The organism is Phreatobacter sp., assembly GCF_030691135.1.
Lineage (GTDB): Bacteria > Pseudomonadota > Alphaproteobacteria > Rhizobiales > Phreatobacteraceae > Phreatobacter.
Window position 1 is genome coordinate 110,745 of sequence record NZ_JAUYFA010000011.1, and the last position, 55,541, is coordinate 166,285.

Here is a 55,541-nt window from a genome sequence, read left to right on the forward strand (position 1 = left end):
CAATCCGGCCTTTCCCGCCAGCCAGCGCATCCGTCTGCGGGCCGAGGGCGCGCTGCTCGACGACAATGCCGGCCCGGACGTGGTGCGCGCCTTCTTCCAGGGCAGCGCGCCGCGCTCGGCCAAGGGGCGCATCGCCTATGCCATCGCGCTGAAGCGCGGCGGTGACGCCAGCCGCAGCCTGCGTCTCGCCCGGGAGGTCTGGCACGAGTCGGACCTCTCCTCGGATTCGGAGGAGCGCCTTCTCGCGGTGTTCGGCGCCTCACTGAGCGCCAGCGACCACAAGATGCGGCTCGACCGCATGCTGCACGAGAACGAGCCGGCGACGGCGCTACGGGCCGCCCAGCGGCTCGGATCGGGCCAGGCGGGGCTGGCGCGGGCCTTCCTCGCCGTCACCGGCCAGAAGCCGAATGCCGGCGCCCTCCTCGCCCAGGTGCCGGCCTCGCTGCACCGCGACCCGGCCTATCTCTTCGCCCGCGCCCAGTGGCTGCGGCGCGAGGACAGGGCCGGCGAGGCCGCGGCGATCCTCGTCAACGCGCCGCGTGATCCGGCCGTGCTCGGCAAGGCCGAGGACTGGTGGGTCGAGCGCCGCGCCATGGTGCGCAAGCTCCTCGATGCCGGGCAGGCGCGCACCGCCTATCAGGTCGCCGCCACCCATGCCGTGCGCGCCGGAGCCTCGCGGGTCGATGCCGAGGCGCATGCCGGCTGGCTGGCGCTGCGCCACCTCAACGATCCTGCGAGCGCGATCCGCCATTTCGAGGCCGCGCGCCAGGCGGCGGGGACGCCGATGTCGCAGTCGCGCGCTTCCTACTGGCTCGCCCGCGCCCATGAGGCCGCCGGCCATCAGGGTCCCGCGCGCACGCATTACGAGGCGGCGGCGCGGCATTCGACCCATTATTACGGCCAGCTCGCGCGCGCAAAGCTCGGCCTCACCGATCTGCCGGTCCGCCGGCCGACCGATACGACCCCCGCGAGCGCCGCCTACGCGCACGCGCTCACGCTCCTGTACCGGCTCGACGAGCGCGACATGGCGCGCGCGATCCTCGCCGACCTCGGCACGCGCGCGAACGACCACGGCACGCTGCACGCGGCCGCGGAGGTGGCGGCGCGGGCGCGCGACGCGAAGGGGGTCGTCACCCTCGGCCGGCTCGCCAACAACCGCGGTCTGCCCTTCGACATGCAGGCCTTTCCGACGCAGGGCATCCCGGACTACGCCCATGTCGGGCCGGAGGTCGACCGCGCCGTCGTCTATGCCATCGCCCGGCAGGAATCGACCTTCGACCACCGCGCCGTCAGTCACGCGGGTGCGCGCGGGCTGTTGCAGCTCATGCCCGCCACCGCGCGCGCGACGGCGCGCAACCACGGCCTGCCCTTCGACGAGGGCCGTCTGACCAGCGATCCCGCCTATAACGCGCGGCTGGGCGCGGCCCATCTCGGCGAGCTCGTCGCCGAATTCAACGGCAGCTACATCCTCACCTTCGTCGCCTACAATGCCGGCCGGTCGCGCGCCCGCGAGTGGATCCAGAAATATGGCGACCCCCGCGATCCCCGCGTCGATCCCGTGGATTGGGTCGAGCGCATCCCCTTCGCCGAGACGCGGAATTACGTGCAGCGGGTCATGGAGAACGTCCAGGTCTATCGCGCCCGCCTCGGCGGGGGCGCGGCGCTCCGGATCGAGGCGGACCTCCGGCGCGGCCGGCCGAACTGACCGGTCGCTGAAGCTCAGAATCTGATTCAAGCGGGTTTGCCGAATCCGGTGAGGGACTTGTGCCGGATTTCGCAGGTTCTGATTCCGATTCAACGCTGCGGCATTGGTCCAGCGGCCATGGCGGCCGGGTGGAGCGCCTGTCATCGTCGCGCACCCTCGGCGGTGACGCTCATGATCGACGCCTTCACGCTCCTCGTCCTCTTGCACCTGATCGGCGATATCACCGCCCACCTGACCGGCCTGCCTATTCCCGGGCCCGTCATCGCTCCCGCGCTGGTGGTGACGGTCTCGACGCTCGTGACGCTCGCCGTCACCGCCCTCATCTTCCGCCTCGTCGCCCGGCTCACCGACCCGTCCGAGCCCGCTGCGAGCGACGCGTCACCATGAGCCGCACGCCCGGCCTGTGGGTCTATCTGTAGGGCTCGCCGCTCGCCTGGCTGGCGGTGACCATGACGGCCCATTGCCTCGCCGACCGGGCCGCCCTCGCCACCCGACGGCATCCGCTTGTCAACCCGGTGGTCATCGCCTTGGCGCTGTTCGCCGCCGTGCTGCTGGTCACCAGTCCCCCTTCGAGACCTATTTCGCCGGTGCCCAATTCTTTCGCCGGTGCCCAGTTCGTGCATTTCTGCTGGGGCCGGCTAACGCCGCCCTTGCCGTGCCGCTGTGGCGCATGCGGCGGGTCTGGCAGCCCATGTCCTCGGTACGGCGCGGGCCTTCAAGGTCGATCGGACGACGGACACCTAAGCCGGCATCGCCCTCGGGCTCAACGGCCTGATGACGCCGGTTCTGTTGCCCCTGGTCTGGGGCTGGCTCGGCGCCTGAACCGGCTCAGCCGCGCAAGGCCTTCCGCAGCGGCGCGCTCTGCTGCGTGGCGGGCTCCATGGCCTGGACAAGCTGGCAATAGGATGACCCCGGCAGCGGCGGGGCAAAGACATAGCCCTGCGCCGAGCGCACGCCGCGCCGGCGCAGCGCCTCGACCTGTTCGAAGGTTTCGACGCCCTCGGCGATCACCTCCATGTTGAGGTGGGCGGCGAGATCGATGAGGCTGTCGACGATGGCCGTGGACTGCCGCTCGGCCCCCAGCGCGTCGATGAAGAGCTTGTCGATCTTCATGACGTCGACCCGCAGCTTCAACAGATAGCTCATGCCGCCATGGCCGGTGCCGACGTCGTCGAGGGCGACGCGGACGCCCATTTCCTGGAACCGCGCGATGATAGCGCGGGCGCCGTCCATGTCCGGCAGCGGATCGCGCTCGGTGACCTCGAGCAAGACCTGGGTGAGCTTGAGGTCCGAATGCGAGAAAATCGACGCCACATCGCCAACGATCCGCTCGTCGCGGAAATGGGCAGCGCAAAGATTGAAGCCGCATTTGAGTTCGGGCCGGGTGGCATAGGTCGGCCCCAGTTCCTCCGCCGCCTGCCGCATCAGGTCGAGGGTCAGCGGGAAGATGAAGCCGGAGCGCTCGGCCTCGCCGATGAAGGCGCCGGGAGGGATGAGCCGGCCGTCGGGCTTGCGCCAGCGGACCAGCACCTCGCAGCCGAGAATGCGGCCCGTATCGAGGTCGATCAGGGGCTGGTAGTGGGGGATGAACTCGCCGTTGCGCAGCGCCCGATACATGTCGGCCAACGGGCCGCGCTCGCGCCACCCGAACAGGACCAGACCGGCAAGGCCGATGCCGAGGGTAAGCCCGCCGCCGACCGCCGCACCGACGATCCAGCCCTTCTGCTGGCGCCAGGCGCCCGACGAGGCAGAGACCTCGACGCGAACCGGATAGTGTTCCGACAAGATCACAGCCCTGACATCAGCTGTTCCCCCGACACCACCGGGTCCATGTACGGAGACGAGGCGCCCGCCGGGCACCAATTCGATATCGATACCGAGACCGAGATTCGACACCTGGACCTCGCCATAGGGCACGAAGAGCCCGACCGCGATGATGCCACCGGTCATGGTGCCGGACGGCGTTGACTGAGTCAGGCGCAGCGCCCGGCCGTGGGGCCCCCGCGTCAGAGCCACCGACAGGGCGAGACCGGGAATGCGGGTTACATAGGGGGTCGAGGCTGCGGTGATCTGCACCAGGCTGCCGATATTGCTGCAGCGGATCCGGCCGTCGGGCCCGATGATGGCGATTTCCTTCAGCACCGGGGATTCGAAGACGAGCAGGCTCAGCGTTTCGCGTTCGGCAGCGTTGCAGAACTCGATGTTGCGGGCCTGGGCCTCCTGGAGGGAGAGCGTCGCCCGCTCGATGGCATTGTCCATGCGCCCGAGGACGATGGCAGCCTTTTGGGCGATATGGCCCCTCAGACTGCGGTGAAGCCAGGTCTCGGCGGCGAAAAAGGCGGCCATTGGCAAGCCGGCGACCAGCAACGCTGACACCAACCAGACCAGGCCTCTCTTTCGCGAGACCGTACTCACGGCCACCCCTTCGCCTGCCACGCAACCGGCGATCGACAGCCAAGATCACGTAAAATTTTCAGCAGTTTAGGGTGTGTGGCTTAATGGTATCTTTCTTGACCCAGCGTCATCGGAGCGTTTCGTCCGCCCTTTCCTGCGCCTCGACGACGGCCAGTGCCGTCATGTTCACCACGCCGCGTGCCGTGACCGAGGATGTGAGGATATGGGCGGGCCGCGCCTGACCGACGAGGATGGGGCCCACCGGCAGGGCATCGGCCAGAACCTTGATGACCTGGAAGGCAATGTTGGCAGCCGACATGTTCGGCATGATGAGGACATTGGCCACGCCCTGCAGGCGCGATCCGGGGAAGACCCGCTCCCGCAGGTCCGGCAGCAAGGCCGAATCGGCGTGCATCTCGCCCTCCACTTCCAGGTCGGGCGCCCGATCCCGGATGATCTTCAGGGCCTTCTGCATCTTCAGGACCTGATCGTCGTCATGGCTGCCGAAGTCGGAATGGGACACGAGGGCGATCTTCGGCTCGAGACCGAAACGACGCACGTGCTCTGCGGCGGTGCAGACCATGTCGGCCAGTTCTTCCGGGCTCGGGTCGGCGGTCACATGGGTGTCGGCGATGAAGAGCGGGCCTTTCGAGGTGATCAGCAGCGACAGCGCCGCAAGACCGTTGGCGCCCTCCTTCAGACCGATGACCTGGCGGATATGCCGCAGATGGGTGTTGAAGCGCCCCTCGACGCCGCAGATCATGGCATCGACGTCGCCGCGCTCCAGCGCGACGGCGGCAATGGCCGAGTTGGAGGTGCGCATGATGGTGCGCGCCGCATCAGGGGTGACGCCACGACGGCCGGTCCGCTCGTGATAGGTCGCGACATAGTCGCGGTAGCGGGGATCGGACTGCGGATCGATGAGTTCGAAATCGATACCCGGCTTCAGCGACAGGCCGAAGCGCTCGAGGCGCTGCTCGACGACGGCCGGGCGACCGATGAGCACCGGGAAGGCCAGCCCTTCCTCGACCACGACCTGGGCAGCGCGCAGGATGCGCTCGTCCTCGCCTTCGGCATAGATGACGCGCTTCGGATTCTGGCGCGCCTTGTCGAAGACGGGGCGCATCAGCAAACCGGAACGGAAGACGAAACGCGACAGTTCTGCCTCATAGGCCTTGAAATCGGTGATGGGGCGGGTGGCGACGCCGGTCTCCATGGCCGCCCGGGCGACGGCCGGCGCGATGCGCAGGATCAGACGCGGGTCGAAAGGTGACGGGATGAGGTTTCCGGCGCCGAATGTGCCGACCTCGCCGCCATAGGCCCGCGCCACCACGTCGGAGGGCGCCTCGCGGGCAAGCCCGGCGATGGCCCGAACCGCTGCGAGTTTCATCGGTTCGTTGATGGCGGTGGCGCCGCAATCGAGCGCCCCGCGGAAAATGTAAGGGAAGCACAGGACGTTGTTGACCTGATTGGGGAAATCCGATCGCCCGGTGCAGATCATGGCATCGGGCCGGGCGGCGCGGGCCTCGTCGGGCATGATCTCGGGATTGGGATTGGCGAGCGCCATGATCAGCGGGCCCTTGGCCATTTTCTGGACCATGGAGGGTTTGAGCACATTGGCGGCCGAGACCCCGAGGAAGATGTCGGCATCGCCGATGATGTCGTCGAGGGTGCGGGCGTTGGTGTTCTTGGCATAGACCTCCTTGTAGGGGTCCATCAGCTTCTCGCGGCCCTTGTAGACCACGCCCTCCAGATCCGAGACCCAGATGTTCTCGACCCGGGCGCCGAGTTCGCGCAGCAGATTGAGGCAGGCGATGGCGGCGGCACCGGCGCCGGAGGCGACGATCTTCACGTCCTCGATCTTCTTGCCCATGAATTCGAGCGCGTTGGAGACGGCGGCGCCGACGATGATGGCGGTGCCGTGCTGGTCGTCGTGGAAGACCGGAATGCCCATGCGCTCGCGCAGGCGGCGCTCGACCTCGAAACATTCGGGCGCCTTGATGTCCTCAAGATTGATGCCGCCGAAGGTCGGCTCCAGCGCCGCCACCACCTCGACGATGCGATCGACCTCCTGGGCGTCGATCTCGATGTCGAAGACGTCGATGCCGGCGAATTTCTTGAACAGGACCGCCTTGCCCTCCATCACCGGCTTGGAGGCGAGCGGGCCGATATTGCCCAGGCCCAGAACGGCGGTGCCATTGGAGATGACGGCGACGAGATTGGCGCGGATGGTCAGTTCGGCGGCCTGGGCCGGATCGGCGACGATGGCCTCGCAGGCGGCGGCGACGCCGGGCGAGTAGGCGAGCGCCAGATCGCGCTGGTTGCCGAGCGGCTTGGTCGCCCGGATCTCCAGCTTTCCCGGCCGCGGCAGCCGATGATAGACGAGGGCGCCGGATTTGAGATCGTCCGTGATCGACTTTGTCATGCCGTTGGTCTCCTCGGCAGGTCATGCGCAGGCCGACCCGCCAGCGTCAATGTCGGGGATTGTCGCGACCGCGGGAAGTCCTTCCCTGAGGCGAGCATCCTTGCCGCGGGGGAAAAGACGGCGCCGGGCGGCTTCGCCGTTGCGGGCCGGCGGCACAAGGGCTAATCGGGCTTTTCCAGCGAGGCGAGCGCCGTGACCGACACACAGAAGACCGGATTGACCTATTCGCAGGCCGGCGTCGACATCGACGCTGGCAACCGGATGGTCGACATGATCAAGCCGCTGGTGCGCGCTACCGCCCGTCCGGGCGCGGATGCCGAGATCGGCGGCTTCGGCGGGCTGTTCGACCTGAAGGCGGCGGGCTTCAAGGATCCCGTCCTGGTGGCGGCCAATGACGGCGTCGGCACCAAGATCAAGATCGCCATCGAGACCGGCCGGCACGACACGATCGGCATCGACCTCGTCGCCATGTGCGTCAACGACCTCGTGGTGCAGGGCGCCGAGCCGCTGTTCTTCCTCGACTATTTCGCCACCGGCAAGCTGTCGCCGGAGGCCGCGGCGCAGGTCGTCAAGGGCATCGCGCTCGGCTGCCGGCAGGCGGGCTGCGCCCTCATCGGCGGCGAGACGGCGGAAATGCCCGGGCTCTATGCCGACGGCGACTACGACCTCGCAGGCTTTGCCGTCGGGGCTGCCGAGCGCGGCACGCTGCTGCCGCGCCGGGACGTGGCGCCCGGCGACGTGGTGCTCGGCCTGCCCTCCTCCGGCGTTCATTCCAACGGCTATTCGCTGGTGCGCAAGATCGCCGAGGTCTCGGGACTCGGCTGGGATGCGCCCGCGCCCTTCGACGCCGACCGCAGCCTCGGCGCGGCGCTGCTGGAGCCGACCCGCATCTATGTGAAGAGCATCATGGCGGTGCATCGCGGCACCGCCGCCATCAAGGCGCTGGCCCATATTACCGGCGGCGGCTTCGTCGACAACATCCCGCGGGTTCTGCCCGAGGGCATGGGCGCCGAGATCGACCTCAGCGCCATTGCCGTGCCGAAGGTCTTCGGCTGGCTGGCGAACGTCGGCAACCTCGCCCAGGCGGAGATGGTGCGGACCTTCAACTGCGGCATCGGCATGGTGATCGTCGTCGCGGCGAGCGAGGCGGCGCGCGTCGGCGAGGCCTTCGCCCTCACCGGTGAGACCCCGGTGACGCTCGGACGCATCACGGAGGCGGCGGCAGAGCCGCGGGTCCGCTTCACCGGGGCGCTCGCCCTGTGAGCGCGGGTGTGCCGGCAAGGAAGCGCGTCGCGATCCTGATTTCGGGGCGCGGCTCGAACATGGCGGCGCTGGTCGCGGCGGCGAAGGCCGAGGATTATCCGGCCGAGATCGCCCTTGTGCTGTCCAACGTGCCGGAGGCCGGCGGGCTCGCCATCGCCGCGGCTGAAGGCATCGCCACCGCCACGGTCGACCACCGCGCCTATCGCCGCGACCGCGAGGCCTTCGAGCGCGCCATGCAGGACGTCCTGGCGGCGCACCGGATCGACATCGTCTGCCTCGCCGGCTTCCTGCGCATCCTCACGCCCTCGTTCGTCGGCCAGTGGGAGGGGCGGATGATCAACATCCACCCGTCCCTGCTGCCGGCCTACAAGGGCCTCGACACCCATGCCCGGGCGCTCGCCGACGGCGCCGGAAAACACGGCGCGACGGTGCATTTCGTCACGCCCGGCATGGACGAGGGCGAGATCATCCTGCAGGAGGCGGTGCCGGTGCTGCCCGGCGACACGCCGGAGACGCTCGGCGCCCGCGTCCTGGCGGTCGAGCACGAGATCTATCCGCAGGCGCTCAGGATGATCGCGACGGAGTATACGCTGCTCTGACCGCCGCCGCGGTGCCGGGCGCGTCAGGCCGCCCGGATCCAGGCCTTGTTGTCGTGGAAGGCGGCGCCGCCGAAGGGCGCCACGGCGTCGGCGCCGGTCAGCACGTTGATGCCGCGTCCGCCCTCGTGGTCGGCATTGGCCCAGAGACCCTCGGCGATCAGCGTGCCGGGACGGGTCTGGTCGGTCACCTTCGCATGCAGGATCACCGTGCCGCGCGGCGATCCGACCTCGACCCTGGCGCCATGGGCGAGGCCGAGACGATCGGCGTCGGCGGGGTTGATCATCACTTCGGGCCGGCCCTCGCGCTTGCGGGAGGACGGCGTCTCGGCGAAGGAGGAGTTCAGGTAGCTGCGCGACGGCGAGGTCGCGAGCTTGAAGGGATAGGTGGCGTCCGGCTCCTCGGTCACCGCCCAGTGGTCGGGCAGCGAGGGCATGGAGTCGACCGGTCCCAGCGTGCCGATGCTGGCATAGGGCACGTTCGGCCAGTCGGGCTTGAAGCGGAAGCGCCGGTCGCCATAGGCGAAGCCCTTGAGATAGTGCGCGTCCTCGAATTTCGGCTGGACATCGCGGAAATTGGTGACCTCCAGCTCGGCGAGAGTGCCCCAGCCGGAATTCTGCAGGGTCCAGTCGATGATCTCGCGCGGGGTCATCGAGAAGCCGACATGGTCGGCGCCGAGCCGTCCGGCGAGATCGGTGATGAGGTCGTGGTTGGAGCGGCACTCGCCGGGGGCGTCGATCAGCTTCAGGCCGAGCATGATGTGCTGGTGGCCGCCGCCCTGGTACATGTCGTCGTGTTCCATGAACTGGGTCGCCGGCAGCACCAGGTCGGCCATCTTGGCCGTATCGGTCATGAACTGCTCGTGGACGACGGTGAACAGGTCGTCGCGGGCGAAGCCCTGCACGACCTTGGTCTGGTCGGGCGCGACATTGACCGGATTGGTGTTCTGGATGAGCAGCGCGGTGACCGGCGGGCCGTCGGAGCCGTCGGGCCGGCGCAGCGCCGCCCGCTCGCCGGTGAGGATGGCGCCGATGCGCGACTGGTCGAGGGTGCGGACGGCCGTGTCCTTGGCGTCGAGCCCCTCGATGAGCGACTTGCGCCAGTGATAGATGGCGCCGTTGTTGTGGAAGGCCCCGCCCCCCTCATACTTCCAGGCGCCGGTGACGGCGGGAATGCAGGAGGCGGCATGCATGTTGACGGCGCCGTTGCGCTGGCGGCCGAAGCCATAGCCGAGGCGGAAGAAGGTCTTCCTGTTCCGGCCGACGAGGGCGGCGAAAGCCTCGATCTCCGCGACCGTCAGGCCGGTGATGGCGGCGGCCCATGCGGGATCGCGAGACTGAAGATGCGATTCCAGTTCCGCCGGTACGTCCGTGAAATCCCTGAGATAATCGCGGTCGGCGAAACCGTCGCGGAAGAGCACGTGCATCACCGCGCAGGCCAGCGCCGCATCGGTGCCGGGCTTCAGCACGAGGCCGAGATCGGCCTGTTTCACCGTATCGGTGCGGTAGATGTCGACGACGACGATCTTGGCGCCGCGCTCCTTCCGCGCCTTCATGGCGTGGGTCATGACGTTGACCTGGGTAGAGACCGGGTTGGTCCCCCAGATCACCACGACATCGGCCTTGGCCATTTCGCGCGGGTCGGCGCCGGCGAGCCGGCCGGTGCCGGCGATGAAGCCCGACCAGGCCATGTTGGTGCAGATAGTCGAATAGAAGCCGGAATATTTCTTGACGTGGCGCAGCCGGTTGATGCCGTCGCGCTGCACGAAGCCCATGGTGCCGGCATAGTAGTAGGGCCAGACCGTCTCCGCCCCATAGCGCTTCTCCGCTTCGAGGAACCTCTCGGCGGTCATGGCGAGGGCCTCGTCCCATGAGATGCGCTGATAGGCGCCCGAGCCCATGGGCCCCTTGCGGATCAGCGGATGGAGGAGCCGGTCAGGATGGTGGATGCGCTCGGCATAGCGGGCGACCTTGGCGCAGATGACGCCAGCCGTGTAGCTCTGCGCGGCATCGCCGTGGACGCGGCCGATCGTCTTGCCGTCGATGACCTCGACCTCCAGCGAACAGGCCGAGGGGCAGTCGTGCGGGCAGGTCGTCTTCAGGCGCTCGACGCGGACAGGGGCGTTCATGGCGGCTCCGGTGTGCAGTGCGAAACTGGATCGTATCCAAACTGCAGGGCCTGGCGCCAATGAAAAAGGCGGGCCGCAGCCCGCCTTGGCGCATAGGTCGTCGGATTGCCGCTCGGGAGACGGCCAGTCCCCCGCGCCCCGGCGATCAGGCCGGCAGGATCTCGTTCTGCGAGAAGAACTGGGCGATCTCGATGCCGGCATTCTCGACCGAATCCGAACCATGGACCGAATTCTCGCCGACGGAGACGGCGTAGAGCTTGCGGATGGTGCCGTCGGCGGCCTGGGCGGGATTGGTGGCGCCCATGATCTCGCGGTACCTGGCGACGGCGTTCTCGCCCTGAAGCACCTGGACGACGACCGGGGCCGAGACCATGAAATCGACGAGCTCGCCGAAGAAGGGGCGCTCGGAATGGACGGCGTAGAACTTGCGGGCCTCGGGCAGCGACATGCGGATGCGCTTCTGCGCGACGATCTGCAGGCCGGCGGCCTCGATGACGGCGTTCACAGCACCGGTCAGGTTCCGCTTGGTGGCGTCCGGCTTGAGGATGGAGAAGGTGCGTTCGATGGCCATGGATCGTTCCTTGAGGGATCGGATGCGGGAGGTGGCGCGCTTCTAGCAGCGGGCCGGTGCTCCCGCAACGTCCCCGCGGCCGCAGCCATGCGGGCCGGCTGAACCACAGGTGAAGGAAGGCCTCAGAGCGCATTCAGCGCGCCGGCTGCATCCTGTTCCCATGATCGCAAATGCAGCGATCGAGCGACTGGAGATGGTGACGATGCGCAGTCTGGTTCTGTCCACCCTTGCAGGCCTTGCCGCCTTGTCGGCGGTGGTCATGGCCCCCTCCGACGCCAAGGCGCAGGTCGCCATCGGCATCGAGATCGGTGCCATGCCGGTGCAATGGGGCCCGCAGCCCCATTGGGACGGCCCGCGGCGCCGTCACGGCCCGCCGCATGACGGCTTCTATCGCCCGCACGGCCCCTATTACGGGTTCAACCGCCCGGCGCCGTACCCCTACGGGGGCTACGGCGGCTATCGCCCCCATCGGCCGGCCCGCTTCGAGCAGACCTGCTGGCGCGAGCGCCGCTGGGTCGAAACGCCCTGGGGCCGGGAAGTCCGCCACGTCCGCATCTGCCGCTGACGCCCGCCGGGACCGTCACGCCGACGCCTTCACGCGCGGGTCATCGAACGCCCCACCCAGACCCGACCTGCGCGGGCACGGGCCCGCCACCGGAGACATCCAGCGGCGGGCTTCGTGCATTGTGGCCGGGGGCTCAGGCCTCGAGGATCTTCGCCTTGAACAGCGCGCCGGCGGCATAGGCGGCGACGAGCGGAACGATCAGGAAGAGCCAGAGCTGCGTCAGCGCGGTGCCGCCGACGAAGAGGGCCGGACCGAAGGAGCGGGCCGGATTGACCGAGGTGCCCGTCACCGGGATCAGCAGCAGGTGGATGGCGGCGAGCGTCAGGCCGATGGCGAGACCGGCGACGGCCGGCGAGCCGGCCTTCGAGGTGACGCCGAGAATGGTCACCAGGAACAGGAAGGTGCCGACGAATTCGCCGATGACGGCGGAGCTCATGCCATACCCCTTCGCCGCGTCCCAGCCGTTCTGGCCGAGGCCAGCCGCGGTGACGTCGTAGCCACCGGCCTTGCCCGCCAGCGTGATGTAGAGAATCGCCGCGCCGACGATGGCGCCGGCGAACTGGGCGATGATGTAGCCCGGGACCTCGGAGGTCGGCATGCGGCCGGCGGCCCAGACACCGACGGTGACCGCCGGATTGACGTGGCAGCCGGAGATCGGACCGATCCCATAGGCCATGGCGACGATGGCGAGACCGAAGGCGAGCGCGATCGGCAGGGTGGCGAGCGCCGAATAGGGCTGGCCGGCGCCGAAAACGGCGCCCTGCCCGCCAAGTGTGACGACGCCGCAGCCGATGATGACCAGCGCGGCGGTGCCGATGAACTCGGCGACATATTTCTTCATGGATGCGTTCATGACCCCTCCTCTTCAATGCCCCCGGTTGTATGCCACGACCGGAGCTCGCGTCACCATAGCACCAGTGACGGTGGCGGCACGGGGTTTCGCCCGCTTTTGCGGCGACCGGCGCCACGGCTTCCGGCGGCCGGCTTGCATTGACCGGCCACCTCCTTCAAAAGCCGGCCTATGCTGCAGATCAACGACCTGACCGTACGGGTGGCCGGCCGCGTGCTCATCGAGAATGCGTCGGTGACGCTGCCTCCGAATGCGCGCGTGGGCTTCCTCGGCCGCAACGGCACCGGCAAATCGACCCTGTTCAAGGTCATCCAGGGCGAGATGGCCTCGGACGGCGGGTCGTTCAAGCTGCCGGCGCGGGCGCGCCTCGGCGGCGTGGCGCAGGAAGCGCCCGGTGGGCCGCAATCGCTCCTCGCCTTCGTGCTCGAGGCCGACAAGGAGCGGGCGCGCCTCCTCGCCGAGGCGGAGACCGCCAGCGACCCGCACCGGATCGCCGAGATCCAGACGCGGCTCGTCGATATCGACGCCCATTCAGCCCCGGCGCGGGCGGCGGCGATCCTCGCCGGCCTCGGCTTTGATACGGCGGCACAGGCGCGTCCGTGTTCTGACTTTTCCGGCGGCTGGCGCATGCGCGTGGCTCTCGCCGCGGTGCTGTTCACGGCCCCCGATCTCCTGCTGCTCGACGAGCCGACAAACTATCTGGATCTCGAAGGCACGCTCTGGCTGCAGGACTATCTCGCCGGCTATCCGCACAGCGTGCTGCTGATCAGCCACGACCGCGACCTTCTCGACGCCTCGGTCGAACACATCCTGCATCTCGACCAGGCCAAGCTGACGCTGTGGAAGGGCTCCTACACGACCTTCGCGAAGTCGCGGGCCATCGAGATGGCGGTGCGCGAGAAGGCGGCGAAGAAGCAGGAGGACAAGCGGGCCCATCTGCAGAGCTTCGTCGACCGCTTCCGCGCCAAGGCGACCAAGGCGCGGCAGGCACAGTCGCGGCTGAAGATGCTGGAGAAGATGGAGGCGGTGTCGACCATCGTCGACAGCGACGTGCCGCCCTTCGTCATTCCCGAGCCGGCGCGCAAGGCCTCACCGCCGATCATCACGATGGAAGGCGCCTCGGTCGGCTATACGGAGGGCCAGCCGATCCTCCGGCGGCTCGACCTGAGGATCGACGACGACGACCGCATCGGCCTGCTCGGTGCCAATGGCAACGGCAAATCGACCTTCCTGAAGCTGATCTCGGACCGGCTGAAGGCCATGAGCGGGCGGATGGTACGCGCCGACAAGCTGAAGATCGCCTATTTCGCCCAGCACCAGCTCGACGAACTGCGGCCGGCAGAGAGCGTCTATCTTCATTTCAGGCGGCTGATGCCCGACGATCCGGAGGCGAAGGTGCGCGGCGCCTGCGCCCGTGCCGGCTTTTCCGGCGAACGATCCGACACGAAGGTTTCCTCCCTGTCGGGCGGCGAGAAGGCGCGCCTGCTCTTCGCCATCGCGGTCTTCGAGGGGCCGCACCTGCTGATCCTCGACGAACCGACCAACCATCTCGACATCGACAGCCGCGCCGCCCTGGTGGAGGCGCTGAACGGCTATTCGGGGGCCGTGCTGATCGTCTCGCATGACCGCCACCTCCTGGAATCGACGGTGGACCGGCTCTGGCTGGTGCGCGACGGCACGGTGAAGCCCTTCGACGGCGATCTGACCGACTACCGCAAGATCGTGCTGTCGGGCGCGGCGCCGGCCCCCGACAAGGTCGACAGGCCGGACAAGGCGAGCGAACCGAGGCCGGCCGCCCCGGCGCGCGGCGAGACCAAGGCGCTGGCGAAGCGGGTCGCCGAGATCGAGGCGACGATGGAGAAATTGCGGGCGGATATCGACAAGATCGACCGGATCCTTGCCCAGCCCGGCTATTTCGAGGCCCATCCCGACAGCGCGGCCCAGGCGGCCAAGACCAGGGGCCTGCGCGAAAAGCAGCTCGCCGAGGCGGAAGAAGCCTGGCTCGAAGCGAGCGGGGAGCTGGAGGCGGCGGGCTGAGGCGGGACTGTTCCGCCGGCCTAATTCTCCTTGATCGTCTTGCGCCACCTCGCCCGCAGCACGCTCGGACGCTCGGGGTAGCGCTCGTCGAGGAATTCGGCGGAGGCGATGCGGTCGGTGCGGAAGGAGCGGAAGTCGCGGCGCAGTTCGCACCAGGCGATGAGGTGGCGCACGCTGTCGAAATAGCCGACCGCCACCGGCCAGAGGATGCGCTGGGTCGCCCTGCCCTGCTCGTCGCTGTAGCCCAGCGCGATCTTCTTGCCCTCGTGGATCCAGCCGCGGACGCGGGCGAGGTCGATGCGGTCCTCGGTCGGCTCCCAGGCAGGCCCCGTGCGGGAGACCGGATCGAGGGCAACGTCGCGCAGGCGCTCCGGCACGATGGCGGCGAGCTTGGCGATGAGGTCGGCGGCGGCGCGCGCCAGGGCGGGATCGCCGCGCGATTGCACCCAGCGGGCGCCGAGGGCGGCGGCCTCGATCTCGTCGGAGGTTAGCATCAGTGGCGGCAGGTCGAAGCCGCCCTCCAGCACATAGCCGAGGCCGGCCTCGCCGCGGATCGGCACGCGCTGGCCGATCAGGGTGGAGATGTCGCGGTAGATCGTGCGCTTGGACGTCTCGAGCTCGGAGGCGATGGCCTCGGCCGTCAGGGGCCGGCGCGAGCGGCGCAGGATCTGGATGATCTGGAAGAGTCGGTCGGAAGGTCTCATGGCGACATCCTGCCGCAGTCCTGCTGCCATCGTTATGACAGCAGTCTGGCAACAGAGCCATCGCTATCGCCGAAATCGACGCGACCAGGCGTAGACGAGGACGAGGGCGAGGCCGAGGCTCGACGCCGACAGGGCGAGCATGACGGGCACATAGCCGAAGGCGCCGATCGCCAGGCTCGCCGGCAGGGCGATGAGGGTCATGGCGGCGAAGAACACGGCGTTGAACACTGCCATGGGCGTCGCCCTCTGCTCGGGCGGCGTACCGTCGCAGATCCAGGCGGAGAGCACCGGGAAGCCGAGGGAATGGCCGAGCCCGAAGACGAAGCCGGCGACGACGACGCCGGTGATGGTCTGGGCCATGGCGACCAGAACCAGTCCAGCCGCCAGCAGGACGGCGCCGCCGGCGACGACGGCGCGGCGGTCGATGTTCTCGATCAGCCCCAGACCGCCGAATCTTACCGCGAAGATCGAGATGGTGAAGGCGGTGAAGAAGGCGCCGACGATGACGCCGCGTTCCACCAGGAAGGGCGCGGCATAGGCGCCGATGAAGCCGAACATGTAGCCGTAGACGATGGCGGCCGACAGCGGCAGCCAGATGCGCGGGCTCGCCAGCAGGCCGAGAATGCCGCCGACCGGGCCCTCGGTCCTGTCGACCGGGCGGATCGTCCACAAGAGCGGCAGGCCCAGCACGGCCGGCACCGCGCCGGCGATGAAGTACCCGCGCGCGCCGAAGCCGTGATAGAGGAATTCCGCGACGATGGGGCCGAAGGCATAGGGCAAGGGCGCCATGGCCGAGAGCAGGCCGAACAGCCGGACGAAGCGTGCGCGGGTCAGGCGCGTCGAGCCATAGGTCATGACCGGCGCGTGAAACAGCGCGAAGCCGGTGCCCTGGATGAGGCGCGAGGCGAGCGAGCCGAGGAAGGTCTCGTGGGTGAAGTAGAGGCTGATGAAGCCGAGCCCCGTCAGGATCGCGCCGATCCGCACCGTCTGGAGGATGCCGATCCGGTTGGCGATGGGCCCGGAGAACAGGCTCATCAGCACCAGGGGAATGCCGTAGACGGCGATCAGCAGGCCGATGTCGCGGTGCGAGAAGCCGACATCCTCCCAGACCACGGCGAGCAGCACGGACTGCTGGTTCGTCATGGCCGTGAGGAAGATGATCACGGCCAGGCGCCAGAACTCGGACCGGGCCGCGAGATCGATGAAACCTGGGGCAGGATCCGCTGACGGCAGGGCGTTCACGCCCGCTTCCCCCAGCGGCCGTTCTCGTCCTGCTGCCAGTAGGTGCAGGCATGGCCCGCCGCCCTGGCCGCCTTCCAGCTGGCGCGGGCCTGGTCGAGGGCGTCGGTGTCGTTGCCGTCGAACATCAGGACGATGCGCTCATAGGCCGCGATGTCGTCGGGAAGGGCCGCACCGTCGACGAGGAAGCGGACGGTGGCGCCGTTGGCGCGGTCAGGGCCCGCCGTCAGGAGCACGGGCTGCAGCGCCGCATCGGCCTCGCGATCCGTGCCGTGCGGCAGGAAACTCTCGTCGGAATAGGTCCAGAGCAAGGCATCGAGTGCCTCGACCCTCTCGGGAGATGCGGCCTCGACGGCGACCTTCCAGCCGCGTTCCACCGATTTTTCGAGCAGCACCGGCAAGACCCTTTCGAGCGGCTGGTTCTGCAAATGGTAGAACAGGATGTCGGTCACGAGTTCCGTCGTTTTTGCATGGCTCCGGACGATCAGCGCTCGTAGCCGTCGGCGACGAACCTGTCGAGCAGCCTGACGCCCCAGCCGGCGCCCCAGCTGCGATTGAGATCGCCCTTGTTGGAATTCATCGCCGTGCCGGCGACGTCGAGATGGGCCCAGGGCGTGTCGCCGACGAAGCGCTTGAGGAACTGGGCCGCCGTGATGGCACCGCCATAACGGCCGCCAGTGTTCTTCATGTCGGCGAACTGGCTGTCCATCAGCTTGTCGTACTCGGTCGAGAGCGGCATGCGCCAGACCTTCTCGCCGGTGACGAGCCCGGCATCGGTCAGCCCCTTCGCCACCGCGTCGTCGTTGGAGAAGAGCCCGGCATTCTCCTGTCCGAGCGCCACCATGATGGCACCGGTGAGGGTCGCGAGATTGACCATCACCTTCGGCTTGAAGCGGTCCTTGGCGTACCAGAGCACGTCAGCGAGGACGAGACGGCCCTCGGCGTCGGTGTTGATCATCTCGATGGTCTGGCCGGACATCGAGGTGAGGATGTCGCCGGGACGATAGGCGTTGCCGTCGGGCATGTTCTCGACGAGGCCGATGAGGCCGACGACGTTGACCCGCGCCTTGCGGGCGGCGAGCGCATGCATGGCGCCGACGACGGCGGCGGCACCGCCCATGTCGCCCTTCATATCCTGCATGCCCTCGCCCGGCTTCAGCGAGATGCCGCCGGAATCGAAGCAGACGCCCTTGCCGACGAGGCAGACCGGCGCTTCGCCGTCCTTGCCGCCGTCCCAGCGCATGACGACGACGTGGCTGTCGCGGACCGAGCCCTGTCCGACCGCCAGCAGCGCGCCCATGCCGAGCTTCTTCATGTCCTTTTCGTTCAGCACCTCGATATCGACGCCGAGACGCGACAGATCACCGGCGCGCTTGGCGAATTCGGTCGGGTAGAGGACGTTCGGCGGCTCGTTGACGAGATCGCGGGCGAGATCGACGCCGTCGGCGATGGCCTCGCGCGCCTTGTAGGCCTTGCGCGCGGCCTTCTCGTCGGCGACGAGCAGGGTGATGACGCGCTTCTTGGCACCGGCCTCGCCGTCCTTCTTCTTAGTCTTGTAGCGGTCGAAGCTGTAGAAGCGCAGCCGCAGGCCGAGGGCGAGATCGGCCGCCTGGCCGGCGTCGAGCGGGCCGGCAGCCGTGGCGAGGATCACCGTCGCCTCGGTCGAAGCCTCAGGCAGACGGGCGCAGATCGCACCGCCCAGCTTGATGACGTCGAGTTCCTTCCAGTCGGAGGGCTTGCCGATACCGGCGGCGATCAAGCGCGAGGCCGCGACCTTCTCCGGTGCGATGATGTCGAGAAAGGATCCGGACTTGCCTTTGAAGCCGTCCTCCGCGGCGGCGCGCTCGAACAGGTCCTTGGCCGGGGCCAAAAGCGCGGCGGTCTCGCTGGACAGGGCGACATCCTCGCCGACGAGGCAGACCACGAGGCCGGATGCGGTGGCGGAAAGCGGAGCGAAGCTGATCTTCAGAGTGTCGTGCATGGGGCCAACGTGCTGTGGATGAGAATCGGGCGCAATACCCTGATGCATCACACTAACGCGACGTTGTGGCCCGCGGGAGACGGCACCGCGGGAATCGGCAATGCGGATCGACGCCACCTTGCCGCCGCCATGATCCGCTTCTAACCCTGATGACGACATAAGCGCGGGTTGGCGGACCCTGCACCAGCATGAGCCGGGAATGGGATCCCTCGAACGCTATATATTCCGTCAGGCTGCCCTCACCTTTGTGGCCGGCCTGTTCATTCTGACATTGGTCGTCTGGATCACGCAGGTCCTGCGGCAGCTCGACCTCGTGACCAACAGCGGCCAGACCATCGCCCTGTTCTTCATGATGACGAGCCTGGGCATCCCTGTGCTGTTGGCCCTCATCGCGCCGATCGCTCTGTTCATCGCGGTCGTGCAGACGCTGAACAAGCTGAACGGCGATTCCGAGCTCATCGTGATGTCGGCCGCCGGCGTCTCGCCGGCACGCCTCGCCCGGCCGCTGTTCATCCTGACGGCGCTCGTCATGCTCTTCGTCGGCTCGCTGTCCCTGTGGCTGACGCCGACATCGATCCGGCATTTCCGCCTGCTGCTGACACAGGTCCAGGCGAACCTCCTCACCGCGATCGTGCGTCCCGGCCAGTTTACCCAGGCCGACCGCGGCCTCACATTCCACATCCGCGACCGCGCGCCCGGTGGCGTGCTGCTCGGCATCGTCGTCGCCGACACCCGCGACCCGCAGGTCCACATGATCTATGTGGCCGAGCGCGGGGTCATCACCGAACAGCCGCAGGGCACGTTCTTCGTGCTGGAGAACGGCAATCTGCAACGCCGCGAGCTCAAGGACGGCAACACGTCGATCGTCGTCTTCGACCGCTATGCCTTCGACCTGTCGCAGCTGACCCAGGCGGCCGAAACGATTTATAGACCATCGGAGCGCTATACGTTCGAGCTCATGAACCCCGACCCTGCCGATCCCATGCTGGAACGGTGGCGTGGGCGGTTCCGTCAGGAGCTGCACGACAGGTTTGCCGCGCCGCTCTACCCACTGGCCATGTTGTGTATTGCGTTTGCCATGCTGGGACAGGCCCGTACGACGCGGCAGAGCCGCGGAGCCGCGATCGCCGGTGCGATCATCCTGATGGCTGCCTTCCGCGGCAGCGGCTTCGCCGTGTCCGGCATCGTCGCGGCGCGCCCCGCGGCCGTGCCCCTCGTCTATCTCCTGCCGATCGCGAACATCGTCTTTTTCGGGGCCATGTCCCTCGGCTACGTCAAGGTCAGGCCGCCGGCGGTGCTGACGCGCATCTCCAACGACCTCTCCGACCGCATCTCCCGGATGATCGCGGCACGCATGGCGCAGAGGGGCAGCGCCTGATGGTTTCGACCTTCTCCCGCTACATGACGCGCAAGTTCCTCGCGGCGGTGGGAGGCACGTTCCTCGGTACTTTCGGCCTGGTTCTCATCGTCGACTTCGTCGAGCAATTGCGCCGTGTCGAGGATGCGACCCGGGCGCCGACCCACCTGGTGGCGCTGCTGACGGTCTACCGCGTCCCCGCCTTCATCGAGATCGTGCTGCCCTTCGCTGTTCTGGTCGGCGCCATGCTCTGCTTCCTCGGCCTCTCGCGGAAACTCGAGCTGGTGGTGGCGCGGGCCGCGGGATTGTCGGCCTGGCAGTTCCTGACACCGCCCGTCGTGCTGGCATTGCTGCTCGGCGTCTTCGCGGCAGCCATCTACAATCCGGTGGCGTCCGACTTCCGCGAGCGCAGCTTCAAACTGGAATCGGACCTGTTCGGCCGCGCCGTCTTTGTCGACCAACGCACCAATTTCTGGCTCCGGCAGGCGACGCCCGACGGCCAGGCTGTGATCAATGCCGCCTCCGCCACCGAGCGCGGCCAGCGGCTGACCGGTGTCAGCGCCCTCGTCTACGGCGCAGACGGGACCTTCAAGGAACGGATCGACGCCGAGGGCGCCGATCTCGGCGACGGTTTCTGGCTGCTCCGGAAGGCCGTCGTGACGCCGGTCGGAGCCGAACCGGTGAGGCACGAGACCTATCGTCTGGCGACGCGGCTGACCGCCGAGCAGGTCCGCCAGAGCTTCGTCATGCCCGAGCAGGTCTCGTTCTGGGAACTGCCGCAGTTCATCGAACTGGCCCGTCGCTCGGGCCTGCCGACGGCCCGTTTCGAGCTGCAATACCAGCTTCTTCTGGCCAGACCCCTGCTTCTCGTCGCCATGGTGCTGGTGGCGGCTGCGGCGAGTTTGCGCTTCGCCCGGCTCGGTGGACTGGGCAAGACGATTCTGGGTGGCGTGGTCGCCGGATTTTTGCTTTACGTGGGTTCCGAACTCGCCGGCAATCTGGGACGCTCGAATCTCGTGCCCCCGGTCCTTGCCGCTTGGTCGCCTGCATTTATCGGTGCGTTGATGGGTTTCATGGTTCTTCTGAAGCTGGAGGATGGCTGATGCTTCGCGCAGCACGCCGTCCGGCGGCTTCTACGGCCCGAATCGCCCGCTCTGCCCTGACCGTGACCGCCAGCCTTCTGGCTCTGGTCGTCGCGGCGGGCGGATTTGCGCCCCTGCGCGCCCAGACGGCCAGTGATCAGGCCGAGCCGCGGCCCTATATCCTCGATCCGACCCAGGTGCAGAACCAGCCCGTGCAGCGGTCGCCGGCGCGGCAGGCCGGCCCCCTGCCGACCGCCGGCCCGACCTTCACCTCGACCCCGCCCGGTACGCCGATGCAGGTCAATGCGGGGCAGCTGGTCTATGACGAGCGGACCAGCCGGGTGTCGGCGCGCGGCAGCGTGCAGATCTACTACGACGGCCGGACGATCGAGGCCGACGTCGTCACCTATGACCAGCGCTCCGGCCGCGTCCGCGCCACCGGCAATGTCCGCATCACCGAGCCGTCGGGCAACATCGCCCACGGGCAGGACATGGAGTTCGACCAGCAGTTCACCAATGGCTTCATCCAGTCGCTGAACATCGAGACGCCGGATCGCCGTTTCATCGGCGCCGCCCAGGTGACGCGGGAAGGCGGCGACGTCACCACCTTCGAGCGCGCCGCCTATACCGCCTGCGCCTCCTGCCGCGCCGACCTGTCGAAGCCGCCGACCTGGGTCATCAAGGCCAAGCGCATCATCCACCGCGAGTCCGAGCGCACCATCTATTTCGAGGATGCGCGCTTCGAGATGTTCGGGGTGCCGATCGCCTATATGCCGCGCTTCTGGGCACCCGATCCGACGGTCCGCAAGGCCTCCGGCATCCTCGTGCCCGGCATCGCCGGCTCCAACCGCACCGGCATGGGCGTCGAGATTCCGTATTTCTGGAACATCCAGCCGAACTACGACCTGCTGATCGCGCCGCGCTACTATTCCCGCCAGGGCTTCATGCCGCTGGTCGAATGGCGGCACGGGTTCGAGAGCGGCTACTATTCCATCCGGGCGGCCGGCATTCGGCAGAACGACCCGAGCGTCTTCACCTATTCAAGTGGGATCAACGAGGTTGGCAACCGCGAGTTCCGCGGCATCCTGCACACGACCGGCATGTTCCGCATCAACGAACGCTGGTCCGTCGGCTGGGATCTCAATCTCATGTCCGACACGGCCTTCCTCAGGGACTATTCCCTGTCGCTGCCGGGCCAGACGGAGGCCAATTCCCGTCTTTTCCTGCGGGGACAGGGACCTCGGAGCTGGTTCGACCTGTCGGCGACGCGCTATGTCGGCATCACCGCGACCGACGTCAACAACAAGGTTTTGCCGACCTCGCACCCGGTGCTCGACTATTTCCGCGTGCTCGACCAGTCGGTGGCCGGCGGCGAGTTCTCGTGGCGGACCAGCGTCGTCAGCCTGACGCGCGAACAGGCGGACGTCACCGCGCGAAACACCACCGCCACCGAACTGGTGAACGGCACCGCCCTGCCGCTGTTCTGCTACGCGACCCTGCCCCAGGGGCCGCAGCCGGTGCCTGCGCCGACTTATGTCAACCGCATCGACCCGCGGAACTGCCTGGTGAACGGCATCGACGGCCACTATTCGCGGGCCTCGGTCGAGGTCGCCTGGCGGCGGCGCGTCACCGACGCGATGGGTCAGGTCTGGGAGCCCTTCGTCTCGGTGCGCGGCGATGTGACCTACCACCTGCTCAAGGACAGCAACAGCAGCCCGTTGCTCGGATCGTTCTCGCGGCTCTCCCAAGACGACCGGATCTACACGCGCTTCATGCCGACCGTCGGCATCACCTACCGCTATCCCTGGATCGCGGCGACCGAATACGGGACGACGACGGTCGAGCCAATCGTGCAGTTGATCGCCCGGCCGAACGAGACGAGTATCGGCAACATCCCCAACGAGGATGCGCAGAGCCTCGTCTTCGACGACACCAACCTGTTCCAGGTGAACAAGTTCTCGGGCTGGGACCGGATCGAGGGCGGCGGTCGCATGAATTACGGCCTCAACGTCACCCACCGCTTCACCAACGGGACCTGGGTGAACGTCATGTTCGGCCAGTCTCTGCACCTGTTCGGCATCAACTCCTTCTCGGCCGGCGCGCTCTTCGACATGGCGTCGACCGGCGCCAATTCCGGCCTCAACAAACAGCGGTCGGACTATGTGGCGCGGTTCCAGTACCAGATGGACCGCAATTTCCGCGTGTCGGCCTTCGGGCGCTTCGACGAGCGAACCTTGGCCATCCAGCGTGGCTCCGTGGATGCGACGGGTCGCTTCGGCAATTTCGCCCTCACCGGCACCTATGGCTTTCTCGCGCCGCAACCCGAACTCGGCTACCAGGTCGCGCGCAGCGCCATCGGCGCCGCCGTGTCCTATACTGTGGCGACGAACTGGACGGTCTACGGCGCCGCCCGCTTCGCATTCCAGCGGCAGAACCTGGCGGCGACGGTCGTGGCGGATCTGACCGAGCGGAATAAGGTCGAAGGCCTTACGGTCGGCGTCAACTATCTCGACGATGCGATGCAGCTCGGTTTCTACTATTCCCGCGATTTCGCCGCCGATGTCGTGACGCTGAACAACGTCGCGACGACGCGTGACGTCCACCGCTTCATGTTCAGGTTCAACCTGCGCACGATCGGCGAACTGAGCCTGTCCCAGAACGTCTCGAACTGGTTCAATCCGCCCTCGCAATGAGCCCCCTGCCCTGATTGCGCCACCCTCTTGGGCGAGGGAGCAGGCTCGGCATTCATCCCATCCCCAAGGAGGCGCCACCATGGTCCCCGTGCGACCCTTGCTCGCCGCTGCTCTCGCCATCGCTGTTTCCGCGGTTGGCCTTACCGCCACGACCCCCGTTCAGGCGCAGGAAGGCCGCGTCATCGCCACGGTGGCCGGCGTCCCGATCACCAGCTTCGACATTCCCCAGCGCCAGCGGCTGCTGCAGATCCGCGAAGGACGGCCGCATTCGGCCGAACAGGCGCTGCAGGACCTGATCAACGACCGCATCAAGTTCGCCGAGGCACGGCGCTTCCGCGTCGAGGCCAACGAGCAGCAGGTGGAGGCCGCCTATGCGCAGGTCGCCCAGCGCTCCGGCATCGATCCGCGCGGATTCGACCAGGTGCTGCGTTCGCAGGGGATCGAGCCGCGGGTCTACAAGGGCAAGCTGCGCGCCGACCTGTCGTGGTCGAACCTGATCGGGGCGCGTTTCGGCCGCACGATCTTCATCACCGACACGCAGCTCGTCGACGCGCTGTCGCGCCGGCAGGGTGCGACCCGCCCGGTCAATTTCGTGCTGCGTCCGATCGTGCTGCTGGTGCCGGCGACGGCGCCTGCCGCCCAGGTGCAGCGGCGGATGGCCGAGGCCAATGCGCTGCGCGGCCGCTTCTCCAGCTGCGCTACCGATCTGGAACAGGTCGGCCGCATTCCCGACGCCGCCGTGCGCGAGCAGTTCCGCCGCCTCAACACCGATCTGAGCGCGGCTTTCCGCCAGGTGCTCGACCAGACGGCCGTCGGCAAGCTGACGCCGCCGAGCCGCACCCAGCAGGGTATCGAGATGATCGCCGTCTGTTCGAAGGAAGAGGCGAGCACCAGCGACACCGCCGCGCGCAACCAGGTGCGCGAGGAGATGACCACGGCGGAGATGAAGCGGATTTCGGACAGCTATCTCGCCCGGATCCGCCAGACCGCGGTGATCACCTATCGCGACGGCCGCGGCGAGCGGCGCTGAACGGCCGGCCATGATCCCGCCTCTCGCCATCTCCATGGGGGAACCGGCCGGCATCGGACCGGACATCGCCCTCATGGCCTGGCGAGACCGGGCGGAGCACCGCCTGCCGCCCTTCTACGTCATTGGCGACGCGGCGCTCATGGAAGCGCGGGCCTCCCGCCTCGGCATCGGCGTGCCGGTCGTTCCCTGCCTTCCGGAAGAAGCCGTAGAGACCTTCACCTTCGGCATGCCGGTGCTCGATATCGGAGCCGGGATCGCCGACAGGCCGGGCGAACCGACGGCGCAGACCGGCGCGGTCGTCATCGAGGCGATCCGGACCGGGGTCGACCATATCCGCGCCGGACGGGCCGGGGCCATCATCACCGCACCGATCTCCAAATCGGTGCTGGCCGAGGCCGGCTTCGCCCATCCGGGCCATACGGAATTTCTCGGCGAACTGGCCCGCGCCTTCCGCGTCGGCCCGGTGCGGCCGGTGATGATGATCTGGAGCGAGACGCTCGCCGTCGTCCCGGTCACCATCCATATCCCGCTCGCGGCCGTGCCGGGGCGCCTGACGACCAGCCTGATCGTCGAGACCGGCGCCATCGTCGCCCACGACCTCGCCAGCAAGTTCGGCATCGCCCGCCCGCGCCTCGCCGTCTGCGGCCTCAATCCCCATGCCGGCGAGGACGGCCTGATCGGCCGCGAGGACATCGAGATCGTGGCGCCGGCGGTGGCCGAGCTCAACCGCCTCGGCATCGCCGCCACCGGCCCGCATCCCGCCGATACGCTGTTCCACCCGCAGGCGCGCGCCACCTATGACGTGGTGCTCGGCATGTATCACGACCAGGTGCTGGCGCCGGTGAAGACCATCGCCTTCGACGAGGGCGTCAACGTCACGCTGGGCCTGCCCTTCATCCGCACCTCGCCCGATCACGGCACCGCCTATTCCCTCGCCGGAACCGGCAAGGCCCGCCCGGACAGCATGACCCAGGCCATCGCGCTGGCCGGCCGGCTCGCCCATAAAAAGCCCGCCGCTTGAGCGCCCTCGACCCCCTGCCGCCGCTGCGCGAGGTCATCGCCCGCCACGGGCTGATGGCGAAGAAGGCCCTCGGCCAGAATTTCCTGCTCGACCTCAACCTGACGAGCCGGATCGCCCGCGCCTCCGGGCCGCTGGAGGGCGCCACGGTCGTGGAGGTCGGTCCCGGGCCAGGCGGGTTGACGCGGGCGCTGCTGGCCGGCGGCGCGGGCCGCGTGATCGCCATCGAGCGCGACGCGCGCTGCCTGCCGGCGCTGGCCGAGATCGCCGCGGCCTATCCCGGCCGGCTCGAAGTGATCGAGGGCGACGCGCTGAAGGTCGACTTCGGGGAACTGACGGCCGGCGCGCCGGCCCGCATCGTCGCCAACCTGCCTTACAACATCGGCACGAACCTGCTCACCGGCTGGCTGACCTCGCAGGCCTGGCCGCCCTGGTACGAGTCGCTGACGCTGATGTTCCAGAAGGAGGTGGCGCAGCGCATCGTCGCCGCCCCGGGCTCGGACCCCTATGGCCGCCTCGGCGTGCTGGCGGGATGGCGCACGACGGCGCGGATCATGTTCGACGTGGCGCCGTCGGCCTTCGTGCCACCGCCGAAGATCACCTCCTCGGTCGTGCATCTGGTGCCGCGGGCGGAGCCCCTGCCCTGCGCGGTCAGGATGCTGGAGCGGGTCACCCTCGCCGCCTTCGGCCAGCGCCGCAAGATGATCCGCCAGAGCCTGAAGGGGCTCGGACGCGATCCCATGCCGCTGATCGAGGCGGCGGGGCTCGACCCGACCGAGCGGGCGGAGAACCTGACGATCGACGATTTCTGCCGGCTGGCGCGGCTGGCGGCGGGGTGATCAGGCCGGCAGAGCTCCACCGGACAGGATACCGTCGAGATCGCGGCCGAGCTCGGAGATCAGCGCCTCCAGCTTCGGGCGGCGGCGCTGCTTCAGCCGCTCGGCGTGGAGGATGGCGCGCAGTTCGGCGAAGGCGCGACCGAGATCATCATTGACGAGGATGTAGTCGAAATCCGCCCAGTGGCCGATCTCGTCGCGCGCCGTGCGTAGGCGCTTGAGGATGGCGGCCTCGTCGTCGCTCGCCCGCCGCTTCAGCCGGGCGACCTGCTCGGCGACCGAGGGCGGCAGCAGGAAGACGGTGGCCATGTCCTCGCGCACCATGGCGGCGAGTTGGCGGACGCCCGCGACGTCGATGTCGAAGAGCACGTCCTTGCCGGCGGAGAGCGCCTCCTCCACCGCCTTGCGCGGGGTGCCGTAGCAATTGCCGTGGACCTCGGCCCATTCGAGCAGGTCGTTCGCCTCGCGCAGGCGCTCGAAGGCGGGGCGGTCGATGAAGTGGTAGTGGACGCCGTCGATCTCGTCCTTGCGGCGCGCCCGGGTGGTCACCGATACGGACAGGGCGATGTCCGTCTCCTCGGCGAGGAGCTGGCGCGTCAGCGTCGACTTGCCCGCCCCCGATGGCGAGGTGAGGATCAGCATGAGGCCGCGGCGGGCCGTGACGGGATCGGCCATGCCCTACTCCAGATTCTGGACCTGTTCGCGGAACTGCTCGACCACCGCCTTGAGCGCGAGGCCGGTGGCGGTCAGCGTCACGTCGTTCGCCTTCGAACAGAGCGTGTTGGTCTCGCGGTTGAATTCCTGGGCGAGGAAGTCGAGCTTGCGGCCGACGGCGCCGCCCTCGGCGATGAGCTTACGGGCGGCGGCGACATGGGCGTCGAGACGATCGAGTTCCTCGCGGATATCGGCCTTGGTCGCGACCATCAGCGCCTCCTGGTGCAGGCGGTCGGGATCGAAGTTGCGGCCGGGCTCCAGAAGCGCGGCGAGCTGCTCGGCGATCTTCGCCCGGATCGCCTCGGGGCGCCGGCACGGATTGTCCTCGGCCTCGCGCTTGAGGGCGGCGATCTCGTCGAGACGGTCGGCAAGGACGGCGCCGAGGGCAGCGCCCTCGCTCCGGCGCATGTCGAGAAGGCGGGAGAGCGCGATGTCGAGCCCGGCGAGGACATCGGCGGCGAGGCGGGCCTTCTCCTCCTCGCTCTCCTCGGCCTCGACGACGTCGATGACGCCCCTGATGGCGAGGAGACCGTCGATGGCAGGGACGCGGGCGTCGATGCGCTCGGCGATGAGGCGGGCGGCCTCGGCCACCTGCGCCAGGACGGCCTCGTTGATGCGCACCTCGGTGGTCGAGGTTTCGCGCTTGACCGCGAGGGACGCGAAAATGGAACCGCGCACGACGGCGGCGGAGACCTTCTGGCGGATGGCGGGCTCAGCCGCATCGAGGCTTGGCGGCAGGCGCAGCTTGACGTCGAGGCCCTTGGAGTTGACCGACTTGATTTCCCAAGCCCAGAGGGCAGTGCCCGCCACGCCTTCGGCACGGGAAAATCCCGTCATGCTGGACAGGGCCATGGCTTCCTCTGCGGCGGACTGACCTGCAGGGCGTTAAGTCGGAGCCACGGCAAGGTCAAGCGCCATGGTCGCGGGCGGGATCAGCGGGTGGCGCGGGCAGGCGTGCCGGCGGGGGCAGGCGTGCCGGCGGGGGCTGCCGGCGTGTCCGCCGTGGCGGCAGGTGTGCCCGAGGCTTCGCCGCGTTCCCGCTCGATCCGCCGCCAGTTGGCGACGTTGCGGTTGTGCTGTTCCAGCGTCTCGGCGAAGGCGTGGCCGCCGGTGCCGTCGGCGACAAAGAAGATGTCGCGGTGTCGCTGGGGATTGGCCACCGCCTCCATGGCGGCGCGGCCGGGATTGGCGATGGGCGTCGGCGGCAGCCCATCGATCTGGTAGGTGTTGTAGGGCGTCAGGCGCTGGATCTCCGACAGCAGGATCGGCCGGCCGAGCGCGCCGCGACCACCGACGATGCCGTAGATGATGGTCGGATCGGACTGGAGGCGCATGCGGCGGTTGAGGCGGTTGACGAAGACGCCGGCGACGCGCGGACGCTCATCCGCCTTGGCCGTCTCCTTCTCGACGATGGAGGCGAGGATGACGAGTTCCTCCGGCGTGCGCAGCGGCAGGTCCGGGCTGCGGCGCGCCCAGATCTGCGGCAGCAGCCGCGCCTGGAACTGCGTCATCTGGTCGACCATCTGCTGACGGGTCGTGCCGCGGGTGAACCGGTAGGTGTCGGGCAGGAGCGAGCCCTCGCGCGGGATACGCGCCACTTCGCCGGTGAGGACGTCGTTGTCGCGCAGGCGGCCGACGATCTGCTCCGAGGTCAGGCCCTCGGGGATCGTGACACGGTATTCGATGGGCTTGCCGTCGAGGACGATGGCCAGGGCCTCGGCGGTGGAAGCGGCGCGGGGGAACATGTACTCGCCCCATTTCAGGTCGCCGCGGACGCCGTAGAGCTGAACGGCGGCCGAGAAGAGCAGCGCGCTGTTGATGACGCCGTTGCGCTCCAGCGTCTGGGCGATCGCTTCCGCCGTCGAGCCGCGCTCGATGAAGACGGCACGGTCCTGCGGCAGCGGGCCGGCGGCGACGAAGGCCTGGCGCGCATAGAGGAAGGCGGCCATGCCGCCGACCAGGCCGACCAGCAGGATGGTGATGATCAGGTTGCCGATGACGACCCACTGGTTCCGCGCATGGCGCGAGGCCGGCGGCGGCGGCGGGGCCGATTCGGGTTCGAGGGCCGCCCGGGGCGACTTGATGGCCGGGCGGGACCCGTTCTGATGAGGGTTGGGTCCGGAATGATCGCTCATGGGGCCGCGCTCTGATCAGGTGCTCGCATTACCGGGGGAGTGATGCGCAGGGAATGTGGCGAAAGGCGGGTGCCGCCTCAGGCCGCGGCCCGGAAGATGACCGAGGCGTTGGTCCCGCCGAACCCGAACGAGTTGGACAGGACCGTCTCGATCGAGCGCTGGCGCGCCACGTGCGGCACGAGATCGATGGCCGTCTCGACGGAGGGATTGTCGAGATTGAGGGTCGGCGGCGCGATCTGGTCGCGGATCGCCAGGATCGAGAAGATCGCCTCCACGGCCCCGGCGGCGCCGAGGAGATGGCCGATCGACGATTTGGTCGACGACATCGAGATCTTCGAAGCGGCATTGCCGACCAGGCGCTCGACAGCGCCGAGTTCGATGCCGTCGGCCATGGTCGAGGTGCCGTGGGCGTTGATGTAGTCGATGTCGGAGGCGCTGATGCCGGCACGCTTGAGGGCGGCCTGCATGCAGCGGAAGGCGCCGTCGCCGTCCTCGGCCGGGGCGGTGATGTGGTGGGCATCGCCCGACAGGCCGTAGCCGATGACCTCGGCATAGATCTTCGCGCCGCGCGCCTTGGCGTGCTCGTATTCCTCGAGCACGACCATGCCGGCGCCCTCGCCCATGACGAAGCCGTCGCGGTCGCGGTCATAGGGGCGGGAGGCGCGGGTCGGCTCGTCGTTAAAGGTGGTGCAGAGCGCCCGGCAGGCGGCGAAGCCGGCGAGCGACAGGCGGCTGATCGGTGATTCGGTGCCGCCGGCGACCATCACGTCGGCATCGCCGAAGGCGACGAGGCGGGCGGCGTCGCCGATCGCATGGGCGCCGGTCGAACAGGCGGTGACCACCGCGTGGTTCGGCCCCTTGAGACCGTGGGCGATGGAGACATAGCCGGAGGCGAGATTGATGAGGCGGCCGGGAATGAAGAAGGGCGAGATGCGGCGCGGGCCCTTTTCGCGAAGGATGAGGGCGGCCTCGGCGATGCCATCGATGCCACCGATGCCGGAGCCGATGAGGACGCCGGACGCGTTCTGTTCGTCGGGCGTCCTGGGATGCCAGCCGGCATCGTCGAGCGCCTGCTTGGCCGCGCACATGGCGAAGATGATGAACTCGTCGACCTTGCGCTGTTCCTTCGGCTCCATCCAGTCGTCGGGATGGAAGGCGGCTGGCGCATCGCCGCGCGGGACCTGGCAGGCGATCTTGGCGGCGATGTCGGAGACGTCGAAATGCTCGACCTTGGAGGCTCCGCTCTCGCCCTTGATGAGCCGAGACCAGGTTTCCTCGAGGCCGCAGCCGAGCGGCGTCAGGAGGCCCATTCCGGTCACAACAACGCGACGCATCATCGTCTCACCCATTCCCCGCCCGGTGAACGAAAAGCCGGAGACGCTGCGCGCTCCCCGGCTCTTCGGACGTCAAAGTCGAATTTGACGGTGCTGAAATCAGGCGCTGGCGGCCTTGTCGAGGAACTTCACGGCGTCGCCGACCGTCAGGATCGTCTCGGCCGCGTCATCCGGAATTTCCACGCCGAACTCTTCTTCGAACGCCATGACGAGCTCGACGGTGTCGAGGCTGTCGGCCCCGAGGTCGTCGATGAAGCTCGCGGCCGGAACGACCTTCTCGGCATCGACGCCGAGCTGTTCCACGACGATCTTCTTCACGCGTTCAGCGGTATCGCTCATTAGATTATCCTCGTTCCATCCGACGATGAGGCACCGCTCTCGAACGGATGCGGTGTGCGGCTTTCAAGTGTTGCAGGCGGCGCGCCGCGTCGCCATGAATTCCGGATCGATTGGGAAGCCCCCTGCCCGAACCTCAAGGCTCTCTATCACAGGCCTTCCGGTTTTGCCAGCATGCGTCCCGATCACCAAAATCCCCAATTAGATCATGGCCATACCGCCATTCACGTGCAGTGTCTGCCCGGTGACGTAGGCGGCTTCCTCCGACGCAAGGTAGACCGCGGCGGCGGCGATTTCCTTCGCCTGGCCGAGACGACCGGCCGGAACCCGCGTCAGGATCGTCTCCTTCTGCTTGTCGTTCAGCACGTCGGTCATGGCGGTTTCGATGAAGCCCGGGGCGAGGCAGTTGACCGTGACGTTGCGGCTGGCGATCTCGGCGGCGAGCGATTTCGACATGCCGATGAGGCCGGCCTTGGCCGCCGCGTAATTGCCCTGGCCGGGATTGCCGGTGACGCCGACCACGGACGTGATCTGGACGATGCGGCCCCAGCGCTTGCGCATCATCAGCTTGGCGGCGGCGCGGCTGAGGCGGAAATTGGCGGTGAGATTGACCGCGAGAACCTGATCCCACTCGTCGTCCTTCATCCGGATGAAGAGGTTGTCGCGGGTGATGCCGGCATTGTTGACCAGGATGTCGAGGCCGCCCATCGCCGCTTCGGCCGCAGGGACCAGCGCGTCGACCTCGTCCAGCGCCGAGAGATTGGTCGGGATGACATGCGCGCGGCTGCCGAGGCCGGCGGCCAGCTCCTCCAGTTTCTCCCGCCGCGTGCCGGAGAGCGCGACGGTCGCGCCCTGGCCGTGCAGGGCGCGCGCGATGGCGCCGCCGATGCCGCCCGTCGCCCCGGTGACGAGGGCGGTCTTGCCGGTCAAGTCGAACATGGTCTCGGGCTCCCTGTTGCCGTTCAGCCGCGCGCGGCCTTGAAGGCCGCGACGTCGTCCGGCGTTCCTATGGCGGTGCCGACGGCACCATCGGCGATGCGCTTGACGAGGCCGGTCAGCACCTTGCCGGTGCCGATCTCGTAGAAGGTGGTGACGCCCGCCCCCGCCATGACGGTCACGCATTCACGCCAGCGCACCGTACCGGTGACCTGTTCGACAAGGCGGCGGACGATGTCGGCGGGGTCGCTGATCGGGGCGGCGAGGACATTGGCGACGACCGGGACCACCGGCGCCTTGACCGCGACCGTCGCCAGGGCCTCCGCCATGGCGTCGGCGGCGGGCTGCATCAGTGCGCAATGGAACGGCGCAGAGACGGGCAGCGGGATGGCGCGCTTGGCGCCGCGCGCCTTGGCGAGTTCGCAGGCCCGGTCGACGGCGCTCTTGTGGCCGGAAATCACCACCTGGCCGCCGCCATTGTCGTTGGCGGCCTGGCAGACCTCGCCTTCGGCGGCCTCGGCGGCGACGGCGACGACGGCTTCGAAGTCGAGGCCGAGAATCGCTGCCATGGCGCCGGTCCCGACCGGCGTCGCCGCCTGCATGGCATTGCCGCGGATGCGCAGCAGACGCGCGGCATCGGTGATGGAGAAGGTGCCGGCGGCGGCCAGTGCCGAATATTCGCCGAGGGAATGGCCGGCGACGAAGGCGGCATCGCGGGCGAGATCGAGGCCGGCTTCCGCCTCGAGCACGCGGATGGTCGCCAGCGAGACCGCCATCAGCGCCGGCTGGGCGTTCTCGGTCAGGGTGAGCGTCTCGATCGGGCCGTCCCACATGATGGCAGAAAGCTTCTGGCCGAGTGCCGCGTCGACCTCGTCGAAGACCGCACGGGCGACCGGAAAGGCATCGGCGAGGGCCTTGCCCATGCCAACGCTCTGGCTGCCCTGACCGGGAAAGGTGAATGCGGCTGTCATGGACCGGACCTCGCGACGCCCCTGAAGAAGGTGCGCGGGACTGGCATCGGGCCGGCGCGGTGTCAAGCGAAAGGCCTCGTGATTTCACGCTGCACGGGTTTCACACACCCCTTGCGAGGTGACCGGCAAGCCAGATATGTAATATTATAACTTATGAGGTTCCCATGACCACCGATGCCCGCCTGCCCGTCACTGTCCTCTCCGGCTTTCTCGGAGCGGGCAAGACGACCCTGCTCAATCATATCCTCAACAACCGCGAAGGGCGGCGCGTCGCGGTCATCGTCAACGACATGTCGGAGGTGAACATCGACGCCGATCTCGTGCGCGACGGCGGGGCCAACCTGTCGCGGACCGACGAGAAGCTCGTCGAGATGACCAACGGCTGCATCTGCTGCACCCTGCGCGACGACCTGCTGACCGAGGTGCGGCGCCTCGCCGAGAGCGGCCGCTACGACTACCTGCTCATCGAGGGCACCGGGATCGCCGAGCCGCTGCCGATCGCGGCGACCTTCTCGTTCCGCAACGAGGACGACCAGGCGCTGGAGGATGTCGCCCGGCTCGACACGATGGTCACGGTGGTCGACGCCATCAACCTTCTGAAGGATTTCGGCAGCCGAGACTTTCTCAGGGATCGCGGCGAGACTGCCGGGACGGAGGACGAGCGCACCCTCGCCGACCTGCTCACCGACCAGATCGAATTCGCCGACGTGGTCATCGTCAACAAGATGTCGGACGTCACGGCCGACCAGGGCGACCTCGTGCTGAAGGTGGTGCGCGGGCTCAACCCGGACGCCCGGGTCGTCACCACCGATTTCGCCCAGGTCTCGCTGGACGAGGTGCTGGCGACGGGACGCTTCGATGCCGAGAAGGCGGAAATGCATCCGCTCTGGGCCAAGGAGCTCTTCGGCTTCAAGGATCACGTGCCGGAGACGGAGGAATACGGCATCTCCTCCTTTGTCTATCGCGCCGCCCGGCCCTTCGACCCCACCGCCTTCGACGCCTTTCTGAAAGCCACCTGGCCGGGGCTCATCCGCGCCAAGGGCCATTTCTGGCTGGCGACGCGCCCGAACTGGTGCGGTGAGTTGTCGATCGCCGGTGCGGTCTGCCGCACCTCGGCCATGGGCTTCTGGTGGACCGCCGTGCCGAAGGCGCGTTGGCCGCAGTCGGAGGAGTGGCGGGACATGCTGAAGCGGCACTGGCACCCGGTCTTCGGCGACCGGCGGCAGGAACTCGTCTTCATCGGCTCGGGCATGGACGAGGCGGCCATGCGCGCCGCGCTGGACGGCTGCCTTCTGGGTCGCGCCTCGGCGACGCGCTTCAATCCCGAGGAATACGCCGCGCTCGCCGACCCCTTCCCCGTCTGGCGACGGGAGGAGGATGCGGCGTGAATTCGGCGGGTCGGCTAGTGGTCGGCGCGCTCAGTGAGGACGACGACGAGTTCCTCACCCTCGAAGAACAATGTCTCGGTTCCGGCCGGATCCGGCGCCTTGGCGGCCAGCAGTTCGACGTCGCCGCGGGCGACGGCTGCCACGAGGGCACGCCCGAGGGAGTGCCGCGCCTGCTCGTCTTCGGCGAAAACGCCGAGTTCCTCGCAGGTACGGTCGAATTTGCGCTTGATCAGGGTCAGGTCACGCGCGGTCAAGACGCAGCCGCGACGGGTGGTGTGATGGACATCGGCCATGGATTCGCTCCCGGAAGGGTCCGCCTCGCGAACTGTTTCATTTTCTTTCATCATATCACGGCGAGATCATGGCGGTCAGTCGGCGAGGCTGTAGCGCTTCTTCGGCTTCGGCGGCGCGCCGCGCGTCAGTTCGTCGGGCTTTCCCGGCTTATCGACGAAAGTACCGGCCCCGATCTCGTCGCCTCCGGCCTTGTCGTCGCCGCGGTTGCCGGATCCCCCTCCGGGTGCGGGGCCGGTCGCGTCGCGGGTGATCGCGGTACGCTCGGCTAGCGACCTGGGCTTGGCTATCATGGCCGTCTCCTTGTGGTATCTGATCCCAGAACCCGCATCCGGCGGATCGGGTTCCATCGCTCTTGCGGCCGAGGTCCGGGCGACGCGCGGCGCCGTCTGCAGGAACAGCCTTGAATCCGCGCGCCGTTCGCGTATAAGGCCGCCTTCGCTTCCTTCGGTCGGTGGCTGAACGGACGGCAGGCTTGCCTGCAGGATGGGTTCATCCGTCGTCCGGTGTCTCCGCCTTCGAGAAAACTGTCGGGCCTGTCCAGGGCTCGGGGGGCTTCGCGCCGGAAGAAGCGTCACTCGAACCGGAGACAGGCCGAATGCCTCTCTATGAACATGTGTTCCTGGCTCGCCAGGACGTGACCTCTCAGCAGGCCGAAGCGCTTGCCGAGCAGTACAAGGGCGTCATCGAAGCCAATGGCGGCGCGGTGCCCAAGGTCGAGCCCTGGGGCCTCAAGTCGATCGCCTTCCGCGTTCGCAAGAACCGCAAGGCCCACTACACGCTGATGAACATCGATGCTCCCCCGGCGGCGATCGCCGAGATGGAGCGCCAGATGGCGATCAACGAGGACATCCTCCGCTTCATGACCGTCAGGGTCGAGGAGCTCGAGGAGGTTCCGTCCGCCATGCTGCAGAAGCGCGACCGTGACGATCGCGGCGAGCGCGGCTTCGGCGGCGACCGTGGCTTCGGCGGTGGCGGCGGTCGTGACCGCGGCTTCGGCGGCGGCGGCGGCTTCGGTGGTGGTGGTGGTGGCGGTGGCGGCGGTGCACGCCGGTTCCGCGATCGTGATGGCGGGGATGTCGAAGTGCCCGCCGAAGTCGAACAGACGGAGGAGTGACCATGTCTGCCGCAGCCGGTGGCGCCCGTCGCCCCTTCTTCCGTCGTCGCAAGTCCTGCCCCTTCTCCGGCCCGAGCGCGCCGAAGATCGACTACAAGGACGTCCGTCTCCTGCAGCGCTACATTTCCGAGCGCGGCAAGATCGTTCCGTCCCGCATCACGGCGGTTTCCGCCAAGAAGCAGCGCGAGCTCGCCCAGGCGATCAAGCGTGCCCGCTTCCTCGGCCTCCTGCCCTACGTGATCAAATAAGTTCGCCATGCGTGGCGGGACGCCCTGCGCCCCGCCGCCGGCGCCTCGAGATGTGCCTTCTCGATACGTGAATCGTCGGCCGTGGCGGTCAAGACCGCCGCGGCTGAAGCTGGGGATCCTCCCCTAACCCTCTGAAACGAGCGGGACAGCTGACGATGGGACCGACCCTCGCCATCGCCTTCGGGGCAGGACTTGCCTCTGCACTCCTCTTCGCGACGCTCGCGTCGGGGAGCCCGATGGCGCTCATCCTGTTCTATTTTGCCGCGCTGCCCGTGCTCATCGCCGGGCTCGGCTGGGGCCATTATGCCGGCGCCTTTGCGGCGACGATCGGCGCGCTCGCGCTGTCGCTCGCGCTGCGCTCGCAATTCGGCCTGTTCTTCTTCTTCTCCGTCGGTCTGCCGGCCTGGTTCCTGACCTATGCCGCCCTGTCGCTGCGCCCGGCGCCAACGGAGGACGATCCGCAGGCCTTCGAATGGATGCCGGCGGGCATGATCCTGACGATGATCGGTGTCGGGGCAGTGTCCCTGACCCTGTTCGCCATCGTCGCCCTCTACGGCCTCGACTACGTCGCCTTCCAGTCCTCGATCCGGCAGGCTGTCAGCCGGACGCTGGAACAGGTGAACGTCGGCAGCACGGACCGCGAGGCGCTGGTGGCCCTGATGTCGGCGGCGGTGCCGGTCGCCGGAGCGGTGGTCTGGACCTTCGTCACCACCATCAACCTCTATTTCGCCGGCCGTATCGTGCGTGCCTCAGGCCGCCTCATCCGCCCCTGGCCCGATCTCGCCGCTCTCAAGCTGCCGAAATGGACGGCGCTGGCCCTGCTGGCCGGCTCCATCGGCTCCTTCGCGCCCGGCTTCCCCGGCCAGCTCGCCGCCATCATCCTCGCGGTGGGCCTTGCCATCTACGCCCTCCAGGGCTTCGCGCTGGCCCACGACATCACACGCGGCTGGGGCATGCGCGGCTTCGCGCTCGGGCTTCTCTATGCGCTCACCCTGGTGATCGGCTGGCCCATGATCTTCGTCGCGCTCGCCGGACTGGCCGACGTGCTCTTCGACATCCGGGCGCGGCGCAAGCCGCCCGCGCCTCCCTTCAACACATGACATTCAACTGACCGAACAAGGAGTATCATCATGCAGGTCATTCTTCTCGAGCGCGTCGCCAAGCTCGGCTACATGGGCGAGGTCGTGGACGTGAAGCCGGGCTATGCCCGCAACTTCCTGCTGACCACCGGCAAGGCGCTGCGCGCCACCGAAGCCAACCGCAAGAAGTTCGAGACGATGAAGGCCCAGCTCGAGGCCCGCAATCTCGAACTGAAGAAGGATGCCGAGGCCGTCGCGGCCGAACTGCATGGCACCTCCTATGTGCTGATCCGCCAGGCCGGCGAAACCGGCCAGCTTTACGGTTCGGTTTCGGCCCGCGATCTGTCCGACGCCATCACGGCGGCCGGCATCACCGTTTCGCGCGCCATGATCCAGCTCGACACGCCGATCAAGGCGATCGGCCTGCACAAGGTCACCGTCTCGCTGCACCCGGAAGTCGACGCGACCGTCACGGTCAACGTCGCCCGCTCGGCAGGCGAGGCGAACCGCCAGGTCGAGGGTGAGGATCTCACCCAGCGCGCCGACGAACCGACCTTCGAGACCTTCAACCCGGAAGAGTTCGGCGATTCCGAGGGCTGATCTCCAGTCCGGCCGGCTTCGCCCGGCGGGACTCCACAAACGCAAAACGCCCGGTCGCGAGACCGGGCGTTCTGCGTTTCGGAGGTGTTGGCCGGGGGGCGGCGACCCGCCCCCGCAATCAGTAGCGGGCGATGATCGGGGCTGCTGCCAAGGCCGGCCCGCCGAACAGGTAGCTCACGCCGAAGCGGAAGGCGTGGGTCTCGACGCGGTTGTTGATGTCCGAAGCGTTCGGATCGATCGAGCAGGCGGCGGTGGCGAGGCAGGAGCGCGATCCGAAATTGGTGTAGCGGTACTCGGCGCGGACCGACCAGTTGTAGTTGAACTTGTGTTCGATGCCGGCGCCGACAGTCCAGCCCATGCGGGTGTTGGAATAGCGCACGACGTGGTTGGCGCCGTTGACGCAGTCGTCGAGCACGGTGCAGGCCGTCATGTTGGCGAAGGCGAGGCCGCCGGTGACGTAAAGCAGCGACTTGTGGTGCGCGAAGCCGACGCGGCCACGCAGCGAGCCCTGCCAGTTCATCGCGATACGCTGCTGGTAGCTGTTGCCGGGCACGCCACCGGAATAGGCCGCGTTGCCGGTGTACCAGGGCGAATGGAGCCTCGCCTGCGGGCCGTCGAAGTCGAGTTCGGCGCCGATGACGAACTGACCGAACATGCGCTGGATGCCCATGTGCAGGCCGTAGCTGAAGCGCGCGCCGGCATAGTCATAGTTGAAATTGGGGAAGTTCGGATTGGCGGCGCCGGCCACGTCCGAATGGAAACCCGAGTTGCGGGTCACCTGCATGCCGACCGAGGCGCCGACATAGGCACCGCTCCAGTGATCGGCGTCGTGGTAGGCAGGCTCGACGATTTCGGAGCCACGCAGGACGGGTGCGCCGAGGTCGGCAGCCCCGGCAACGCCGGACGTCAGGAGAACCGCGGCCGCGGCCATGGGTATTGCGACACGCTTGAACATGGGAGCGCCCCTTGGAAATGAACGATTCACCGCGATTGCGGCTCACACGATGGATCGCACGTTAATCTTAACGTCGCGTTTCCAAGCGCGGGCCAAGTAACGCTGCCGCCGAGATCTTGTCGCGGGCCGCGCTTGCTTCGTAGCGGCCGTGGCGCCGCTGCAACAGCCCGCCGTCGTCGCCCCCCGCGCAACGGGGTGTGAAGTCAACCGGCCGCGTGCGTTTCTCACCCTCCCCTCGTCCGAGGCTGTGAGAATCGGGGAGATCGGGCGATGATGCGCATTGCTGCCACCGGCGTCGCGCCGGCCTGCTAGACAGGCTGGTCCCGGCACAGACCCAGAAGATTCATGTCCGCCCTGCCCGCCCTGAAATCCGTCGGCCCGTCAGACCTGCCGTTCCGCCAGGCCCCGCACAACATCGAGGCCGAGCAGGCTTTGCTGGGCGCGATCCTCGTCAACAACGAGGCCTTCTACCGCATCTCGGACTTCCTCGAGCCGAAGCACTTCTTCGATCCGCTGCACCAGAAGATCCACGAGATCTCGTCGCAGTTGATCCGGGCCGGCAAGATCGCGACGCCGGTGACGCTGAAGACCTTCATGAACGACGCCGCCATCGAGGTCGGCGGCATGACGGTGGCGCAGTATCTCGGACGCCTCGCGGCCGAGGCCACCACCATCATCAATGCGGAGGATTACGGCCGGGCGATCTATGATCTCGCCATCCGCCGCAACCTGATCCTCATCGGCGAGGGCATGGTCAACGTCGCCTATGACGCGCCGGTCGACATGCCGCCGCGCACCCAGATCGAGGATGCCGAAAAGAGCCTGTTCGAACTCGCCGAGACCGGCCGCTATGACGGCGGCTTCCGGCGCTTCACCGACGCCATGGCGCGCGCCCTCGACATGGCGGCGGCGGCCTATCAGCGCGACGGCAAGCTGTCGGGCATCTCGACGGGCCTGACCGATCTCGACCAGCGCCTCGGCGGGCTGCAGCATTCCGATCTCGTGATCGTGGCGGGACGCCCCGGCATGGGCAAGACAGCGCTGGCCACCAACATCGCCTTCAACATCGCCAAGGCCTACAAGTTCGAGGTCGAGCCCGACGGCACGCACAAGACCACCAATGGCGGCATCGTCGGCTTCTTCTCGCTGGAAATGAGCTCGGACCAGCTCGCCACCCGTATCGTCGCCGAGCAGGCGGCGATCCCCTCCTACAAGATCCGCCGCGGCGACCTGCGCGAGGACGAGTTCTACAAGCTCACCCAGGCGGCGCAGGAGATCCAGGCGCTACCGCTCTACATCGACGACACCGGCGGCCTGTCGATCGTTCAGCTCGCGGCCAGGGCCCGGCGCCTGAAGCGTCAGCGCGGCCTCGACTTCATGGTCGTCGACTATCTCCAGCTGCTCTCCGGCTCTTCGAAGAAGGGCGAGAACCGCGTGCAGGAGCTGACCGAGATCACCACCGGCCTCAAGGCGCTCGCCAAGGAGCTGCACGTGCCGATCATGGCGCTCTCGCAGCTCTCGCGTCAGGTGGAGAACCGCGACGACAAGCGTCCGCAGCTGTCGGACCTGCGCGAGTCCGGCTCCATCGAGCAGGATGCTGACTCCGTCATGTTCGTGTTCCGCGAGGAGTATTACCTCAAGAACAAGGAGCCGAAGCCCGGCACTGAAGAGCATCTGAAATGGCAGACCGACATGGCGCAGGTCCATGGCCGCGCCGAGGTCATCATCGGCAAGCAGCGTCACGGCCCGACCGGAACGGTCATGCTGCAGTTCGAGGATTCCGTGACGCGCTTCTCCGACCTCGCCGATGCCGACCGCCTGCCCGAGCGGTTCGAGTGACCGCATGACCATCCCGCAGAACGAGGCCGGCGCGGTCCTGACGATCGACCTGGCGGCCCTCGCCGCAAATTACAGGACGATCGTCGCCATGGGCGGCGGCGTGCCGGTCGCGGCCGTCGTCAAGGCGGACGCCTATGGCCTCGGCATCGAACGGGTCGGGCCGGCGCTGGCCGGGGCCGGTTGCACGACCTTCTTCGTCGCGCATCTGTCCGAGGCGCGCCGCCTGCGGGCCGCGGTGCCGGATGCCACGATCTACGTGCTGAACGGCCTCTTTGGCGCCGCCCTCGACACCTATCTCGCGCACGACATCCGCCCGGTTCTCGGCAGCCGCGAGGATGTCGAGACCTTTGCCGAATTCTGCAACGGTCTCGGCCGCCGCCTGCCCGCCGCCATCCACGTCGATACCGGCATGAACCGGCTCGGCCTCGACCTCGCCGAGGCCGCCCTGCTCGCCGAGCCCGGCACCGCTGCGCTCGCCTTCACGCCGGCGCTGATCATGAGCCACCTCGCCTGCGCGGACGAACCCGGCCACCCCCTCACTGCCCGGCAGATCGACCGGTTCCAGCAGATCCGCGGCTTGTTTCCCGGCATTCCGAGCTCGCTGGCAAATTCCGCCGGCTGCACGCTGCCCGCCGCCCGCCACGACCTTATGCGGCCGGGCATCGCGCTCTACGGCGCCCGTTTCGTGACGGGTCGCGACCCGCTGGCGCCGGTCGTCCGCCTCGACGCACCGATCGTCCAGGTGCGCGGGATCAGGGCCGGCGACACGGTCGGCTACGGGGCCGCCTGGACGGCGGGGCGCAGCAGCCGCATCGCCGTCGTCTCGGTCGGCTATGCCGACGGATACATCCGCCAGGCCGGCTCCACCGACCGCAAGACCGGCGCACCGATGCGCGTCAACGGCGTCATCTGCCAGCCGGCCGGCCGAGTCTCGATGGACCTGCTCGCCATCGACGTGACCGATGCGGGACCCGTCTCTGCCGGTGACACCGCGACCCTGATCGGCGACGGCGTCGGTGTCGACGATGTCGCGGAGGCCGCCGGCACGATCGGCTACGAGATCCTGACGAGCCTCGGCAAACGCTACCATCGCCGCTATACCGGCTGACATGGCCCGCTCGACCACGACGTTCGTCTGCCAGTCCTGCGGGGCCACCTATGGCCGCTGGCAGGGCAAGTGCGAGAGTTGCGGCGCCTGGAACACCATCGCCGAAGAGAACGTGGCGACGACCGGTGTCGGCGGCGCGCCTGCGAAGGGCGGCAAGACGCGCGGCCGGGCCTTCGCCCTCGCAGGCCTCGACGGGCTCAACGACCAGGCGCCGCGCACCGAGACGCAGGTCGGCGAACTCGACCGGGTCTTTGGCGGCGGCCTCGTCAAGGGCTCGGTGATCCTGATCGGCGGCGATCCCGGCATCGGCAAGTCGACGCTGCTCATCCAGGCCTCGGCGCGGCTCGCCCGTATGGGCCACCGGGTCGTCTACATCTCGGGCGAGGAGGCGGTCGGCCAGGTGCGGCTGCGGGCCGACAGGCTCGGCCTCACGGCATCCCCGGTCGAACTCGCTGCCGAGACCAATGTCGAGGACATTGTCGCGACCCTGTCCGAGGGCATCACGCCGCGGCTGGTGGTGATCGATTCGATCCAGACAATGTGGACGGATTCCGTGGAGAGCGCGCCGGGGACGGTCAGCCAGGTGCGCTCGGCCGCGCAGGTACTCATCCGCTATGCCAAAAAGTCCGGGGCCGCCGTGATCCTCGTCGGCCACGTCACCAAGGACGGGCAGATCGCCGGACCGCGCGTCGTCGAGCACATGGTCGATGCGGTGATGAGCTTCGAGGGCGAAGGCGGGCACCATTTCCGCATCCTGCGGGCGGTGAAGAACCGCTTCGGGCCGACCGACGAGATCGGCGTCTTCGAGATGACCGGCAAGGGCCTGCGCGAGGTGCCGAACCCCTCGGAGCTGTTCCTGGCGGGCCGCGATCTCGGCGCGCCGGGCACCGCCGTCTTCGCGGGAATGGAGGGGACGCGGCCGGTGCTGGTCGAGATCCAGGCCCTCGTCGCACCCTCTACCCTCGGCACGCCCCGTCGGGCGGTGGTGGGGTGGGACCCGGCGCGGCTCTCCATGGTGCTGGCTGTGCTCGACGCCCATTGCGGCGTCAGGCTCGGCGGCTACGACGTCTATCTCAACGTCGCCGGGGGCCTCCGGATCGCCGAGCCGGCGGCGGATCTCGCGGTTGCCGCGGCTCTGGTGTCGTCGCTGTCGGGCGCGGTCCTCCCGGCGGACGCGGTCTATTTCGGCGAAGTCAGCCTGTCGGGAGCGGTGAGGCCGGTGGCGCAGGCCGCGGCCCGGCTCAAGGAAGCCAAGAAGCTCGGCTTTGCCAAGGCCGTGGTGCCGGAGATCGCACGCGGCGAGATGAGCGAAACCGGCCTATCGGTCCAGGCCGTCACCGGACTGTCGACGCTGGTCGCCGATATCGCGGCATCCGGGGTGGCACGAGAAAAACCGAAAGCGGCGGCCGGGGAATGATCGCGCGGGAGAAGAGGCGATGGGCAATCTGAGGCGCGTGTTCCTGGCCGGCTTCCTCCTGCTGCTGCCGCTGGCGGTGACGGCCTTCGTCGTCGGCTGGTCGGTGACCTTCATCTACGGTTTCGTCGGACCCGGCACGGTGGTCGGCCGGTTCCTGACCTCGCTGGGGCTCGGCTTTTCCTCCTCCTCGTTCGCCGCCTATCTCATCGGCATCCTGATGGTCGTTGGGCTGATCTACCTTCTCGGCCTCGTCGCCATCGTGCTGCAGGAGCGGCTGCAGGATGCCCTCGACCGCATCATGCGGCGCATTCCGCTGGTCGGGACGGTCTACGACCTGTCCCGCCGCTTCGTCTCCATGGTCGACCGCAAGGATGCCGACGGACTGCAGAGCATGAGCCCGGTCTGGTGCTTCTTCGGCGGTGAGCCGGGCGGGGCAGCGGTTCTCGCGCTCCTGCCCTCGCGCGAACCGGTGATGGTCGGCACGCAGCGTTATCTGGGCATCCTGGTGCCGACCGCGCCGGTGCCGATCGGCGGCGGCCTGATCTATGTGCCGGAGCACTGGGTCAGCGCCGCCGATATCGGCATGGACCAGTTGATGAGCATCTATGTTTCGATGGGCGTGACGCCGCCCAAGGCGGTGATGCAGCCTGCCGCCGTTCCGGGTCCGTAGTGCGCCGCACAGCGACCTGGTGCGCCGCAATTCCGGCGGCACACCAAGATGACGATCGCCGACATCGGTGACGGGGTGACGCGGGCCACCCGCCTCGCTATAAGCGCGGGGTAGCGCACGGGTTCTGGTGACTCGCGCCGCACGATCCAAGCATTCCGGAGCCGAATCGATGCCGGTCACCTATCTCGATATCGGCCTCGCCGCGATCATGCTGATCTCAGCGCTGCTGGCGATGGTGCGTGGCTTCGTCCGCGAGGTTCTGTCCATCGCCTCCTGGGCTCTGGCCGCGATCGCCACCTGGTACGCCTATCCTCGGCTGCTGCCGATCGTGCAGACCCAGGTCTCGAACGAATTGCTGGCCAAGGCGATCGTCATCGCCGGCGTGTTCCTCACGGTGCTGGTCGTTGTGTCGCTGATCACCATCAAGATTTCAGACGCCATCCTCGATTCGAAGATCGGCGTTCTCGACCGGACGCTCGGCTTCCTGTTCGGCCTCGGACGCGGCCTCGTCATCGTCGTCGTCGCCTTCGCCTTCTTCACCTGGCTGGTGCCGGGACCCAACCGCCCGGACTGGGTGATCCGCGCCAAGTCCTATGCCCTGCTCGAACAGACCAAGGACTGGCTGATCGCCCAGTTGCCGCAGGACATCGAGGGATCCGACATCCTGCGCCGGCTCAACCGGACAACGCCCGGAACGACGCCTCCGGCGGCGGGGACGCCGCCCGCGGCTGCGACGCCTCCGACGGCGCCGGCTGCGCCAGGGGCGACGCCGCCGCGGCAGCCCTGAGGCTTGTGCCGGCTGTTCTCTCGGCGCATGGTCGCCGTGCATGGGGTGGACCTATCGTTCCGGCGGATCAGCCCGCATATGACGCGACGGGCTGACGACCGAGGCTTTCACACGATGAGGATGCGATGACGCAATCCCTTGAGATCCGCCATCACGAGGCGGATCAGGACCCTGCGTTCGATCATGGCGAGGATGGCGTTCTCGATGTCGAGAGCGACCGGCTGCATGAGGAATGCGGTGTCTTCGGCGTCTATGACCATCCGGACGCCGCGGCTCTCACCGCGCTCGGACTGCACGCGCTCCAGCATCGCGGGCAGGAGGCAGCCGGCATCGTCTCCTTCGACGGCAACCGTTTCCATTCCGAGCGCCGCATGGGCCTGGTGGGCGACAATTTCTCCCGCCGCGAGGTGATCGAACGCCTGCCCGGCAACTCGGCCATCGGCCACACGCGTTACTCGACCACAGGCGAGACCATCCTGCGCAACGTCCAGCCGCTCTTCGCCGAGCTCGAGACCGGCGGCTTCGCCGTCTGCCACAACGGTAACCTCACCAATGGCCTGACCCTGCGCCGCCGCCTCATCGCCGACGGCGCGATCTACCAGGCGACATCGGATACGGAGGTGATCCTCCACCTCGTCGCGCGCTCGCGCCGCAACCGCTTCGCCGACCGTTTCATCGACGCGCTCGGGCAGATCGAGGGCGGCTATGCCTTCGTCGGCATGACCAACAAGAAGCTGATCGGCGCGCGCGATCCCCTCGGCATCCGACCGCTGGTGATCGGCGAACTCGACGGCCGCTACATCCTCGCCTCCGAGACGGTGGCGCTCGACATCATCGGCGCGCGCTTCGTGCGCGAGGTGGAGAACGGCGAGATCGTCGTCATCGACGGCAAGGGGCTGGAATCGATCAAGCCGTTCCCGGCACGCCGCAAGCGCCCCTGCATCTTCGAATATGTCTATTTCGCCCGTCCTGATTCCATCGTCGACGGCAAGAACGTCTACGGCCTGCGCAAGCGCATCGGGGCGATCCTGGCCGCGGAATCCGCCGTCGAGGCCGACGTCATCGTCCCGGTCCCCGATTCGGGCGTACCGGCCGCGATCGGCTATGCCCAGGCTGCCGGTATTCCCTATGAGCTCGGCATCATCCGCAACCACTATGTCGGCCGCACCTTCATCCTGCCGACCCAGTCCGTGCGGGAACTCGGCGTGCGCCTGAAGCACTCGGCCAACCGCGCCGTGATCGAGGGCAAGCGGCTGGTCCTCGTCGACGATTCCATCGTGCGCGGCACGACGTCCCGGAAGATCGTGCAGATGATGCGCGAGGCCGGCGCGCGCGAAGTGCATTTCCGCATCGCCTCGCCGCCGATCAAGTTCGCTGACTACTACGGCATCGACATGCCGGACCAGGACAAGCTGCTCGCCGCGCATATGTCGATCGACGAGATGCGCGACTATCTCGGCGTCGACTCGCTCGCCTTCATCTCCATCGACGGGCTCTACCGCGCGCTCGGCGAGCCTGGCCGCAACGCCGCGCAGCCGCAGTTCACCGACCATTACTTCACCGGCGACTATCCCACGACGATCACCGACCTCGTGGGCGAGGCCGCCAAGCAGCTGTCGCTGCTGGCCGAGGCGAGTTGAGCAGGACGGCTTTCGAAAAACCATGACCGACAAGCCCTTTTCCGGACGCATCGCCTGCGTGACCGGCGCCTCGCGCGGCATCGGCCGCGCCACAGCCCTCGCCCTCGCTGCCGGCGGCGCCCAGATCATCGCCGTGGCCCGTACCCAGGGCGGCCTGGAATCCCTCGACGACGCGATCCGGCAGGCCGGCGGCCTTGCGCCCACCCTTGTGCCGCTCGACCTCCGCGACGGCGATGGGCTCGACCGCCTGGGCCTCGCGATCCACGAGCGCTGGGGACGACTGGACGTGCTGGTGGCCAATGGCGCCATCCTCGGCCCGATCTCCCCGCTCGGCCATGTCGTGCCGAAGGACTGGGACCAGATCGTCGCCGTGAACCTGACGGCGCAGTGGCGCCTGATCCGATCCTTCGATCCCCTGCTGCAGGCCTCGGAGGCCGGCCGCGCCGTTTTTGTAACCTCGGGTGCCGCGACCAAGTGCCGGGCCTACTGGGGTCCCTACGCCACCACCAAGGCGGCCCTCGACGCCCTCGCCCGCACCTATGCCGCCGAGAACGAGACGACGAAGGTCCGCGTCAATCTGTTCAATCCCGGCCCGATCCGGACCACCATGCGGGCCCAGGCCATGCCGGGCGAGGATCCCAAGACGCTGGAGCCGCCCGAGGCTGCCGCCGAGGCCATTGTCGCCATGTGCCGCGCAGAGGTGACCGAGAACGGCCGGCTCTACGATTATCCGGCGCGCAGCTGGAAGAGCTTCCGCGACCCCGCCTGAGGGTGGCACAGGCTGGACTGCAGCCCTTCAGCCGTCCTGGTCCATCCCGCGGTCATAGCGCTTCTGCGCCGCCTCAACCGCGGCGATGTGCGTCTCCGCCCAGATCCGCAGCGGATCGACGGCGGCGTGCAACGTGCGGCCAAGCGGCGTGATCGAATACTCGACGGTCACCGGCACGGTCGGGATGACCCGCCGCGACACCAGCCCGTCGCGCTCGAGGCTCTTCAGCGTCTGCGACAGCATCTTCTGGGACACGCCCCCGATCATCCGCTTCAGGATGTTGAAGCGCTTGGTGCCGTCCGCCAGCAGGATGAGGATGAGCACGGCCCATTTGTCGGCGACGCGGTCTAGCACCCGGCGCGTCGGACACTCCGCCATGAAGACATTCGGCGTCAGGTCCTTTGGCAGGGGCCGCGGCGCCAATTCGATGATGCGGGGCTCGCCCATGGTTCCCTCCGAGTGACCTCGTGACCGAAAGGTGCCTCCTTTCGGAAGCGATTACCTTTCGCTATCTAGTCGCCATCGGATACTAGCATAAGGAGATACCCGATGAAAGTCGTCCTGCTTGGCGCCTCCGGCATGGTCGGATCGCGCATCCTCGCCGAACTCTCCAGCCGCGGCCATACGGTCACCGCGCTGGCCCGCAAGCCCGACGGGATCGCCCCCCTGCCGGGCGTCACCGCGAAGGCCGTCGATGCCTTCGACCGCGTCGCTCTCGCCGAGGCCTATCGCGGCCATGAGGTGGCGATCTCGTCGGTACATTATCTCGCCTCCGACGCCGACACCCTGATCGGGGCGGCGAAGGAGTCCGGTGTGCCGCGCTATCTGGTCGTCGGCGGTGCCGGAAGCCTCGAGGTGGCGCCGGGGGTGAAGCTCTTCGACACGCCGCAGTTTCCGGCCATCTACCTCGACGAGGCCAAGGCGGGCGGCGCCTTCCTCGACAAGCTCAAGACCGAGCCGAAGCTGAACTGGACCTTCCTGTCACCCTCGGCGCTGATCCAGCCGGGCGAGCGCACCGGCCGGTTCCGCCTCGGCACCGAGCAGCTTCTCGTCGACGCCGCCGGCAACAGCGCCATCTCGGCCGAGGACTACGCGATCGCTCTGGTGGACGAGTTGGAGACGCCGAAGAACGTGCGCCAGCGCTTCACGGTCGGCTACTGACCCGGATGGGGGATGCTTCGGCATCCCCCTCTTTCACTGGATCTTGCGGCCTGTCTCGGCATAGGGGTTGTCGGTCTTCTTCAAGTGGAAGCGGATCGGCGTTCCCTTGAGGTCGAAGCTCTCGCGCAGGCCGTTGACGAGATAGCGCAGATAGCTTTCGGGCAGCGCCTCGGGGCGCGAGCAGAAGGCAACGAAGGTGGGCGGTCTCGTCTTGGCCTGCGTCATGTAACGCAGCTTGATACGGCGGCCCGTCACCGCCGGCGGCGGATGGTGGTCGATAGTCTCCTGCAGCCAGCGAACCAGGGTGCTGGTGGAGATGCGCTTCTGCCACGGCACGCGGGCATCGAGGATGGCCTGCATGACGCGGTCGAGACCCTGTCCGGTCTCGGCCGAATTGGCAACGACCGGGCAGCCCTTGATCTGCGGCAGCCAGTGATCGGTCTCCTCGCGCAGCTTGGCCGCCTTGCCGCCCTTGTGGGGCACGAGATCCCATTTGGTGAAGGCGAGGACGACTGCCCTGCCCTCCTTGGAGGCGAGATCGGCGATGCGCAGATCCTGATCCTCGAAGGGCTTGGTGGCGTCCATGCAGACGACAACGACTTCGGCGAAGCGGATCGACCGCAGCGCGTCGGCCACCGACAGTTTCTCCAGCTTGTCCTCGATGCGCGCCCGCTTCCTGAGGCCCGCCGTGTCGACCAAGCGAAACTTGCGGCCGCCCCACTCCCAGTCGACCGCGATGGAATCGCGGGTGATGCCGGCCTCGGGGCCGGTCAGCAGGCGGTCCTCGCCGATCAGCGCATTGACGAGGGTCGACTTGCCGGCATTCGGGCGGCCGACGATGGCGACGGCGATGGGCTTCGACAGATCCTCCGGCGGAGCCTCCTCGTCACCCTCGGCGATGTCTACGACGACGTCGTCCTCGTCCTCGTCGGCATAGACGGGCGGCGGCATCAGGGCCGCGAGGGCCTCGTAGAGCTCGTTGATGCCCTCGCCGTGCTCGGCCGAGAGCGGCACGGGATCGCCGAGGCCGAGCGCGAAGGCCTCATAGGCCCCGGCCATGCCGACCTTTCCCTCGCTCTTGTTGGCGGCGAGGATCACCGGCTTGCCCGACTTGCGGACGAGTTCGGCGAAGGCGCGGTCGTCGGGCGTCAGGCCGATGCGCGCGTCGATCATGAACAGCACGGCATCGGCGAGGCGGATGGCCTCCTCCGTCTGGGCGCGCATCCGGTTTTCGAGGGTGCCCTCGCGGGTGTCCTCGAGGCCGGCCGTGTCGATGATGGTGAATTCGAGATCGCCGAGGCTCGCCTCGCCCTCGCGGCGGTCGCGCGTTACGCCCGGCCGGTCGTCCACCAGCGCGATGCGCTTGCCGACGAGTCGGTTGAACAGCGTCGACTTCCCGACATTGGGCCGGCCGACGATGGCGAGCGTGAAAGGCATGGTGGGGGCGATGCGGGTCAGCGGCCGCGCGCCCGTGCAGCGGCCGGCGGCGGCTCGGACGGCGGCGGCGCGGCATTCATCGGGGAATTGGCGGGCTGCTGGATGGAGCGGTCGATGCCGGGAACGCCCTCGGGGAAGACCGGGCGGCGATCGCCGGCCAGCGGCGGGGGGCGACGCTCGAACATCGCGGGGATGTCCTGCAGCGTCTCGCAGCCGGCGAGGGCAAGGCCCAGTCCGGCGAGCATTCCGGTGCGCAGGAGGAGACGGCGGTCGGGGCGATAAGTGGTCATGACGGTTTCCCGAAAGCGCTCAGCTGCCGCTGGCAGTAAAGACGGTGGACATGAGGTCGGCACGGCCGCGCACGCCCTGGGGCGAGTCGCGATCATCCTGGATGGCCTTGATCCAGCGTTCCGCGGCCGGGCGGTCGCCGGCCTTGAGGGCGGCCAATGCCAGGATCTCGCGCGCCGAATGCCGGAAGGACCCGTCCGCCGTAGCGAGCGGCTCGGCGCGGCGGATGAGCTCGGCCGGCGGGGCGCTGTCGATCAGGGCATAGGCCGCGCGCAGGCGCGCCAGATCCTGAAGGACGGGCCCGATGCCGGAATCGGCGGCCAGCGCATCGAAAGCCGCGGCGGCAGCGGGCTTGTCGCGCGCGGCGAGTTCTGTCGCCTGGCGGAACCGCGACAGGATCCGGTATCCGGACGGGGCTTCGGCGGCCAGCGCGGCGAACTGGGCCTCGGCCTCGGTGCCGCTCGTCCGCGACAGCCGCAGGGCCGCCTCGAAACGGGCACCGGCGGCGGCAGAGCGCTGAGCCTGAAGATGATCGTAAAAGCGCCAGCCGCCGACGACGAGCACCACGGTGACGGCCGCGCCGACGATGACGGGCCAGAATTTCTTCCACAGGGTCTCGAACCGCGCCCGGCGCAGGTCTTCTTCAACTTCGTCGAAAATATCGGCCATGGTCTCAATCCAGCTGCGACGCCCGATGCGGGTCGCGCAAGCCCCTGTCGGAAGCGGCGGAACCTATCAACTCCCCCTGTCGGACGCAAACGCGGCACGAAGGCGGCGGCAAATCCCGGATCGGTCGAATTTTTGCTGCCGCAGGGAAAAGATCGGTGCAAAGGGGCCCAAGATCTGGACCCTCCCCATCCCCGCCACATTTGGGGATCATCCAGAGGGGGCGTTCATCGTCATTGTCCCGTGGCTGGCTCCCTGCGGCGGGACATGGTAGCGGTCCATTGCATCACCTGCCCTTGGTCGAATGAAACACGTTCCAGTGACATTTTCCGACGCAGCGCAGCCGATCCCGTCCGACGCGGCCGAACTTGTCGGAACGCTCCCCTATGACCCGGCCCGGGAGCGCATCGTGGCGCGCCGGCTGCGGGGCGCCCGCTGGCGGCGATTGTTCCTGACCGGTGTCGCCATTGCGATCGCAGCGGGGACGGCCGCCGTTTTCACCCTTGCCAATCGCGAGATGATCGAAGCCGAACTCGCGCCGGCACCCGTGATAGCCGTACCCGCTCCGGTGCCCGAGGCACCGGCCCTCGCCTCCAGCCAGTCGCGCCCGGTCAGTCTGCCCGGCACCGAGGCCGACCCGAACAAGGTCCAGGCGCGGGTGGTCGTCCCGGTTGATCCGTCGCCCCTGCCGGTCGCGGGCGCCCCACCGGCCGGTCCGGCTCCGCTGCAGATGCAGGCACAGCCGGCCGGATCGCCACGGACCATTTCCCTCCCGGTCGCACCGCCACAGCCCGCCGCATCGGCCGCGGATGAGGATGGTGCCCTGCCGGCGACGGCGTTAGGTTTCGCGCCGCTGCCGGCGCCGCGTCCCGCCCGCGCGCCCTGAGCCCGACGCCCCGGACCCGAAACACTTCGCCTGACGCGAGCCATGCGCCGGCAATGCCCTCGCCCTAGGGTGCGCAACGGCCCGCTGATCGGGCGGAACTGGGGCGATGATGCGCATTGTGGGTTGGGCGCTGCTATGGGCGCTGATCGGCCTCGTCGGCGGCTATGTCGCGGCGATCATCGTCGGCGCGCTGCTCTTCGAACTCTTCAACGTCTCGCAGCGCGAGGGCGCCGCAGCCATGGGGCTGGCCTTCGTCATCGGCCCGGCCGTCGCCTGCCTCACGGCGATGGTAGCGGGGGTGACCGCGGCGATCATCATCAGGCGCCGGGATCGGCAGCCTGCGGAAGGACGGGGCGCGCCGCGCCCGCCCTGGAGCCCTCCGGCGCGGATCGCCGTCGGCGGGCTCCTGGGCCTGATCGGCGGCTATGGCGCGGCGACGCTGCTGATCGGCGTCCTGTTCGGCGTGATGAGGGTCTCGCCCGAATTTTCCAGCTATGCCGCCGCTCTCGCGGTGGCGCTGGCGCCATGGGTGGCTGCCTGCGCAGGCGGCGTGCTCGGCATCTGGCTGGCGATCCGCCGGACCCGACCGCCGGTGTGACGGGTCAGGCCCTGGAGAAGATCCCGGCATAGAGGTCGGGCTTGAACCCGACGTGGGCATTGCCTTCCGCCTCCAGAACCGGGCGTTTCACCAGTGTCGGGTTGGCGAGTATGAGGCGCGCGGCCTTGTCGCGGTCGAGACCGGCCCGCACGTCCTCGGGCAGGCCGCGGAAGCTCGTGCCGGCGCGGTTGAGCACCGCCTCCCAGCCGAGTGCGTCGAGCCAGCCGGCAAGGCGCTCGGCATCGAGGCCATCCTTGCGGAAGTCGTGGAAACGGTAGGCGATGCCTTGGGCTTCCAGCCAGACGCGGGCCTTGCGGACCGTGTCGCAGGTAGTGATGCCAAAGAGGGTCACGGACATGTCGAGGCTCCCTGCCCTCATTCCTGCTCGCATGTTCAGACTCATGACAACCAGTTGAACAATAGAGGATAACCAACCCAGAAGACGGACGAATGCCGACCACGAGGCCGTGCCTCCGGTCGGCAGCAAAAGAGTACCGACCGGCCGATTCTGATAGCAGAACTGCGGAGCCCCGGCGACATCGATCCCGGCTCGCGTCCGGGACAGCGGGGATGCCGGTGTCGCGCCCTCCCCGCATCGAACGGGTCGACCAGGACCTACCCGTTTGGGCCATGCTGCAGCGATGCAGACGTGAGGCCGGAGGCTGCGAAGCAGGCGCCACGTGGCGGCCCGGGAACCAAACGGCGTCCGCGCCGTTGGATGTTGCGAACGCGAGCGCCGGCGGGCCAGCCCACTGCCCCGGCAAGGGCACCGTTGGCGCAAAAAAATACTCGACCCAGACTGACAATCGTCGGCGATCACACCCTGACCTGAAGCAGGATGGAGCCGGTATACATCAGCCCCTTCAGCACTGATGATGAGGAGTGCCTGCGCCATGAAAGGCTTCGTCGCGGAAATCGCGAACATGACGGAAGAGAACAGCGACTTCCGCCGCGTTCTCTACACAGGGACGAACCTGCAACTCGTGCTCATGTCGTTGCTCCCCGGTGAGGACATCGGCGAAGAGGTTCACGCGACGCACGACCAGTTCTTCCGCATCGAAACGGGACAGGGCCTGGTGACGATCGACGGCACGCAGTCGAAGATCAAGAAGGATCACGCGGTCATCGTGCCGGCCGGCGCGCGACACAACATCGTCAACACCGGCGATGAGCCGATGCGGCTCTATACGCTCTATGCGCCACCGCAGCATCGCGATGGCTTTGTCGCCACAACGCGCGCCTTGGCGGAAGCGTCGGCCGAGAAGTTCGAGGGGGACCGTCAGCGAATGATCGTCTGTTCCACCGAGCTGCGGCGATGAAGCGGCGTGACATCCTGCTCGGCGCGGCGGCCGTCGCTGCCGGCGGCGCCGGCGCGGTGCTGCTTGGACTGCGCCAAATGGGTTCAATGGACGAGTACGACGCGGCGGTCGCAGCCAGTCGATCGGCCTTGAGCCAGGCGCCCGAAGCACGCGATTTCGTACGCTTCGCGACCCTGGCAGCGAACAGCCACAACACACAAGCCTGGCGGTTCAGCCTCGCAGGCGGCGGCATCGAGATCAGGCCCGACTTGAGCAAGCGCCTGGCGGCGGTCGACCCTGACGACCACCACCTCTACGCCAGTATTGGATGCGCCGCGGAAAACCTCGCCATTGCTGCGGCCGCGCGCGGAAAGTCAGGCGAACTGAACTTTGACCCGGCACAGGATGGGGTCGTCAGGTTCGCCTATGGCGATGGCACTTCTGGGCCTTCGGACCTGTTCGAGGCGATCACGACGCGGCAATCCACGCGCGGCGACTATGACGGGAGGACGGTCAGCGGCGGCGACTTGCAGAAGCTGCGCGTGGCAGCCGACGCGATCCGCGGGGTCGATCTGGCCCTGATCACGGATCGGCCGCAGATCGATCGCGTGCGCGATCTCGTCATCGCGGGCAACAGCGCGCAGCTCGCCGACCCGGCCTTCATGCACGAACTCAAGGCCTGGCTGCGCTTCAATCCCTGGCAGGCGATGCTGACCGGCGACGGATTGTTCAGCGCAACCAGCGGCAATCCCGTGCTTCCGGCTTGGCTGGGACCGCTCGCGATCGACGCCTTTTTCACCGCTGGCGCTGAGAACGACAAATACGCCCGCCAGATCGCGTCTTCCGCAGGCATCGCCATCTTCGCCGCCGAGAAGGACGATCCTGAGCATTGGGTCCTGGCGGGGCGCGCCTGCCAGCGCTTCGCGTTGCAGGCGACCGCGCTCGGCATCAAGCACGCCTTCATCAATCAGCCTGTGGAAGTCCCGACGCTTCGACCGGAACTGGCGCGCGTTGCAGGCCTGCCGGGACGCCGGCCGGATATCTTGATGCGCTTCGGCTATGGCCCGGCGCTCCCCTATTCCTTGCGCAGGCCGGTCGAAGCGGTGCTGTCCTGATTTTCCGCGGAGATTTCACCCGGGATTTTCACCGAGAAATGGCGCGGTCTGATGATGTCTCCAGCCTTGGTTGCTGGCGTATCATGCCGGGGCGGGAACGTTTCGGAGCAGCCGCAGCCCCGCCTTGACGGAAAGAGGGCGTGCTCTCTGGCGTCAGGTCAGGGCGTCCAGATATGCCTCGACGTCGTCGAGGTCAGCGGAAAAGAGATAGTCCTTGTCGCCAAACACGATCGACATCGTCCGGGCATCACGCAGCATGTAGCCGCCATGGGCCTGAACCAGTTTGTCCGGCTTCTGCGCCGTCATCAGATGAAGCCCTAATCGGACGCAGATGCGCTTGATGCGGCGCTCGCGAGCAGGGGGCGACGCTTTGTAGCTCATTGGGGCCAGTCCGCCGTCGTGAAAAGCCTACTCATTCCCACTCGATGGTGCCCGGCGGCTTCGACGTCACGTCATAGACCACCCGGTTGATGCCGCGCACCTCGTTGATGATGCGGGTGGCGGTGCGGCCGAGGACATTCATATCGAAGGGAAAGAAGTCGGCCGTCATGCCGTCGACCGAGGTGACCGCGCGCAGGGCGCAGACATGGTCATAGGTGCGTCCGTCGCCCATGACACCGACGGTGCGGACGGGCAGGAGCACGGCGAAAGCCTGCCAGATCACGTCGTAGAGCCCGGCCTTGCGGATCTCGTCGAGGTAGATGGCGTCGGCCTGCCTGAGGATGTCGAGCTTCTCCCGCGTGATCTCGCCGGGAATGCGGATGGCGAGACCCGGTCCCGGGAAAGGATGGCGGCCGACGAAACTGTCGGGAAGCCCCAGCTCTCGGCCGAGCGCCCGCACCTCGTCCTTGAACAGCTCGCGCAGCGGCTCGACGAGCTTCATGTTCATGCGCTCGGGCAGGCCGCCGACATTGTGGTGGCTCTTGATGGTGACGGACGGCCCGCCTGAGAAGGAGATGCTCTCAATCACGTCGGGATAGAGCGTGCCCTGGGCGAGGAACTCCGCCCCGCCGACCGCCTTGGCCTCCTTTTCGAAGACCTCGATGAAGAGCCGGCCGATGGTCTTGCGCTTGGTCTCGGGGTCGGTGACGCCGGCCAGTTCGCCGATGAACAGATCGGCGGCATCAACATGGACCAGCGGGATGTTGTAATGGCCGCGGAACAGCTCGACCACCTCGGTCGCCTCGTTCTGCCGCATCAGGCCGTGGTCGACGAAGACGCAGGTGAGCTGGTCGCCGATGGCCTCGTGGATGAGAACCGCAGCGACGGACGAATCGACGCCG

Annotated in this window: 55 protein-coding genes (2 of these 55 cut by a window edge); 29 read left to right on the plus strand and 26 right to left on the minus strand. The window is 67.9% G+C overall.

Annotated features, from left to right (window positions below; all coding sequences use genetic code 11):
* Both Q8O26_RS01855 and Q8O26_RS01860 read left to right on the plus strand, forming a co-directional pair.
* Positions 1-1,705, plus strand: the 3' portion of a protein-coding gene (locus Q8O26_RS01855) for a lytic transglycosylase domain-containing protein (protein ID WP_305572900.1). It extends 431 nt beyond the left edge of the window; 1,705 of the gene's 2,136 nt are visible here — the last part of the coding sequence; its start codon lies off the left edge, out of view; its stop codon occupies positions 1,703-1,705.
* A 171-nt stretch (positions 1,706-1,876) separates the two neighbouring features.
* Positions 1,877-2,092 (plus strand): hypothetical protein, encoded by a 216-nt coding sequence (locus Q8O26_RS01860; protein WP_305572902.1) that lies wholly within the window; start codon positions 1,877-1,879, stop codon positions 2,090-2,092.
* Positions 2,093-2,533: 441 nt separating this feature from the next.
* On the opposite strand, the gene Q8O26_RS01870 is transcribed toward Q8O26_RS01860, so the two are convergent.
* Together Q8O26_RS01870 and Q8O26_RS01875 are read right to left on the minus strand one after the other, a co-directional pair.
* Entirely contained in the window at positions 2,534-4,051 is a 1,518-nt protein-coding gene (locus tag Q8O26_RS01870; RefSeq protein ID WP_305572904.1) for an EAL domain-containing protein, read from the minus strand.
* Between the two features lie 175 nt (positions 4,052-4,226).
* Entirely contained in the window at positions 4,227-6,524 is a 2,298-nt protein-coding gene (locus tag Q8O26_RS01875; protein ID WP_305572906.1) for an NADP-dependent malic enzyme, read from the minus strand.
* Positions 6,525-6,716: 192 nt separating this feature from the next.
* Between Q8O26_RS01875 and purM the strand changes: the two genes are divergently transcribed.
* Together purM and purN are read left to right on the plus strand one after the other, a co-directional pair.
* The gene (gene purM / locus Q8O26_RS01880) at positions 6,717-7,787 is read left to right on the plus strand and encodes a phosphoribosylformylglycinamidine cyclo-ligase (protein ID WP_305572908.1); all 1,071 of its coding nucleotides are present in this window, start codon (positions 6,717-6,719) and stop codon (positions 7,785-7,787) included.
* Positions 7,788-7,846: 59 nt separating this feature from the next.
* Entirely contained in the window at positions 7,847-8,386 is a 540-nt protein-coding gene (purN, locus tag Q8O26_RS01885) for a phosphoribosylglycinamide formyltransferase (RefSeq protein ID WP_371134417.1), read from the plus strand.
* A 23-nt stretch (positions 8,387-8,409) separates the two neighbouring features.
* Here purN and Q8O26_RS01890 read toward each other — a convergent pair whose 3' ends face one another.
* Both Q8O26_RS01890 and ndk read right to left on the minus strand, forming a co-directional pair.
* Positions 8,410-10,512, minus strand: coding sequence for a molybdopterin-dependent oxidoreductase (locus Q8O26_RS01890; protein ID WP_305572912.1), 2,103 nt, complete (start codon positions 10,510-10,512; stop codon positions 8,410-8,412).
* A gap of 145 nt (positions 10,513-10,657) precedes the next feature.
* Positions 10,658-11,083 carry a nucleoside-diphosphate kinase gene (gene ndk, locus Q8O26_RS01895; protein ID WP_305572914.1) on the minus strand — a complete coding sequence of 142 codons (426 nt, stop codon included), beginning with the start codon at positions 11,081-11,083 and terminating at the stop codon, positions 10,658-10,660.
* Between the two features lie 202 nt (positions 11,084-11,285).
* On the opposite strand from ndk, the gene Q8O26_RS01900 reads away from it, so the two are divergent.
* The gene (locus tag Q8O26_RS01900; protein ID WP_305572916.1) at positions 11,286-11,648 is read left to right on the plus strand and encodes a hypothetical protein; all 363 of its coding nucleotides are present in this window, start codon (positions 11,286-11,288) and stop codon (positions 11,646-11,648) included.
* A gap of 133 nt (positions 11,649-11,781) precedes the next feature.
* Here Q8O26_RS01900 and Q8O26_RS01905 read toward each other — a convergent pair whose 3' ends face one another.
* Positions 11,782-12,489, minus strand: a complete 708-nt coding sequence (locus tag Q8O26_RS01905) for an aquaporin (protein ID WP_305573057.1) — start codon at positions 12,487-12,489, stop codon at positions 11,782-11,784.
* Positions 12,490-12,669: 180 nt separating this feature from the next.
* Here Q8O26_RS01905 and Q8O26_RS01910 point away from each other — a divergent pair, with 180 nt between their 5' ends.
* A complete protein-coding gene (locus Q8O26_RS01910; RefSeq protein WP_305572918.1) occupies positions 12,670-14,535 on the plus strand; it encodes an ABC-F family ATP-binding cassette domain-containing protein in 1,866 nt (621 codons plus the stop codon).
* A 20-nt stretch (positions 14,536-14,555) separates the two neighbouring features.
* Here Q8O26_RS01910 and Q8O26_RS01915 read toward each other — a convergent pair whose 3' ends face one another.
* From Q8O26_RS01915 to Q8O26_RS01930, 4 genes are all read right to left on the minus strand, one after another.
* The gene (locus Q8O26_RS01915; protein WP_305572920.1) at positions 14,556-15,239 is read right to left on the minus strand and encodes a YafY family protein; all 684 of its coding nucleotides are present in this window, start codon (positions 15,237-15,239) and stop codon (positions 14,556-14,558) included.
* A gap of 63 nt (positions 15,240-15,302) precedes the next feature.
* Positions 15,303-16,481, minus strand: a complete 1,179-nt coding sequence (locus tag Q8O26_RS01920; protein WP_305572922.1) for an MFS transporter — start codon at positions 16,479-16,481, stop codon at positions 15,303-15,305.
* The gene (locus tag Q8O26_RS01925) at positions 16,478-16,930 is read right to left on the minus strand and encodes a DNA polymerase III subunit chi (RefSeq protein WP_305572924.1); all 453 of its coding nucleotides are present in this window, start codon (positions 16,928-16,930) and stop codon (positions 16,478-16,480) included. The genes Q8O26_RS01920 and Q8O26_RS01925 overlap by 4 nt, the downstream gene beginning before the upstream one ends.
* A 32-nt stretch (positions 16,931-16,962) precedes the next feature.
* A complete protein-coding gene (locus Q8O26_RS01930; RefSeq protein ID WP_305572926.1) occupies positions 16,963-18,459 on the minus strand; it encodes a leucyl aminopeptidase in 1,497 nt (498 codons plus the stop codon).
* 199 nt (positions 18,460-18,658) lie between these two features.
* Between Q8O26_RS01930 and lptF the strand changes: the two genes are divergently transcribed.
* From lptF to rsmA, 6 genes are all read left to right on the plus strand, one after another.
* A complete protein-coding gene (gene lptF / locus Q8O26_RS01935; RefSeq protein ID WP_305572928.1) occupies positions 18,659-19,837 on the plus strand; it encodes an LPS export ABC transporter permease LptF in 1,179 nt (392 codons plus the stop codon).
* Positions 19,837-20,919, plus strand: a complete 1,083-nt coding sequence (gene lptG / locus Q8O26_RS01940; RefSeq protein WP_305572930.1) for an LPS export ABC transporter permease LptG — start codon at positions 19,837-19,839, stop codon at positions 20,917-20,919. Before lptF ends, lptG begins: the two co-directional genes overlap by 1 nt.
* A complete protein-coding gene (locus tag Q8O26_RS01945) occupies positions 20,919-23,591 on the plus strand; it encodes an LPS-assembly protein LptD (protein ID WP_305572932.1) in 2,673 nt (890 codons plus the stop codon). Before lptG ends, Q8O26_RS01945 begins: the two co-directional genes overlap by 1 nt.
* 79 nt (positions 23,592-23,670) lie before the next feature.
* Positions 23,671-24,621 (plus strand): SurA N-terminal domain-containing protein, encoded by a 951-nt coding sequence (locus Q8O26_RS01950; RefSeq protein WP_305572934.1) that lies wholly within the window; start codon positions 23,671-23,673, stop codon positions 24,619-24,621.
* A gap of 10 nt (positions 24,622-24,631) precedes the next feature.
* The gene (gene pdxA / locus Q8O26_RS01955) at positions 24,632-25,642 is read left to right on the plus strand and encodes a 4-hydroxythreonine-4-phosphate dehydrogenase PdxA (protein WP_305572936.1); all 1,011 of its coding nucleotides are present in this window, start codon (positions 24,632-24,634) and stop codon (positions 25,640-25,642) included.
* Entirely contained in the window at positions 25,639-26,478 is an 840-nt protein-coding gene (gene rsmA, locus Q8O26_RS01960; RefSeq protein ID WP_305572938.1) for a 16S rRNA (adenine(1518)-N(6)/adenine(1519)-N(6))-dimethyltransferase RsmA, read from the plus strand. Before pdxA ends, rsmA begins: the two co-directional genes overlap by 4 nt.
* On the opposite strand, the gene gmk is transcribed toward rsmA, so the two are convergent.
* From gmk to fabD, 7 genes are all read right to left on the minus strand, one after another.
* The gene (gmk, locus tag Q8O26_RS01965) at positions 26,479-27,150 is read right to left on the minus strand and encodes a guanylate kinase (protein WP_305572940.1); all 672 of its coding nucleotides are present in this window, start codon (positions 27,148-27,150) and stop codon (positions 26,479-26,481) included.
* A 3-nt stretch (positions 27,151-27,153) separates the two neighbouring features.
* Positions 27,154-28,041 carry a YicC/YloC family endoribonuclease gene (locus tag Q8O26_RS01970; RefSeq protein ID WP_305572941.1) on the minus strand — a complete coding sequence of 296 codons (888 nt, stop codon included), beginning with the start codon at positions 28,039-28,041 and terminating at the stop codon, positions 27,154-27,156.
* An 80-nt stretch (positions 28,042-28,121) separates the two neighbouring features.
* Positions 28,122-29,324, minus strand: a complete 1,203-nt coding sequence (mltG, locus tag Q8O26_RS01975; protein WP_305572943.1) for an endolytic transglycosylase MltG — start codon at positions 29,322-29,324, stop codon at positions 28,122-28,124.
* Between the two features lie 77 nt (positions 29,325-29,401).
* Positions 29,402-30,658 carry a beta-ketoacyl-ACP synthase II gene (fabF, locus tag Q8O26_RS01980; protein WP_305572945.1) on the minus strand — a complete coding sequence of 419 codons (1,257 nt, stop codon included), beginning with the start codon at positions 30,656-30,658 and terminating at the stop codon, positions 29,402-29,404.
* A 99-nt stretch (positions 30,659-30,757) separates the two neighbouring features.
* Positions 30,758-30,997 (minus strand): acyl carrier protein, encoded by a 240-nt coding sequence (locus Q8O26_RS01985; RefSeq protein ID WP_305572947.1) that lies wholly within the window; start codon positions 30,995-30,997, stop codon positions 30,758-30,760.
* A 198-nt stretch (positions 30,998-31,195) separates the two neighbouring features.
* Positions 31,196-31,933 carry a 3-oxoacyl-[acyl-carrier-protein] reductase gene (gene fabG / locus Q8O26_RS01990; RefSeq protein WP_305572949.1) on the minus strand — a complete coding sequence of 246 codons (738 nt, stop codon included), beginning with the start codon at positions 31,931-31,933 and terminating at the stop codon, positions 31,196-31,198.
* Positions 31,934-31,956: 23 nt separating this feature from the next.
* Positions 31,957-32,901 carry an ACP S-malonyltransferase gene (gene fabD, locus Q8O26_RS01995; RefSeq protein WP_305572950.1) on the minus strand — a complete coding sequence of 315 codons (945 nt, stop codon included), beginning with the start codon at positions 32,899-32,901 and terminating at the stop codon, positions 31,957-31,959.
* Positions 32,902-33,065: 164 nt separating this feature from the next.
* On the opposite strand from fabD, the gene zigA reads away from it, so the two are divergent.
* Positions 33,066-34,289, plus strand: a complete 1,224-nt coding sequence (zigA, locus tag Q8O26_RS02000; RefSeq protein WP_305572952.1) for a zinc metallochaperone GTPase ZigA — start codon at positions 33,066-33,068, stop codon at positions 34,287-34,289.
* 14 nt (positions 34,290-34,303) lie between these two features.
* Here the strand turns inward: zigA and Q8O26_RS02005 are convergent, their stop codons facing one another.
* Positions 34,304-34,582 (minus strand): hypothetical protein, encoded by a 279-nt coding sequence (locus Q8O26_RS02005; protein ID WP_305572954.1) that lies wholly within the window; start codon positions 34,580-34,582, stop codon positions 34,304-34,306.
* 75 nt (positions 34,583-34,657) lie between these two features.
* Positions 34,658-34,873 carry a hypothetical protein gene (locus tag Q8O26_RS02010; protein ID WP_305572956.1) on the minus strand — a complete coding sequence of 72 codons (216 nt, stop codon included), beginning with the start codon at positions 34,871-34,873 and terminating at the stop codon, positions 34,658-34,660.
* A 305-nt stretch (positions 34,874-35,178) separates the two neighbouring features.
* Between Q8O26_RS02010 and rpsF the strand changes: the two genes are divergently transcribed.
* From rpsF to rplI, 4 genes are all read left to right on the plus strand, one after another.
* The gene (rpsF, locus tag Q8O26_RS02015) at positions 35,179-35,697 is read left to right on the plus strand and encodes a 30S ribosomal protein S6 (protein ID WP_305572958.1); all 519 of its coding nucleotides are present in this window, start codon (positions 35,179-35,181) and stop codon (positions 35,695-35,697) included.
* Between the two features lie 2 nt (positions 35,698-35,699).
* Positions 35,700-35,945 (plus strand): 30S ribosomal protein S18, encoded by a 246-nt coding sequence (gene rpsR / locus Q8O26_RS02020; RefSeq protein ID WP_305572960.1) that lies wholly within the window; start codon positions 35,700-35,702, stop codon positions 35,943-35,945.
* A gap of 155 nt (positions 35,946-36,100) precedes the next feature.
* Positions 36,101-37,045 (plus strand): DUF2232 domain-containing protein, encoded by a 945-nt coding sequence (locus Q8O26_RS02025; RefSeq protein WP_305572962.1) that lies wholly within the window; start codon positions 36,101-36,103, stop codon positions 37,043-37,045.
* A gap of 30 nt (positions 37,046-37,075) precedes the next feature.
* Positions 37,076-37,624, plus strand: a complete 549-nt coding sequence (gene rplI / locus Q8O26_RS02030) for a 50S ribosomal protein L9 (protein WP_305572964.1) — start codon at positions 37,076-37,078, stop codon at positions 37,622-37,624.
* A gap of 118 nt (positions 37,625-37,742) precedes the next feature.
* Here the strand turns inward: rplI and Q8O26_RS02035 are convergent, their stop codons facing one another.
* The gene (locus tag Q8O26_RS02035) at positions 37,743-38,579 is read right to left on the minus strand and encodes an outer membrane protein (RefSeq protein WP_305572966.1); all 837 of its coding nucleotides are present in this window, start codon (positions 38,577-38,579) and stop codon (positions 37,743-37,745) included.
* A gap of 345 nt (positions 38,580-38,924) precedes the next feature.
* Here Q8O26_RS02035 and Q8O26_RS02040 point away from each other — a divergent pair, with 345 nt between their 5' ends.
* The 7 genes from Q8O26_RS02040 (at position 38,925) to Q8O26_RS02070 (ending at position 46,809) form a co-directional block, all read left to right on the plus strand.
* Positions 38,925-40,418 (plus strand): replicative DNA helicase, encoded by a 1,494-nt coding sequence (locus Q8O26_RS02040; RefSeq protein ID WP_305572968.1) that lies wholly within the window; start codon positions 38,925-38,927, stop codon positions 40,416-40,418.
* 4 nt (positions 40,419-40,422) lie between these two features.
* Entirely contained in the window at positions 40,423-41,526 is a 1,104-nt protein-coding gene (gene alr, locus Q8O26_RS02045) for an alanine racemase (protein WP_305572969.1), read from the plus strand.
* Between the two features lies 1 nt (position 41,527).
* The gene (gene radA / locus Q8O26_RS02050; RefSeq protein WP_305572971.1) at positions 41,528-42,943 is read left to right on the plus strand and encodes a DNA repair protein RadA; all 1,416 of its coding nucleotides are present in this window, start codon (positions 41,528-41,530) and stop codon (positions 42,941-42,943) included.
* Between the two features lie 19 nt (positions 42,944-42,962).
* Positions 42,963-43,613, plus strand: coding sequence for a DUF502 domain-containing protein (locus Q8O26_RS02055; protein ID WP_305572973.1), 651 nt, complete (start codon positions 42,963-42,965; stop codon positions 43,611-43,613).
* Between the two features lie 169 nt (positions 43,614-43,782).
* Positions 43,783-44,400, plus strand: a complete 618-nt coding sequence (locus tag Q8O26_RS02060) for a CvpA family protein (protein WP_305572975.1) — start codon at positions 43,783-43,785, stop codon at positions 44,398-44,400.
* A 125-nt stretch (positions 44,401-44,525) separates the two neighbouring features.
* Complete coding sequence (gene purF / locus Q8O26_RS02065; RefSeq protein WP_305572976.1) at positions 44,526-46,040, plus strand: amidophosphoribosyltransferase; 1,515 nt, start codon at positions 44,526-44,528, stop codon at positions 46,038-46,040.
* 22 nt (positions 46,041-46,062) lie between these two features.
* A complete protein-coding gene (locus Q8O26_RS02070; protein WP_305572978.1) occupies positions 46,063-46,809 on the plus strand; it encodes an SDR family NAD(P)-dependent oxidoreductase in 747 nt (248 codons plus the stop codon).
* A 27-nt stretch (positions 46,810-46,836) separates the two neighbouring features.
* Here Q8O26_RS02070 and Q8O26_RS02075 read toward each other — a convergent pair whose 3' ends face one another.
* Positions 46,837-47,187 carry a winged helix-turn-helix transcriptional regulator gene (locus Q8O26_RS02075; RefSeq protein WP_371134418.1) on the minus strand — a complete coding sequence of 117 codons (351 nt, stop codon included), beginning with the start codon at positions 47,185-47,187 and terminating at the stop codon, positions 46,837-46,839.
* 171 nt (positions 47,188-47,358) lie between these two features.
* Here Q8O26_RS02075 and Q8O26_RS02080 point away from each other — a divergent pair, with 171 nt between their 5' ends.
* On the plus strand, positions 47,359-47,970 hold the full coding sequence (locus tag Q8O26_RS02080) for an NAD(P)-dependent oxidoreductase (RefSeq protein ID WP_305572982.1): 612 nt from the start codon (positions 47,359-47,361) through the stop codon (positions 47,968-47,970).
* A 33-nt stretch (positions 47,971-48,003) separates the two neighbouring features.
* Here Q8O26_RS02080 and der read toward each other — a convergent pair whose 3' ends face one another.
* From der to Q8O26_RS02095, 3 genes are read right to left on the minus strand one after another with little or no spacing between them, the layout of a single operon-like run.
* Positions 48,004-49,407, minus strand: a complete 1,404-nt coding sequence (gene der, locus Q8O26_RS02085; RefSeq protein ID WP_305572984.1) for a ribosome biogenesis GTPase Der — start codon at positions 49,405-49,407, stop codon at positions 48,004-48,006.
* A gap of 17 nt (positions 49,408-49,424) precedes the next feature.
* Positions 49,425-49,697, minus strand: coding sequence for a hypothetical protein (locus Q8O26_RS02090; protein ID WP_305572986.1), 273 nt, complete (start codon positions 49,695-49,697; stop codon positions 49,425-49,427).
* A gap of 19 nt (positions 49,698-49,716) precedes the next feature.
* Entirely contained in the window at positions 49,717-50,364 is a 648-nt protein-coding gene (locus Q8O26_RS02095) for a tetratricopeptide repeat protein (RefSeq protein ID WP_305572987.1), read from the minus strand.
* A gap of 316 nt (positions 50,365-50,680) precedes the next feature.
* Between Q8O26_RS02095 and Q8O26_RS02100 the strand changes: the two genes are divergently transcribed.
* Positions 50,681-51,247: a hypothetical protein gene (locus Q8O26_RS02100; RefSeq protein WP_305572989.1), complete on the plus strand. Its 567-nt coding sequence runs from the start codon at positions 50,681-50,683 to the stop codon at positions 51,245-51,247.
* Between the two features lie 106 nt (positions 51,248-51,353).
* Positions 51,354-51,845: a hypothetical protein gene (locus tag Q8O26_RS02105; RefSeq protein WP_305572991.1), complete on the plus strand. Its 492-nt coding sequence runs from the start codon at positions 51,354-51,356 to the stop codon at positions 51,843-51,845.
* A 4-nt stretch (positions 51,846-51,849) separates the two neighbouring features.
* Here Q8O26_RS02105 and Q8O26_RS02110 read toward each other — a convergent pair whose 3' ends face one another.
* The gene (locus Q8O26_RS02110) at positions 51,850-52,203 is read right to left on the minus strand and encodes an ArsC family reductase (RefSeq protein ID WP_305572993.1); all 354 of its coding nucleotides are present in this window, start codon (positions 52,201-52,203) and stop codon (positions 51,850-51,852) included.
* Positions 52,204-52,738: 535 nt separating this feature from the next.
* On the opposite strand from Q8O26_RS02110, the gene Q8O26_RS02115 reads away from it, so the two are divergent.
* Both Q8O26_RS02115 and Q8O26_RS02120 read left to right on the plus strand, forming a co-directional pair.
* A complete protein-coding gene (locus Q8O26_RS02115) occupies positions 52,739-53,164 on the plus strand; it encodes a cupin domain-containing protein (protein ID WP_305572995.1) in 426 nt (141 codons plus the stop codon).
* A complete protein-coding gene (locus tag Q8O26_RS02120) occupies positions 53,161-54,258 on the plus strand; it encodes a nitroreductase family protein (RefSeq protein ID WP_305572997.1) in 1,098 nt (365 codons plus the stop codon). The genes Q8O26_RS02115 and Q8O26_RS02120 overlap by 4 nt, the downstream gene beginning before the upstream one ends.
* 153 nt (positions 54,259-54,411) lie before the next feature.
* Here the strand turns inward: Q8O26_RS02120 and Q8O26_RS02125 are convergent, their stop codons facing one another.
* Both Q8O26_RS02125 and guaA read right to left on the minus strand, forming a co-directional pair.
* Positions 54,412-54,639, minus strand: coding sequence for a hypothetical protein (locus Q8O26_RS02125; RefSeq protein WP_305572998.1), 228 nt, complete (start codon positions 54,637-54,639; stop codon positions 54,412-54,414).
* A 31-nt stretch (positions 54,640-54,670) separates the two neighbouring features.
* Positions 54,671-55,541, minus strand: partial view of a glutamine-hydrolyzing GMP synthase gene (gene guaA, locus Q8O26_RS02130; RefSeq protein WP_305573000.1) — the 3' portion only. Its footprint extends 683 nt past the window's final position; the window shows 871 of its 1,554 coding nt (coding positions 684-1,554); the start codon falls outside the window, past its right edge — the gene reads right to left on this strand; the stop codon is at positions 54,671-54,673.

Bases quoted from the DNA above. Each gene is read 5' to 3' on its own strand.
- mltG (WP_305572943.1), bottom strand. From the start codon at position 29,324: ATGAGCGATCATTCCGGACCCAACCCTCATCAGAACGGGTCCCGCCCG.
- gmk (WP_305572940.1), bottom strand. From the start codon at position 27,150: ATGGCCGATCCCGTCACGGCCCGCCGCGGCCTCATGCTGATCCTCACC.
- Q8O26_RS02005 (WP_305572954.1), bottom strand. From the start codon at position 34,582: ATGGCCGATGTCCATCACACCACCCGTCGCGGCTGCGTCTTGACCGCG.
- ndk (WP_305572914.1), bottom strand. From the start codon at position 11,083: ATGGCCATCGAACGCACCTTCTCCATCCTCAAGCCGGACGCCACCAAG.
- Q8O26_RS02120 (WP_305572997.1), top strand. From the start codon at position 53,161: ATGAAGCGGCGTGACATCCTGCTCGGCGCGGCGGCCGTCGCTGCCGGC.
- Q8O26_RS01860 (WP_305572902.1), top strand. From the start codon at position 1,877: ATGATCGACGCCTTCACGCTCCTCGTCCTCTTGCACCTGATCGGCGAT.
- Q8O26_RS02125 (WP_305572998.1), bottom strand. From the start codon at position 54,639: ATGAGCTACAAAGCGTCGCCCCCTGCTCGCGAGCGCCGCATCAAGCGC.
- purF (WP_305572976.1), top strand. From the start codon at position 44,526: ATGACGCAATCCCTTGAGATCCGCCATCACGAGGCGGATCAGGACCCT.
- Q8O26_RS01870 (WP_305572904.1), bottom strand. From the start codon at position 4,051: ATGGCCGCCTTTTTCGCCGCCGAGACCTGGCTTCACCGCAGTCTGAGG.
- radA (WP_305572971.1), top strand. From the start codon at position 41,528: ATGGCCCGCTCGACCACGACGTTCGTCTGCCAGTCCTGCGGGGCCACC.
- Q8O26_RS01950 (WP_305572934.1), top strand. From the start codon at position 23,671: ATGGTCCCCGTGCGACCCTTGCTCGCCGCTGCTCTCGCCATCGCTGTT.
- Q8O26_RS01930 (WP_305572926.1), bottom strand. From the start codon at position 18,459: ATGCACGACACTCTGAAGATCAGCTTCGCTCCGCTTTCCGCCACCGCA.
- Q8O26_RS02080 (WP_305572982.1), top strand. From the start codon at position 47,359: ATGAAAGTCGTCCTGCTTGGCGCCTCCGGCATGGTCGGATCGCGCATC.
- Q8O26_RS01905 (WP_305573057.1), bottom strand. From the start codon at position 12,489: ATGAAGAAATATGTCGCCGAGTTCATCGGCACCGCCGCGCTGGTCATC.
- fabG (WP_305572949.1), bottom strand. From the start codon at position 31,933: ATGTTCGACTTGACCGGCAAGACCGCCCTCGTCACCGGGGCGACGGGC.
- fabF (WP_305572945.1), bottom strand. From the start codon at position 30,658: ATGCGTCGCGTTGTTGTGACCGGAATGGGCCTCCTGACGCCGCTCGGC.
- Q8O26_RS01945 (WP_305572932.1), top strand. From the start codon at position 20,919: ATGCTTCGCGCAGCACGCCGTCCGGCGGCTTCTACGGCCCGAATCGCC.
- rpsF (WP_305572958.1), top strand. From the start codon at position 35,179: ATGCCTCTCTATGAACATGTGTTCCTGGCTCGCCAGGACGTGACCTCT.
- lptF (WP_305572928.1), top strand. From the start codon at position 18,659: ATGGGATCCCTCGAACGCTATATATTCCGTCAGGCTGCCCTCACCTTT.
- der (WP_305572984.1), bottom strand. From the start codon at position 49,407: ATGCCTTTCACGCTCGCCATCGTCGGCCGGCCCAATGTCGGGAAGTCG.
- Q8O26_RS01890 (WP_305572912.1), bottom strand. From the start codon at position 10,512: ATGAACGCCCCTGTCCGCGTCGAGCGCCTGAAGACGACCTGCCCGCAC.
- Q8O26_RS01875 (WP_305572906.1), bottom strand. From the start codon at position 6,524: ATGACAAAGTCGATCACGGACGATCTCAAATCCGGCGCCCTCGTCTAT.
- purN (WP_371134417.1), top strand. From the start codon at position 7,847: ATGGCGGCGCTGGTCGCGGCGGCGAAGGCCGAGGATTATCCGGCCGAG.
- Q8O26_RS01970 (WP_305572941.1), bottom strand. From the start codon at position 28,041: ATGGCCCTGTCCAGCATGACGGGATTTTCCCGTGCCGAAGGCGTGGCG.
- Q8O26_RS02075 (WP_371134418.1), bottom strand. From the start codon at position 47,187: ATGGCGGAGTGTCCGACGCGCCGGGTGCTAGACCGCGTCGCCGACAAA.
- Q8O26_RS02090 (WP_305572986.1), bottom strand. From the start codon at position 49,697: ATGACCACTTATCGCCCCGACCGCCGTCTCCTCCTGCGCACCGGAATG.
- lptG (WP_305572930.1), top strand. From the start codon at position 19,837: ATGGTTTCGACCTTCTCCCGCTACATGACGCGCAAGTTCCTCGCGGCG.
- rpsR (WP_305572960.1), top strand. From the start codon at position 35,700: ATGTCTGCCGCAGCCGGTGGCGCCCGTCGCCCCTTCTTCCGTCGTCGC.
- Q8O26_RS02060 (WP_305572975.1), top strand. From the start codon at position 43,783: ATGCCGGTCACCTATCTCGATATCGGCCTCGCCGCGATCATGCTGATC.
- Q8O26_RS02040 (WP_305572968.1), top strand. From the start codon at position 38,925: ATGTCCGCCCTGCCCGCCCTGAAATCCGTCGGCCCGTCAGACCTGCCG.
- Q8O26_RS02025 (WP_305572962.1), top strand. From the start codon at position 36,101: ATGGGACCGACCCTCGCCATCGCCTTCGGGGCAGGACTTGCCTCTGCA.
- fabD (WP_305572950.1), bottom strand. From the start codon at position 32,901: ATGACAGCCGCATTCACCTTTCCCGGTCAGGGCAGCCAGAGCGTTGGC.
- Q8O26_RS02115 (WP_305572995.1), top strand. From the start codon at position 52,739: ATGAAAGGCTTCGTCGCGGAAATCGCGAACATGACGGAAGAGAACAGC.
- Q8O26_RS01900 (WP_305572916.1), top strand. From the start codon at position 11,286: ATGCGCAGTCTGGTTCTGTCCACCCTTGCAGGCCTTGCCGCCTTGTCG.
- alr (WP_305572969.1), top strand. From the start codon at position 40,423: ATGACCATCCCGCAGAACGAGGCCGGCGCGGTCCTGACGATCGACCTG.
- pdxA (WP_305572936.1), top strand. From the start codon at position 24,632: ATGATCCCGCCTCTCGCCATCTCCATGGGGGAACCGGCCGGCATCGGA.
- rplI (WP_305572964.1), top strand. From the start codon at position 37,076: ATGCAGGTCATTCTTCTCGAGCGCGTCGCCAAGCTCGGCTACATGGGC.
- Q8O26_RS01910 (WP_305572918.1), top strand. From the start codon at position 12,670: ATGCTGCAGATCAACGACCTGACCGTACGGGTGGCCGGCCGCGTGCTC.
- Q8O26_RS02055 (WP_305572973.1), top strand. From the start codon at position 42,963: ATGGGCAATCTGAGGCGCGTGTTCCTGGCCGGCTTCCTCCTGCTGCTG.
- Q8O26_RS01985 (WP_305572947.1), bottom strand. From the start codon at position 30,997: ATGAGCGATACCGCTGAACGCGTGAAGAAGATCGTCGTGGAACAGCTC.
- Q8O26_RS02110 (WP_305572993.1), bottom strand. From the start codon at position 52,203: ATGTCCGTGACCCTCTTTGGCATCACTACCTGCGACACGGTCCGCAAG.
- Q8O26_RS02095 (WP_305572987.1), bottom strand. From the start codon at position 50,364: ATGGCCGATATTTTCGACGAAGTTGAAGAAGACCTGCGCCGGGCGCGG.
- Q8O26_RS02010 (WP_305572956.1), bottom strand. From the start codon at position 34,873: ATGATAGCCAAGCCCAGGTCGCTAGCCGAGCGTACCGCGATCACCCGC.
- zigA (WP_305572952.1), top strand. From the start codon at position 33,066: ATGACCACCGATGCCCGCCTGCCCGTCACTGTCCTCTCCGGCTTTCTC.
- Q8O26_RS01915 (WP_305572920.1), bottom strand. From the start codon at position 15,239: ATGAGACCTTCCGACCGACTCTTCCAGATCATCCAGATCCTGCGCCGC.
- Q8O26_RS02070 (WP_305572978.1), top strand. From the start codon at position 46,063: ATGACCGACAAGCCCTTTTCCGGACGCATCGCCTGCGTGACCGGCGCC.
- Q8O26_RS02105 (WP_305572991.1), top strand. From the start codon at position 51,354: ATGATGCGCATTGTGGGTTGGGCGCTGCTATGGGCGCTGATCGGCCTC.
- Q8O26_RS02035 (WP_305572966.1), bottom strand. From the start codon at position 38,579: ATGTTCAAGCGTGTCGCAATACCCATGGCCGCGGCCGCGGTTCTCCTG.